Raw genomic sequence first — 54,548 nt, 5'->3', positions numbered from 1 at the left:
AAGAAACGCAACCGTGCTCACGCGGCGTAACGGCTACCACTTTTGCGTTTCCCCGCGAATCCCTTCGGAGCGGGCAGTCCCAGCCCTCAGCAGGACGGAGTCTGGAGCCTAGACTGGAAATATTCTTCTCTCCCCTACAGCCACATAAAAAAACAGAGGCAGACTGATTTTCTCAGTCTACCTCTGCCTCTTATTATTCAGATCGCTTAACGAATCGGGCAAGCTCCGCCTTCGCAAGATTCAGCGGTGGACAGGTCAGCCTCGCCGCCAGTTTCATACTGCTGCAAAATCGCAGGGTCAAACGGCTTCATGGACTGCTTCAATGCCTCGTACTGTTCTTTGGTGCACTCTTCATATGGAGCCAATTGGTAGTTTCCGCCATCCAATTGCAAGAAGGATACACCTACGAAATTATCCCAGTTATCGTAAACGATGTCTTCTACTTCTGCCCACTCTTCCTTGCGTACCGTAATCGTGTTCGAAGAGTTATGCTCCGTATATTCTTTCTGGAATCGGAAGTACGTATCGAATTGGCGCTTTGCACTTACTTCGTTCTTCGTTTCTTCTGCGCCTGAGGCTACAGGGAAATCGATTACGAGTGTACGTGCATTTGCCATGCGCTCTTCATACGTTTCGCCTGGTGTTCCTACCTCTGGGTTGACTGTCCATCCAAGATTTTGTACCGCTTTTGCCAATGGATCCTCAGCATTGATACGAATGCGGCGGATGTAGTACGGCGAATGGGACCAGTGCAGACCGCTGGAGACACCACCAGCTACTTGAGACAGCGTACCTTCCGGCTTCACGGTCGTTACCAAGAGTGGAGAGTTCACACGCAGCTCATACGCATAACGGTTCGCCTCGTCACGAGCAGCATCGCCCAGCTGGCGCAGCAGTTCAAGCTCTTGCTCTTCTGTATAGCCAAGGGATGCCAGCGCATCCTTCACACCAGTAAGGGAAGTTCCGAGCAAACGGTCACGCTGTTGAACGGTATCCCAATGCGGCAGCTCCAGCGTTACCAGCGTCATGCGCAGTCCAGCGCGAGCAGATTTACGTTGTGCTTCCAGCAAGCCATCGAGATCCAGATACTTGGAACCATCCCCGCGATCCTTCACGAATTCAACCAGATTGACTGTCGTCAGGTTGCAGACGCCATAAGAATCGAGCAGGATTTCTGCACAAGGGTTCAAGCCCTCTGCATTTGGACGACGACGGTTTGCTTCTTCCAGGTTGATGAAGCCTGGTTCGCCTTCTAATTGCATCAAGGTAAACACGAGGTTCAAGAATGGTTTGGTCGGTTGTTGGGTAAAAGCGATGGAATTGTTGGACATGCGGCGGTGATCCAGACCAACGCGTCCGTCCCCTACATTTTGGATGCTGTCAAACCATACAGGCTTGTGCTCTCCCAACAGCTCGCCTACACGACGGTGATGGTTCAGCTGATCCTCCGTCCAGAAGCCATTGATGCCGTATTTTGCAAGCATGCACTCGTAGTCATCGTGATCAAACAGGAAAATTTCCGCTGTACGGCGCACGCCACCTACTACGACGTTTGCTCCGATGAGGTTTCCAATGTCGAGGATATGTATCGGACGGATTTTACCGTATCCTTTTTCATCACTCTCGATTGGTGCCAAATGCTGGTCGATTTGGTTTTTCAACACTTTATCGATTCCTTCAAACATTTCACGAAGCGGCTCATGACCACTAGCCGTACCGCCAAAGCGCTTCAGTCGCTCGCCTTTCGGACGCACGCTGTTATAAGAGATTTTCACGGTGTGAATGTGTTCGTAAGTGGAATCTGTCAAAATTTGCAGGTAGAGACGGAGGGATTCTACCCAGCCTTCTTTACTGTCGCCCACATAAATTTTGGCAAAGCCGTTATCCAGTACATTCAGTTCAGAACGCTCCAGGCGTTGATGCTTTGGCAGCGGTCTGTATTCAGAAGAAAGCAGCGAAACATTCGTGCGAATCGGGCCGAGTCCAGCAGCCATTTCCTTCGTACATTTGAAGCCTACGCCAGTTCCTACCAAGAGAAGGTAGAACAAATCGCCCAAGTCATCCCAAGACCTGATGTTCAGGAAGGAGCAGTTGAAGTTCGCCAACGGATACAAATCCGCTACACCGTTGTCTGCTCCACCAACCCACAAGGTACGGCCAGACAAAAACTGGCGAAGGTTGAACATGTTGTCAAACAAGCCTTCTGCCTCTTTTTCCATTGCGCGGGAATCGGCGTTCATTCCGATTTTGTTCAAATGCTGATAAGCCAGCTTAATATTGTAATCCACCGAGCGGCGGCAAGTTTCTTTCCACGTTTCCCGTCTTCCTTTTTCCGGTACAAAGCGAGAATAAGTACGGTAGTAAACAAATTGTCCCAGAGGACTCATATGGTTCGGAAAATCAGGATATTGATCTAAGAATTCATCCCGCAAAAATTGAGTTCGGGATACGGTTTCGGTCGCCAGCATATCGTTCCTCCTTCAAATCTTTCCTCTCTAGTTTAACTATCTTTATCTGTAAAACTCAATAGTTTTACCTATATATTGTGCGAAATAATTTTCGACAATACTAGATGTTGTGTTCGCCCTAAAAAAACACTTGACACAAAATCCCGAACATTGGACGTACTAAAGGGCAGATCTATGTTCAGCCTTTTCCTGGCAGCGAGCGCTACAACATCCATTCTGGCATGATTTGGAAACCCCGAACGTATGGATTTCATTCGTTCTGACACAAAGCCACCGACCGATTTTAACAGATTCCCACTCGCTTTGCATCACCTAATAATCACCGGTATCTGGTAAAACTTATCAGATAGTTCGTCGGCTAATCCTTTTTACACCAAGTCAAAAAGGGTGACCCTTTAGTCACCCTTCAGAGGTACTCTCCATTAAAGATGAGTAGCTTTACCTACAGAATCCGGGTATGTCCTGAGTAAATATGCCCACGCTCGGAATCCACTGTAACGATTTGTCCGTCCTTCAATACATCCGTAGCAAATTGCACTCCTACGATGACTGGAATGCCGAGATTCAGGCCTACGATAGCTGCGTGAGAGGTAAGTCCACCCTCTTCGCAAATCACCGCTCCAGCCTTGCTAAACGCTTCGATCATATCGGAGTCTGTACCGATGGTTACCAGGATTGCTCCTTCTTCTACCTTTGCCAGTGCCTCTTCAGCTGATCTAGCAATCACTACCTTGTTTGTAACAACTTTGCGGCCGATACCCTGTCCTTTTGCTACCACATCGCCAATGACGTGGATTTTCATCAGGTTCGTTGTCCCAACTTCACGCACAGGCACGCCTGCTGTGATCACAACGAGATCGCCGTGACGAACGAAGCCTGCATCAAGCGCCTCTTGAACAGACATCTCCAGCATTTCATCGGTTGTATTCGCCATTTCGCCTTTCACTGGATACACGCCATTTACGAGTGCAAGACGGCGAATAATCGCTTCATGCGGCGTTACAGCCACGATTGGTGCTTTCGGACGGAACTTTGATACCATGCGAGCAGTGTGTCCGCTTTCGGTCGCTGTAATAATTGCTGCTGCGTCCAGATCCAATGCTGCGTTGGATACAGCTTGGCTGATCGCATCCGTAATCGTCACTTGTTTAAGCTGTGCTTGTGCATACAAGATTTCACGATAATTCAGCTCTTGCTCTGCACGTACAGCGATCCGCACCATGGTCTCGACAGACTCAACCGGATATTTACCAGCAGCCGTCTCTCCGGAGAGCATGATTGCGTCTGTCCCATCGAAAATGGCGTTCGCAACGTCACTTGCTTCCGCACGTGTTGGACGTGGGTTGCGCTGCATAGAATCAAGCATTTGTGTTGCCGTAATGACTGGCTTCGCGAGTTCGTTACATTTTTTGATCAGCTTCTTTTGAACAAGCGGTACTTCTTCTGCCGGAATCTCTACGCCCAAATCACCACGCGCAACCATGATTCCATCTGTTACTACCAGAATATCGTCTACGTTATCGACGCCTTCCTGGTTTTCAATTTTCGCGATAATATCGATACGCACGTTATGGCGCTCCAGAATTTGGCGAATCTCCAAGATATCCGATGCTTTTCGGACGAAGGAAGCCGCGATGAAATCGACTCCTTGTTCAATACCGAATTCGATATCCTGCGCATCCTTTTCTGTGATACCTGGCAAGTTGATTTTAACACCAGGAACATTAACGCCTTTTTTGCTCTTCAGTGTTCCACCGTTTTTGATCAAGCAGATGATTTCGGTGCCACGCACTTCTTGTACAGTCAACCCGATCAAGCCGTCGTCGATCAAGATCGTATCGTCGATTTTCACATCACGTGGCAATTCCGGATACGTAATGGAGACGCGCTCTGCGGTACCCGCTACTTCCTCCGTGGTGAGGATCAGCGTATTTCCTTCTACGAGCTCGACTGCATCTACTGCCAGCGTACCCGTGCGAATTTCAGGACCTTTTGTATCCAACAGGATTGCAACGGGTTTCCCGGTTTCTTTTGATGCCTGACGAATGTTTACGATTCGCGCCGCATGCTCCTCGTGGGAACCGTGCGAGAAATTCAAACGCGCTACGTTCATTCCTGCTTCAATTAGTTTCTTCAGCGTTTCAACCGATTCACTCGCTGGTCCGATGGTACATACAATTTTTGCTTTCCTTAACATAGGATGTAGGCCTCCTCGACACTCGTAAAAACTGTCAGTTTTATATAGATAGCGTGCGCGCCAATTGATAAATGGATAAATCCAATTGATGCTTTTTCGCCAATGCTTCCTGAAAATCAACATCAACGATCTGGTTGTTTTGAACCCCAACCATTCGGTCCTGCTTGCCTTCCAGCAACAAATCGACAGCTGCGGCACCCATTCGGCTCGCCAGCATTCGGTCCATCGCAGTAGGGGAACCACCACGTTGAATATGACCCAGTACCGTCACGCGAGTCTCCCAGCCTGTCTCTTTCGTGATCGCTTCGGCGTAAGAAGCGGCACTTCCTACCCCTTCCGCCACAATGATGATGGAATGCTTTTTACCACGGCGTTGTCCAGCATGCAAACGTTCAATAATGTCGTCCATATCCTGCGACGCTTCTGGGATCATAATGGACTCGGCACCAGCTGCAAGCCCTGCCCACAATGCCAGATCGCCAGCATCTCGCCCCATTACTTCAATAATGTACGTGCGTTCATGCGAGGTGGCCGTATCGCGGATTTTATCGATCGCTTCCACTACGGTATTCAATGCCGTATCGAACCCGATCGTGAAATCGGTGCATGGAATATCATTATCAATCGTCCCTGGTACGCCAATAGTCGGGAAACCTTTTTCGGTTAGCTTCTGTGCACCGCGAAACGATCCGTCTCCCCCAATGACAATCAGACCCTCAATTTCATGAGCACGTAATTGTTCCACCGCTCTTTGCTGTCCGGCTTCCGTCTTGAACGCCTCACTGCGAGCGGAGTAGAGAATGGTTCCTCCCCGTTGGATAATATCCCCAACAGAGCCTAGAGACATCTCCTTGATATCTCCCCTCATCAGCCCTTCGTATCCGTGGTAAACCCCAAACATTTGTACCTCGTGAAAATGAGCACGACGTACAGCCGCACGGACGGCGGCATTCATTCCAGGAGAATCTCCACCGCTAGTGAGAACTGCAAGTTTCCGCATGGAATCCACCTCTCCAATCGTATCGTCTTTAGCATGTCATTTAACGGAAACAGTATGTACCATACTTTGTATGAAACATGCTGTATCACTCAAATCCTCATATCTGTTATACACTCAAAAGATATGTGCCATACTTTTTGAAAGCTCTGATAACTCTTTCATTCGACTTCGATTGTAGCAGATTTTCCTCAGAGAAAAAAGAAAAAAACGCCCCCTGTTTCTTACAGGGAGGCGAATTGTCCGATCTGTTTAAACTTCTCGTAACGTTCCTGTATCAATTCATCTGGAGTTAAACGGCCCAGCTGTTCTAGTTGTTCCGCGATGACCGCCTTGACCATTCCTGCCTGCGCGATCAAATCACGATGGGCTCCTCCGAATGGTTCATCAATAATTCCGTCAATGACTCCTAATTCCAACAAATCAGGTGCCGTAATTTTCATCGTCTCCGCTGCACGCATACCCAAGCTGGAATCTCTCCAGAGAATCGCTGCTGCACTCTCTGGTGCAATCACGGAGTAATAGGAATTCTCCAACATATAGATGCGGTTACCTACGCTGATCGCCAAGGCTCCACCGCTTCCGCCTTCCCCGATGACGATACAAATAATTGGCACGCCAAATGTCGCCATTTCACGCAGATTGCGGGCAATCGCTTCGCTCTGACCGCGCTCTTCTGCCGCTTTTCCAGGATATGCCCCTGATGTATTAATAAAGCAGATGATCGGGCGACCGAATTTATCCGCTTGCTGCATAATGCGCAATGCCTTCCGGTAGCCTTCAGGATGAGCCATCCCGAAATTACGCTTGATGTTGTCTTTTGTGTCTTTCCCTTTTTGGTGACCGATGACTGTAACCGGACGTCCATCCAGCTTGGCAATTCCACCCACAATCGAATGGTCGTCTCCGAACAGACGGTCTCCATGAACCTCGATAAAATCAGTAAAAAGTAGTTGTATATAGTCCAAAGTCGTTGGCCGTTCCGGATGACGAGCCAGCTGTACGCGTTGCCATGGAGTCAAATTGCCGTAGATTTGCGCAGCAAGCTCTTTTGATTTTTGTTCGAGACGCTGTACTTCTTCGGAGAAGTCAATTCCCTTTTCTTCAGTAAAACGGCGCAATTCCTTAATCTTATCTTGTAATTCTACTAATGGCTTTTCAAAGGAGAGCTCGCCTGCCATGTTTCTACTCCTTCCCGAGACGTGTGCATCTCTACCAGTTTGGACAGCGTATTTCGCATGTCCTTACGGTGTACCACCATATCGAGCTGCCCGTTTTTTAACAAGAATTCCGCTGTTTGGAAGTCTTTTGGCAACTCCTGACGGATCGTTTGCTCAATGACTCGACGCCCAGCAAAACCGATCATAGCTCCTGGTTCTGCGATATTGTAATCTCCCAACGAAGAAAAGCTGGCTGATACCCCACCATATGTAGGATTCGTCATGACCGAGACAAACAGTAAGCGTTCGCGATCCAATCGAGACAACGCTGCGCTGGTTTTCGCCATTTGCATCAGGCTCAATACGCCCTCTTGCATGCGTGCTCCACCAGATGCACTGAACAGAATGAAAGGCAAACGCCGTTCGATCGCTTGCTCAATTGCACGCGTGATTTTTTCCCCGACGACCGAGCCCATGCTCGCCATACGGAAACGAGAATCCATGACCCCAATCACAATGCGGTTCCCACCTAGGAAACCTTCGCCTGTAATGATCGCCTCGTTCAAATTGGTGTTGGCCATATCTTGCTCCAGTTTTTCCAAATAACCAGGAAAACCGAGTGGATTGGCTGTTATCAAATTGGCATCAAATTCTTCTTTCAGAACCCCATCATCCAGAAGCGCTTGCAGGCGCTCAGGAGCGGACATGGAATAATGGAACTGGCAGCCTTTGCAGACGCGCAAGTTCTTCTCCAAATCCTTCGAGTAGTGAATCGTCCCACAATGTGGGCATTTATTCATCAATCCCTCAGGGACTTCCTTTTCTTTCGTACCCGCTTCCTTGCTAATGTCGGTGGAAGCAGGGACACGTGCTAGTGTCTCAGAAGGAACTGTAGCGAATTTGCGCTTTTTCCCAAAAAGATCTTTAAGCACAGGTAACCCACCTTTCTCTTCAGTGAAGGATCGTGCCGAGTACATCCCGGACTTCGTTTAGTTCGCTCTCAGGCACGAGAATCTCGTATTGCTTGGAGACCTTGCCTTCGCGAATTTTTACCAAAAATCCTTCATCTGTCAAACGTTGCTGTATCCGTTCTGCAATTCTAGCGCTAGGAGCGATGTAGATGACCGTCCACATGCTGGCTTCCTCCTCAATCGTCCAATACAGGTCTGCATCATCATATCACAGCGCCAGCGCCCCTCGCAAATTAGGGGAAAACTATAGCTTACTGTTCTCCAAATGCTTTTTCATTCTCTCTAATGCCACGTTTACATCGCCTTTGCGAATGGCTTCCATAATCTGTCGATGCTCTACGAGTGCTGCACTCGCTCTACCTTCGCGCGACAGTGATTCAATACGAATACTGTTGCTGTACTCAACCAAAGGCGTCCAGATGCGATGCAGAATCGAGTTGCGGCTGGAGCGACATATGACACGATGAAACTGATAGTCTTCCTCCGCAGGTACCTCGCCTCTTGCTACTCTTTCCTCTGCAATGGCCAGGATGCGTTCCATTTCATCAAAATGCTTGTCAGTCGCCCGTCTACAGGCTAGGCGGACAGCATCCAGCTCTAGCATTCGCCGCATTTCGATCAAGTCCTTCTTGGTTTTCGTATCCCGTAGGATAAAAAAGCCAAGAATATCGATCAGCCTATTGTGTCGGTAATGCTTGAGGAAGGTGCCTTCCCCGCGACGCGTCTCAATGAGTCCGAGCAGCTCCAGAGCCCGAAGAGCCTCGCGTACAGAGGAACGTCCCGCTCCCAGTTGCTCGGACAGCTCCCGCTCAGATGGCAGCTTGTCCCCGGGCCGCAAGTTTTGCTCCTGAATGATTTCATGAAGTTGCAGGAGAATTCCTTCGTAAACCTTTCGATCTTGGGAAGAGTCGAGCACGATTATCCTCCTTACTCGTACCTTCAACGAGGAGCACCCTCCACATTTGTAAAATACCTACGTTTTTTCGCGGAGGGTGTCATCGGTGCCTCGATAAAGAGTATTTTACGCTTCTTGGTAAGAGATAGCTGTCAATTTCATCGTTTTTTGTTTTACTTCTTCCGGATCAACTGTGATGCGAGCTACACCCGTTTCCATCGCTGCTTTTGCTACTGCCGCAGCTACGTTTGGCGCTACACGTGGATCGAATGCGGAAGGAATTACTTTATCCGCAGTAAGCTCTTCTGGCGTGATCAGGTCTGCGATTGCATATACAGCAGCCAGCTTCATTTCTTCGTTGATCTCCGTTGCACGTACATCCAGAGCGCCACGGAAGATTCCCGGGAATGCCAGTACGTTGTTTACTTGGTTCGGGAAGTCGGAACGGCCTGTACCGATTACTGCCGCACCTGCTTCTTTTGCCTCTTGCGGCATGATTTCTGGTACTGGGTTTGCCATAGCGAAAATGATTGGATCGCGGTTCATCGAACGAACCATGTCCTGTGTAACAGCACCAGCTACGGATACACCGACGAATACGTCAGCGCCCTTCATGGCATCAGCCAGGTCACCTTGCAGCATGCTGCGATTTGTAATTTTTGCCATTTGTTCCTTCACTGGGTTCATACCGAATGGACGGCCTTCGTACACGATCCCTTTTGTATCAACCATGATCACTTCTTTCACACCCATGGAAATCAAAAGTTTCATGATTGCGATACCAGCTGCACCTGCACCGTTCGCTACTACGCGGATATCTTCCAGCTTTTTGTCAACCACGCGCAGTGCATTGATCAGACCTGCAGCTGTAACGATCGCTGTACCGTGTTGGTCATCGTGGAAAATCGGGATGTTTGTTTCGCGCTTCAAACGCTCTTCGATTTCGAAGCATGCAGGAGCCGCGATATCTTCCAAGTTCACGCCACCAAAAGTAGGCTCGAGCAGTTTTACTGTCTCTACGATTTTATCTACATCTGTTGTATTCAAGCAGATCGGGAATGCATCTACGCCTGCGAAGGATTTAAACAAAACTGCTTTCCCTTCCATAACCGGCATTGCGGCTTCTGGTCCAATGTTTCCGAGACCCAGCACAGCAGTACCGTCGCTGACTACTGCAACCAGATTGCCTTTCATCGTGTAATCGTAAACTTTGGACTTGTCATCAAAGATATCTTTGCAAGGTTCAGCAACCCCTGGAGAATAGGCAAGACTCAGATCGTAAGCATTGCGAACGGGTACCTTGGTCACTGCCTCCAATTTTCCTTGATGTTTTCTGTGAAGCTCCAGTGCTTCTTCTCTCAGGTTGGACATGAGATCCCACTCCATTTCACGATAATAGTTTCTATGATGGCTTGTAGGCAGTAAAAATGCCTGGGTTATTCCAAGTGGTCTGACCACTCATTGAGTTATGCTCTCAATATAATAAAAATCTGTTCTCCTGTAAACCTGCCGAAAACGGCGAAAAAGGGAGGACATTCCTCATCCTCCCCAATTTATAGGCATTTCTTTCCGAATTACGCTGTCAGGCCCCACAATTTCTCGCGCTTGCTCCAAAAATGACTCATCTACGTCTACCCAATTTGCTTCTGGGAGGCGAATTGTCTGTCTTTTTCCTTCGTAGAAAAGGATAACGGGAATCGTTCCTTTTTTTTCGACAAACAAGCGTGAAAGTTTTTGCAGCGTCGAATCGTGCTCTTGCTCTGCCGATATTTTGACAAACAATACAGTCTCAGACTTCGGCTGCGGCAGCGTTTGTGCATCCCAGACACGGGAAGCCAAGAGCTTGACCATGTCTTCCTGGTGATCGACTCGGGCTTCTGCCACGATGATTTGTTCGCGCTCGAGCAATGGCGCATACTTCGCATACACCTGCGGGAAAACGACCAGCTCTACTGGTGCCGTTTTGTCCTCTAGCGTAATAAATGCCATCGGGTCCCCTTTTTTCGTTTGAATGCGTCTAGCTTCCGTTATCATTCCAAATACTTTTACCGTCTTGTCGCGCGGCACATCCCCCAACGAAGAGATCACTGTTACTTCTGGGCGACTTGCGACATGGGCAAACTGATCAAGTGGATGACCGGAGATGTATACCCCGATCAAATCCCGCTCCTCTTTTAATTGCTGCGTATGTGAGAGTGGCGGTACCTCGGGATATTCTGCTGGCTCCCGCAAAGGTGCCGCATCTTCTTCTCCCGCAAAAAGATTGAGCTGGTTGGCGTCACGCTCGATTCTCTTGCTGTTTGCCTTCCCTACCGCTTCATCCAGCAACAGCAAAAGCTGACTGCGATGTCCTGGCAACGAGTCCAGCGCGCCGCATAAAGTGAGCGACTCTACTACTCTGCGATTGACTAACCGTGCATCCACGCGCGCACAAAAATCGAAGACGTCACGATACGGTCTGCCTTTTCGCTCTTTCACGATCGATTCAATGGCACCGTAGCCGACGTTTTTCACTGCGGCCAAACCAAATCGAATCGCATCCTGCTCCACTGTAAAGTAGGCCAAGCTCTTATTCACGTCAGGTCCGAGTACGATAAGCTGCAGTCGCCGCGCTTCCTCCGTGTATTCGGCAATTCTCGTTTGGCTGCCAATGGACAAGGAGAGCAGCGCTGCCATGAACGCAAGCGGATAAGTTGCTTTCAAATAAGCCATCTGATAGGCGATGATTGCATAAGCAACCGAGTGGGCTTTGTTGAAGCCGTAATCGGCAAAGCGCACGATCAAATCGTAAACTTGATTGCCCAGCTCATCTCCGTACCCTTGCCGGACGCAACCAGCCACGAACTTCTCCCGCTGCTCCGCCAATAGCTCCCGTTTCTTTTTCCCGACCGCTCGGCGTAGAATATCTGCCTCCCCAAGACTGAAGCCTGCCAGTGTCGAGGAAATCTGCATGATTTGCTCCTGATAAATCATAAAGCCGTGTGTCTCCCGCAAAATCGGCTCGAGAACAGGATGAGCGTACTGTACTTTGCTAGTCCCGTGCTTGGCGGCGATATACTGCGGGATGATCTCCATCGGCCCCGGACGATACAATGCGAGAACCGCAATAATGTCATCAAGGCTGCTCGGCTTCAAATCTCGCAGCACATTGCGCATCCCAGAGGATTCCAGTTGAAAAATGCCGGTTGTCTCCCCACGGGAGAGCATACGAAACGTTTTCTCATCGTCTGTCGGCAGCTTATCCAGATCAAGCGATATTCCCTGCTCCTGCAAATGACGCAACGTCTCCTGAATGATTGTCAAATTGCGCAAGCCGAGGAAGTCCATCTTCAACAGACCGACTTCTTCGAGAATTTCCATCGGGTATTGAGTAAGCGCCAAGCCTTCATTACCCGTCTGTAATGGGACGTAATTCGTCAGCGGTTCACGCGAAATGACAACACCCGCCGCATGCGTAGAGGCGTGACGCGGCAAACCTTCTACACCCCTTGCCGTTTCGATCAGTTGCGCTGCCTGTTTGTTTTCCGCGCATAGCTTGCCGATATCCGGGTTGATCTGCATGGCTCGTTCAATCGTCATGCCTGGCGATTGCGGAATCATTTTGGCAACGCGATCTACGATGCCCAAAGACAAGCCTAGCGCCCGCCCAACATCACGCACTGCTGCACGAGCTGCCATCGTACCAAAGGTAATGATCTGGGCGACGCGATCATGACCGTACTTGCTCGCTACATAGTGAATGACTTCGTCACGGCGCTCTACGGAAAAATCGATATCAATATCGGGCATCGTCACCCGCTCCGGGTTGAGAAAGCGTTCAAAGAGCAACTGAAAGCGAAGGGGATCGACATTCGTGATTTTCAAAACGTACGCGACCAGACTACCTGCCGCAGAACCTCGTCCAGGTCCAGTTGGTATCCCGTTTTCGTGAGCGTACCGCATGAAATCCCAAACAATCAGGAAGTAATCGGTGAAGCCCGTCCCTGTAATGATCGCCAGCTCGTGATCCAGACGCGCTTGTGCCTCCGGCGTAATCTCACCGTATCGCTCCAGACAGCCCATTTCACACAGTTCACGCAAATACTGCGTCGAATCTTGTCCCTCTGCCAAGGGAAATTCCGGCAAAATATGCGCGCCAAAGGTAAGGTCTAGCTTGCACCTGTCTGCAACAGCTACCGTATTCGCTAACGCCTGTGGAGCAAAAGCAAAGAGCGCCGCCATTTCCTCAGCGCTTTTCAGATAGTACTGATCCGTCTCGTAACGAAAACGGTTTTCTTCGCCAATGGTCTTGCCTTCTTTGATCGCCAACAAGATATCATGCTGCTGGTGATCCTCTCTGTGGATGTAGTGAACGTTGTTGGTCGCAATCAGCGGAATCCCCGTCTCCTGGCTTAGTTTCACGAGACGAGTATTCAGCCTGCGCTCCACTTCCAATCCGTGATCAGCCAGTTCCAAATAAAAATGCTGATCACCAAACATTCGCTGATACCGAAGGGCTGCTTCTTTGGCAGTGTCCGCTTCTCCAGCCAGTAACAGCTTGGCTACTTCCCCTTGCTGACAGCCGCTCAGTGCAATGAGGCCGTCCGTATGCTTTGCCAACACCTCTTTGTTGAGACGCGGAAGGATATAGTTGCCATCTGTATTTGCGATTGTTGCCAACCTCAGGAGATTGCGGTAACCCGTTTCATTTTCAGCGAGAACGATCAGATGACTAGGCGGCGGTGCATTTCGCACGCGATCTTGAAGATTCCCATCTATTACGTATAATTCCATCCCGATAATCGGTCGGATGCCTGCCTCCAGACAAGCTTTATAAAACGGGATTGCCCCGTACAAATTGGCATGGTCTGTCATTGCCAGTGCATGCATGCCCAATTCGCTGGCTCGCTTCACTAGCGTATCGATACGTGCTGCTCCATCCAGCAGACTATACTCCGTATGAACATGCAAATGGACAAAGGAGGTCATGATATTACCCCTCTCACTTTTCACGATTGAAACTTTCTCCCTTACATTATACCGGAAGTATAACGTATACGGACGATAAGAACAAACGTTCCTGCCTATATTTGACCGTTATCCCCTGATTTTGGTAGGATGGGTAATACCAGAATGGCTAGAAAGGATGAATCCATCTATGTGGTCTGCCTTTTATATGACCGGTGTTCTCGCTTCCCTAGTTGCCAGTGTCTACTATAGTATCCATGCGCGCAGACGAGGCATCCATCCGCTTGAATCGCGTATGTTGCTGGGGAAAATGAATGTGTCATTGGGGATACTCGTCTCTTTGTTCGGTATCAATCAGTTTACTTTTGATTCTCTCGATACGCTCCGCATTGTCGTTGCGTTGATCATGCTGATTGTAGGGGTTATGAATTTATTTTTGGGAACTCGCAATTATTTCCGTTATCGTACGGCTTGGCAGGCAGAATTGAAAAAAGGGGTATAAAAAAAGGCATGGGAACAGCTTTACGTTCCGCATGCCTTTTTCATTTTTGGGAAAGGATGACTGGAAATACTTTTCCTCTATTCCCAGCTGTTTATCATACAAACTTGCTAGAGCTCTCGCTATAATGAATTTGTGTGACATTCTATTGCTTCGACAACCTGAGCGGCAGTGCCGAAGGTTGTCCTTTTTTCTGTTCAAGTCAGGAGGAAACAATTCCCATTATTGCAGGTCCTCAGCTTTTGCCCACATTTCCTCTGGGTTCAGCTCGTAGATCCCCTCTTCTCGATACATATAATGATTCATAATGAATTCCCGGCGAATCGTAGCGTAATCCTCATGGAACTGACGGATATACTCGTTGATCTCCGGTTCTTTGTACTTGCGCCCTTTTTCTAAACCGCGCACCATGTATTCAAAGACGATCAGCTTTTTCTTACGCTGGGACGGGATTTGTTTCAGCTTGCCATCTGGAGTAATGAAGCTGCGAATAACCTGCATTTTTTCAGCTGCCATCTGGTGCCTCCTCTGAACATGTAAGGTGTCTTCTGCAAATAACTCCTCTACTGACGTATCCTTTGCTTTTTCCATGACATTCACGATTGCCTGCGATTGTCGTTTTACATTTGCATCATGCAAATAGAAATAGATAGTGTTTTTATCACGACGCTCGTAAACGACACCTGCTTCTCGAAGCTTTGCCATATGGTGGGTGATGGTGGGAGGTGTCACGCCGAGCTTGCCTGCCAACGCCTGTCCATGCAGGGGGCCGTTTGCTAAAATCGCGAGAATGCGTACGCGCGTCGGGTCTCCGAGTGCTTTGTAAAAGGTGACGAGTTGGTCTAATTGCAAAATGGGGTGCTCCTTTCTTTGTTTATTCGTTTCAATTAGATGATGTTCTAATTAGATGATAAGTTGCATTGCTTTTCCTGTCAATTCTAGGGCGTTTAATATACCCTTAACCGTTGCTGTTGGTGGCAGCGGAAAAAGGAGAAAACGCTCGAGCTTCTTGGGCCCCCTGCATGGGGTCATTCCTGCACGTCTCCGTGGAAAAAGGGAAACCGCGTCCAAAGTAGTCCTCCCCAGGGAGCATGTTCAGAGGTGGACGCTTAAAGGCGTGTTTCCCTTTTTCCACTGCGCCTCGGCTGGTGTCCCAAAGAGCCTCGCTTATTTCTCCTTTTTCCTTGAATCGACTATTGTCTTTGTTGGAACTTGTACTGTTAGTGAATCAAGGAAGTTTTTAACTTCATGAATGAACTAAAAAGATGCTTTTTTACCAAAGCTGCGTAGAAGAAGCGTATTTCCAGTCCAAGCGCCTCTGGAGCCCATCTCAGCGTAGAAATGAATGGCGGGGAATTTCAGCTTCACCTATGGAATACTTCCTCGAAACCTCAACGTTTGAAGCGCTCCCGCCATTTATTCCGAAGCGGACAGTCTTCACCCCTTGCGGGGCGGAGGTCGAAGCGTAGACTGGAAATGCGCTTCTTCTCCCCACTACAGCCACTTTTCCAAACAAAAAAGAACAGTCATAAAGAGACTGTTCCTTTAACGCTCAATAATTTGCGCAGTAATCATGGCCTGCCCCACGAGCTGATCGCCGTGGAATACGGATACTTCGACTTTTCCGAAGCGGCGGCTGATGTCTAATAGGCGCGGCTTTACTTCGATATGGCTTTCCATCTGGACTGGCTTTAGGAAATAGACAGTGATATTTTCCGGTACCATGTCTCCTCGACGATGGTGGCGCAACAGGTTACAAGCAGCCTCGACCATGACCGTCGTCATGATTCCGCTGGCAATCGTACCGAGATGGTTGGTCATTTGTGGGCTCACATCACCCAGGTAGACCATCTCATCTGCCTGTCGCTCCTCACGGAAATGGGACATGATCAGATTCGGGAACGTCTCACTCATCTGTGGTTGCTTCGCTGTAAATTGCAGCGCTTTTAACACGTCGTTGCGGCTCAAGACCCCTACGAGCTTGCGATGATTGTCTACGACAGGCAATAGCTCGATTCCTTCCCACACCATGGTGTGCGCAGATGACGCTACGGATACCCGTGGCGAGGTCGTGATCGGGTTCTTCGTCATGACCTTGTCGATTATGGCCGTCTCCTCATGACCGATGATGTCTTTGGAAGTAACAATCCCGATCAGGCGCATCTGCTCGTCAACAACGGGGAATCTCGTGTCCTGATACAGCTCTGTATACTGGTGCCACTTGGCAACAGAATCGGATGTCAATAAGACAGGCGTTTCTGCAAGCGGCTTCAAAATATCCTCTACCATTACGATTTCTTTTTTGATCAGGCGATCGTAAATGGCTCGGTTAATCATCGAAGCAACCGTAAAGGAGTCATAGCTGGAGGAGATGATTGGCAGCGCTAAGCGGTCAGCAAGCTGCTTGATTTCCTCGCTTGTATCGAATCCTCCGGTAATTAATACAGCAGCCCCTTGCTGCAAAGCGATTTTATGTGCCTGATAGCGGTTACCGACAATCAAGAGACTCCCCGCATCGATATAACGCATCATGGCTTCGAGCTGCATGGCTCCTATTACAAATTTATTCAAGGTCTTGTGTAAGCCTTCACGCCCAGCCTGCACATGACCATCGACGATGTTCACAACCTCCGCAAAGGTCAAACGTTCAATATTTTCCTTCTGCTTCTTCTCGATTCTCACCGTACCGACACGCTCAATCGTGCTGACGTATCCTTGCGTTTCCGCTTCCTTGATCGCGCGGTATGCAGTCCCTTCACTCACATCCAGGTCTTTCGCGATCTGCCGCACGGAAATCTTCGAACCGATCGGAAGGCGATCAATATGTTGCAAGATTTGTTCATGCTTCGTTGCCATATTGCTATTCCCCCTTCCTTTTCTCCCACCCGTTCCATGTACGTGCGCTCCTTCGACCAATATACCCGAAGGCGGGGCAAAAAAAAAGGGTAGCTTTTCGAAAGCTACCGACCAGAAAGTATATCATTAAGGGGGTTTTCATCGTGCTTTTATCATACCCAAGGAATATTACAGGATTATTACAACACAGTTACAGTTTCTTTTCAGTTTTGTTTAACTAACCAAATTTGCCAATATACCTTGGACAAGCCCAATAATCCCGCCAAGAATAAATCCAAGCACGGTGATCATGCGGAATTCCTTGCCAGAGATTCCGACTACCATCTCTTCAATTCTTTCAATCGGGAAACCCTCTACTTGCCGGGTAACAATATCCCGGATGGTCAGGCGCGAAAATATTCTCTCTATATTTTGTTGCAGCGTGTCCACCATCCACTTGGCCAAACGGGGAACGAGTTCCGTTGTCACCGTCTCAGAAATAGGCGCCGTCAAACGAGACAGAGGCTCGTCCACGATACGCAGGCTTTGCTCCTCCAACTTGGCAAAAAGCTTTCGCGCCCAATCGTCCACTTGATCTCGCCCAATCCAGGCAACCACTTCGCCCACATTTTTGTCCAAGAGCTTGTCCGCTTCCTTATGCAAAAAGTAGTGCACGCGTTCCGAAAGCTCCCTGCTCTGCAAAAGCTCATCGAGATACGGGAGAATCTTGCTCAAAATCTTGTCATCCCCAAGAAACATCCCGACCAAGCCGCCAAACATGCCTCCGCCTCCGCCGAGCAATCCGCGAACCATGTTTTGCAAGGTTTGCTGACCTTCCGGGGAATGCAAATATTCACGGAAACGTTTTAAGAGCAGTTCGCTCACACTGCCAAGTGCAGCATCCAGACGCTCGCGTCCGTTGTCCGTAACCAACTCTCGCAGTTTTTTCTCTTCATATTGTGCTAGAACCTGTTCGACAAAGGTACCCCATTTCGCCTCGATAGGCGCGCGGACACCCTCACTCCACGTTCCATCTTCCTTAAATAACTGTGGCATCACTGTGAGCAATGCTTGACGTAGACTACGCTCATCTGTCATCCAATCGCGAGCGATGGTGTTCATCCATCCTGTCAGTGTACTCTCCAAACCACTCTGGTTCAGCGCACGCTTGACCCCCTCTGTCGTCAGCAAATGTTCTTCAACGAGTCTGCCCATTTGTATCGCAATATCGTCCCGTCTTCTTGGGATCAATCCCGGAGTAAAAGGCACTTTCCACCTGCCTATATACCACGGTTTTACTGGTTTAAACAGCATTCGGATGGCTAACTCATTCGTCACTCCACCGATGACAGAGCCTACTGCAATGTTCACTAATACTATCCAAGCGTTCATAAATCCTAACAACCTCTCTTCTCTACATGGCACCAAACGTTTTGGATGCTCATACCATAGACTAACTTTGCCTGATGGGAAGGGGATACTCATGTCCTACGTTCCAACAATCGTTGTCGAAAACGAGATAATATCGGAAGTAGACCTTTACCTGCCCCAGGCGCACTTGCGCAAATGGAATCTTTCAACACCGTCCACCATTACGGTCCAATTTGGGAACAAAACCGTTTCCGCACGCGTAGGCAGTTGGGAACGGGGAGGCAAAGCCTCGGGCAAAACCTTCATTCGACCCTCTTTAGCTCAATCACTCTATCTACCCAAAGGCGTTCCACTCTTAGTTCGTTATGATACGAATCAGAAAACAATCGTTTTCGGACCGTATGTAGGTGTTCTTGTTTCAAACTACAATGCAGCGTCCTCGCAAGGACCGTTTGGACACCTAAACAATTTCTTTCACGAGATGTCCGATATCACCCGTAAACGCGGAGGGATCCTTTGCGCATTTCGGCTTCAGGATGTCAACTGGGATGCAGGAACCGTGCGCGGCCTCGTTAGAAAAGGAGGCGTTTGGAGACAAACCTTACTTCCGCTTCCACAATGCATTTACAACCGACTCGTGTCCCGCCAACGCGAACGAAGTGAACAGATGGCCAATTGGGTTCAACGCTGCAAGGAAGCTTCCATTCCCTTTTTTAACGAGCGTTTTTTGAATAAGTGGCATGTTCACGCCGCTCTCGAGAATCAACCGACAGCCTCCGAGCATCTTCCCAGCATGGTTCGTTATTTGAATCAAGAAGACCTGCGACAAATGCTATCTACCTATCGCACGATTTATGCTAAACCAGCTAACGGCAGCATGGGGCGCGGGATCATTCGAGTTCGCAGTTCACCCGGAGGATACCAGCTCGCGTTCCCCGGAGGATTGCGCAAATCATTTGCTAGCATTCAGGGCTTACATCAGTATTTGCAAAAAAGGACAAAAGGCACATCCTATTTGCTGCAGCAAGGGTTACCGTTAATCGGCATCCAAGGACGACCGACAGACTTTCGTGTATTGGTACAAAAAGACCGAAAAGGCGAATGGTCCGTCACTTCCATGGTCGCTCGCCTGGGATTAAACAGCATTGTTTCCAATATATCCAGAGGTGGGCAAATGATGACTCCCCTTCAGGCGCTGCGAGTATGTGGACCACGGGCGAGCACGATACGACCATCCCCTCAAACGTTACACACAGTAGCACTTAAGCTCGCGATCCTTTTAGAAGAATCACTGCCTGGGCATTACGGAGAATTCGGAATTGATTTGGGAGTCGATGTCCATGGACGGGTGTGGCTATTGGAGGTCAACAGTAAGCCATCCAAGTCAGCCAAAACAGTTCCGTTGCCTGAGGGTGCCGAAGAGCTGCCTCGGCGCGCTCGCCCTTCTGTCGTTCGCATGCTGGATTATTCCGCCTTTCTAAGTGGTTTTCCCCGGACCATTCAACCACAAAAGCCCATAAAAAGAAAACCGAAGCGCAACAATAACAGGCGAAGGTGACCTATATGACAGCATCCGAGAGAAGTCTTGGCATCATGGCCCGGTGCCAAGGCTCCCACTTTGTAGACAAAGGGTACTATAAAAAGCTTACGCTCTATGGACGCAAGCACGGCATACGTGTCTTCGTTTTTTCACCACGTCAGGTTAACTTTTCCACCCGTATGGTAAAAGGCTTCGAATATCGCAATGGGTCCTGGCACGCGAAAGAATTCCCAATCCCAGCCTTTATCTATGATCGTTGCTTTGTGGGCCCATCTTATCGCCACTATAAACCATTTGTGGAAAAGTTGCAAAACGATCGCAACATTACGTTTTTGGGGCATGGTCTGTCTGGAAAATGGCAGGTGCACCAGATGCTCGCTAAGTCTCCTCTTCTCGCCCCGCTGCTACCACCTACTGAAATATTCTCATATCCTGTGCTTCAGGCAACCCTGGAAAAATACGGGGCAGCCATCATCAAACCAATGGCCGGAACTCACGGTATTGGCGTCGTGAGAATCAAAGAAGTACGCAGTGGCTATGAAGCTTCTGGACGAAACCGGGACAATCAACCTTTCACCAGGCGAATTCGTGACACTGCCGGATTAAAAAGTTTTGTGTCTGTCTTTACAGCCGGCCGCAAGTTCCTGGTACAGCCCTATTTGGAGTTGCATACCCCGGATGGTACCCCATTTGATGTCCGTGTTCTGGTTCAAAAAAACGGACTAGGTAAATGGGCGACAACTGGCAAAGCTGTGCGCCTGGGAGACAAACGCAGCATCACCTCCAATTTGCACGGAGGAGGGAAAGCAACACCTCTGGCCTCTTTCCTGCCCCTTCACTTCAAATCCGCAAAAGCGGCACGCATCGAGCAAACAATCAACCGAGTGGCGGAAGAACTTCCCCGTTTTTTGGAAGAGTCACACGGCAGACTCGTTGAGCTGGGAATCGATATTGGCATCGACACCGCAGGTAATGTTTGGATCATCGAGGTAAACAGCAGACCAGGGCGAACAGTTTTTCGAATGATTGACGACCCAACTGCACAACTACATTCGATTACTCAGCCTGTTCGCTACGCCCACTATCTCATGAAAGAGCGTGTAGGAGGTTAAAGCATGGAAACGTTCAGAATGCGGCTTCGCTTCCTTTCCAACCCCCGTATCAGTGGGATTATTCTGCCAGCTAGTCTCTTCCAAAAACTACAGCTACGGCAACGCCAGAAAATTAAAGTCTTGCTGGGTAAAAAGGAAGTAGTCGCAACTGTCTTACAAGACAAACGCTATCCGGATGCGAATGTCATAAAAGTGACGACGCTATTGCAATCAGAGCTGGGCATTCCTCACCCTGGCTTGATCCAGCTCAAACTAGAGGGTTCCGCGCTCCGGATCGGTCCTTCAATCGGGATCGTTACGACTGGCATCAGACGAGATCCCAAGCAGCCAATTGGCTCACGCACCTCGTTTTTTCAAAATTTGTTACAGGCACAAGAAGGGAAAGGCGTTTTCTACTATATATTTTCCCCAACCGATGTAGACTGGGAATCGAATACGGTCAAAGCGTGGTTTTTGCGCAGAAACAAATCAGGCAGCTACTTTTGGAAAAAGCATGTTACCGCCATGCCCGATGTCGTCTATGATCGTATTCCCTCTCGTTCAGCAGAAAAACATGAAGCCGTTCAGGAATTCAAGTATCGACTCGCCAGTTACCCCAATTTACCGATGTTCAATCAGGGCTTTTTCAACAAATGGGGCGTGCACCAACTGCTGTATCCGAATCCAGAAGTGAATGAGCATATCCCGGAGACTTATACCTCTCCTTCCCTTACAACGGTTCGAGACTTGCTGCGTAAATACCCTATCGTTTATTTGAAGCCCAAAAATGGAAGTCTCGGGTACGGCATTGTCAAAGTTGTTCGCCAGGCAGGCGGTGGCTTTACTGCCTCCTATCATACAGGCAGCGGCAATGTAAAAAAACAATTCTCCAAGCTGTCCAGCCTTTATCAGCATGTCTTCCGTAGTCGCCGCGTCAGTGCGTATCTGGCACAACAGGGCATTTCGCTCATGACATTCCATGGACGACCGTTTGATTTCCGTGTTCACTTGCATAAAAATCAACAAAACGAATGGGTCGTCTCCTGCACGGCAGCGAAGGTTGCTGGTTCCGGCAGCGTAACTACCCATGTACGCACAGGTGGAACTGTTATCCCTGGCGATGACCTGTTGCAGCACCTGTTTGGCAAACAAAAACCCCTCATGACTCAGCGCATTTCTGACGCGTCAATCCGACTCGCTACCGCAATTGAACTGGCAAAAGGGATTGATTTAGGAGAATTGGGGCTGGATATGGGAATTGATACACAAGGCCATGTCTGGATGTTCGAAGCGAATTCCAAGCCTGGCCGTTCTATATTCAAGCACGCCCGTCTCAAGCAGGCTGATCAGGAATCACGCAAGTTGCTCGTCGATTATAGCTGTTACTTGGCCAATTTCTAGTCGCACGCGATCTGTACCGTTTTTCAGGAAGGAGGAACACCATGCTTCAGCAGCGCTCCGGGTGGCTGACGATCCTCCCTAGCGGTAGATGGTTCGTACAGTTACCTCGGCTAGTCCTTAAACGCTCGCCAAAGCCACTGGTCGCCAGTCTCGGTCCCTTTTCTCATACGAAACGGATATACGCTGGTTTGCCCCGCGTGCAAGCAAGCCGTATTCGTACACGCATTAACTGGAAAATGGCGGACGACTCCCTGAAGCTTGGACCATTATTTGGCATATTGACCGTTGGTGAAGGGGCAACATTTTTAGGAAATCGCGAGAACTTCAAGGATATTTCTCAATCGGGAAAGCAATGGGGTGCACTCGTATATGTATTCACTCCACAAGGAATCAATTGGGAGAAGAAAAAAGTGCGCGGCTATTTGTACAACAATCGTCTAAACTCGTGGCAAGAGGTGATTCTGCCTTTCCCCCATGTGGTTTACAACCGAATTCCGACGAGAAAAGCAGAACGGCGTCCTGAAGTCCGAAGAACATTGAACCGCATCCATGAGATGCCAAATGTCACATTGTTTAATCGCAGCTTTTTTGACAAGCAACAGCTGTTTACGATGCTTGAGTCCCACCTGGAAGTGCAAGCTTTTCTACCGGAGACGAAACAGCTGGATACCTTGGCTCGCTTTCGAAGCTTTTGCACCGAACATCGCTTTGTCTACTTGAAACCCGTGCGCGGCAAAGCTGGTCAGGGAATCATGCGCATTGATTTCAAAAACGATAAGTGGTTCCTGCAACGGTTAAAGGAGCATAAGGCCATTACTCGCCGCTTTTCCAATTTGAATGACGTATGGAAGCATATTAGACTTCATGTCAAACAGCAGAAGTACATCATGCAGCAAGGCATCCGTCGTGCCCGCTACAACGGCAAACCTTTTGATGTGCGCGTCCTCGTACAAAAAGATGGTGAGGGTGAGTGGAGTGTAACCGGAGTTGGCATCAGAAGGTCTGGCTCGCAAAGCATCACTACACATGTGCCACGCGGCGGATCGATCCACTCGTTATCAACCGTTATGCAAGCCCTGTTTCATAATAATCACGAGCAAATGGAAAGACACATTCACGATACGGCGCTCGCCATCGCACGATCATTAAATGCAGAATGGACGGATTTGGCTGAGATGTCGATGGACCTTGGCTTGACAGAAGAAGGAAAGCTATGGCTCTTTGAAGCAAATGCAAAGCCGGAGAAATTCGATGAACCATCGATTCGACGATTGTCGTTAGCGAATTTGATCCACTACGCACAGCATGTCTCCCACTTGCAAAGCAAGCGAGGGAGTGCCGCAGGATAAGGGAGTCGAACAGCACTAGCTGATTCACAGACGACCTTGGTGCGATTTGCCCGTCAGGAAGGGGAACGGCGCGTCACCCAAGGACGACTGGCTGACGCGATTGACCCCCAGGCTGTTGGCTCATAATGGGTCAATCCTTCCTGGTTGTAGATAAACGCTACCGCAATAAGTGAATTGGCATGCTGGCTGCATGTGCGAGTAGCACTGAACAATGAGGCAAGTCTCACATTTTGATTTAAAGGAACATGCCGTCTAGACTCCGGCATGTTTTTTTCGTTTTAAATGCATGACCTGATCAACCTTGGAAAAAATACTCCATGGAGGTGGTCTTAACCATGACCTACACAAATAACAATATGATGCAATCCCAGCAACAACCGCAATTTTTTGGAGCAGTAGGCCCTGCAGGTTCGATGTTCCAACCAGGCTTCGCCGGAACAAACGTACAAGAAGTACAACATTGGAACCACGGCGGTCATGCCCAATCCATCGGAACTCCTTCATTGGGGATGTCCTCCGGTGGGGCACAAGCGATTTTCTCCCCAGGTTTTGCAAATACGAATGTCCAAGAAGTGAGACAACTAAATAACACTGGCTATCCACAACAACAACAGCAACAGCATTTCGGCTATGCTCAAAATCCAGCACTTCACTCGTTGCAAAACCAATCCACTGGCTATGCACAAGGCCAGCAAGCTGGCTACATACAAGCACAGCCTTCTTATCAGCAATCGGTTGGACAAGGCTCCATTTTCTCTCCAGGCTTTGCCGGCACGAATGTTCAAGAGGTTCAAGCCCGCAATCAAGTTGGCTATGGCGGCTACGGTGGACAAGCTGGCTATACGAATCAAGCAGCCTATCCGCCAGCGATGACTGGCAGTATTTTTTCGCCTGGCTTTGCCAATACCAATGTCCAGGAAGTTCGCCAGTTGAATAACACTGGCTATGGCATGTATGGGCAGCAAGGTCAGTTACAACAATCTCAGTTACAACAATCTCAGCTGCAACCACAGGCATATGCCAATCAGGGGTACAGCAATCAGGCTGGCGCAGGAGCACAAGCAATTTTCTCTCCTGGCTTTGCAGGCACGAATACGCAAGAGGTTCAACAATTGAACACCCCAGGCCAAATGGCTCCTCACACAGGCTCCATTTTCCCTGGCACATTCTAAACGAGAAAAGCGTGACCATCCATCGCGACGGTCACGCTTTTTATTATGGGAGACCGTTCAGCGATCTACCTTTTCCCAAATCGCCTGATACACGGCGTGCAAATCTTGCAAACTCTGTTCATCCACTGTAAAAATGATGCTGCCAAACACGTAGGCATCCTTCTGCACGCAGGACCATCCATCCCCGGTTGGTTGAAACTGCGCCTCCACACACGCCTCTGTCTGATCCAGCAGTTGCCGTACCGCTACATGCTTTTCCAACAATGGTCGATAGTTTTCCATCACTTGCGCAAGCCGTTCATCCTGACGCGCCAGCCGATACAGGGCAAGCTCAATCTGGAGCCAGCAGGTCACATAAAAATGGAACTCCAAAAATAACGTGTGTACAGCTGCACGGATTTTGTCATGGTCACCCGTTTCCAAGGCTGCACGTGCTTCCTGCTTTTTCTCCTGAATCAGATCAAAATGACTGACTGCTCCACGGTAAAACTTGCGCACCACGTTGTACAACATCTTCGGTGTACGCGGCGGAAGATTTCGATGTCGGTTTTGCACATCTCGCATGGCTTGTTCTCCTCTTTCCGACACTCGTTTTCTTCTATTGTACAACAATGATGGCAGCTTACTCTTTCCCGTTTTTCCAGTAGTCATAGGCATGAATAGCGAGCCCCCAATAAGAGGAGTATCGATCCAGCACTTTTGTCACCAGATCCAGCTGCCGGTCCATTTCGCCCATGCCTTCCTCGTGAAAGGTAATCCCGTTCCCTTCGTGACTCTCTTTCGTTTCCACGGCGACGACCAGCTTTTTCTGGAGGCTCTCTGCGTACTTCATCTGATTTTCAACCAAGCCAATGATGCCAGGAGCGCGATCGCGAAAGGCCATCAAGGTCGTATGATCAAGCTGTTTGATCATCCAATGCGAAAACGGCAATTCCGGCTGACCCGGAGTTGGTGTCTTGTCCAGCCATGCGGCGAGATCGACGCTTGCTTCCAAGGATGTTTCTTTCTTGGTCTCTTCGACAAATGCTTCGATGTTACCCATCCATTGGCGTAAAACTGCCTCTTTATCCTCGCGCCAGACAGGAAGGACATACGGCTCAATGTCTAAGTGAATGCCGTGAAACTGCTCTTCTGTCGAGACAGCCTCATTGTAGGCTTTCACCCAATTCACGAGCTTCATGATCTTGCTCCGACTTTCAGACAGAGCCCAAATCGGATGGCCCCCCATCGCATGAACCTCGATACCCGCTTCACGAGCCTCTTTCACGAAATCGCGATAATAAGAAATCGGCTGCTCCAAATCTAGACGCACATAGAGGAGATTCAACCCGTTTTGTTCTGCAAAGGAGAGAATTTCCTCCTTTTCCGTGTCAATCAATTCTGCACGCCATATGTAGGTGCCTTTGTAGCGTTGCTTCGTTGCCGGGGGCAATGGAGCCGCCTCCTTCCAGTAGCGATAATCGTGGATCGCGACACCAGAGAAGGACGGATGCTGTGCCAAAAGGGCAGGTAATTGCTCTAATTGCTGTTGCATGAGAGCCGGACCTTCCTCTGCAAAAGAAGCGTGGTCTTCATCAAGCAGCTTCATATTCACAGCAACCAAGACACGCTTCTCTAATTCATCCGCTTCTTTCATTTCCTGATCAATCAAATTCAGGATGCCGTTTTGACCTGACAGTGTGTCACGATACGCCATGATACATACCGTATCAAACTGACCTATCATCCATTTGGACAGAGACATGTCTTCTTGTCCCGGAACAGGAATATCGTCCAGCCAAAATGGAATGGCTGCACTGGAAACCAATTCCTCATCTTCTGACACCTCGGCTGTGAACGCCTGCACATTGGCTTGCCATTCCCGAATAATCCGCTTCTGATCGTTCTCCCAAAACGGCAGGAGATACGGCTCGATGTCTAGCTGAATCCCGCGAATTCGCTCATTCTTCTGGGCTTCACGGTTGTAGCTTTTTACCCAGTGGACGATATTCATCATCCGCTTTTCATTGCTTTTGAGTGCCCATGCGGGATGACCAGCAACCGCATGTACCTCGATTCCCATCTCTGTCGCTTCGCGGATAAAATCGCGGTAGTATTCATAGGGCTTGTTCATTTCGATTCGCAAGTAGACGAGATTAATATCGTTCCTTTTGCAGAAATCGAGAATCTCTTGTTTCTCTCTCCCGATCATTTCGGATTGCCAGATCCACGTTGCTTTACTCTTCTTCTCCGCGGGGGAAAAGCCGAACAGAAAGCCGACCGTCAGGCAGAGAACACTCAAATAGATGCGCGCAGCTTTCATTCGTCAAAGTTGCTCCTCTCGTTGACTTGCGTGCTTCCAGCTCTCGTAATCATGGATCGCACTTCCCGCAAACGCCGGATTGTTTGACAGCTCCTCCTGTAAAATGGCCAACTGGTTATTCATCTCTTTTGTGCCTTCTTCATAAAAGCTCACATGAGCGCCTTCCATCGTTTCCATGATGTTGACGCCAACAATGACCGACCCTTTTTTGCGTACATTGGCATCATCGACGATCTTTTCTACGATTTCGACGATCCCATTTTGCCCAAGGGCTTGATTGCGGTAGGCCATTAATGTAATACTGTCGAGTCGCTGCACCATCCAGTTGCTCACTTTTTCATCGCTGCCAGGAACGTTTACGGAGTCGATCCAAAAAGGCAAGTCGGCACCGACAGCAAGATCCGTATCCTTCTTCGTCTCCGCTGCCAAATAACTGACATTCTTCAGCCATTGCCGGACGATTTCTGCCTGGTCTTCCTTCCATGCAGGCAACAAATACGGCTCGATATCGACGTGAATCCCCGAGAATTGTTCATTTGGCTTGGCACTTCGATTGAACGCCTTCACCCAGGAGATGAGATCGTCGATACTCTGTCGATTCGCTGTTAACGCCCAATTTGGGTCACCGCCAAGCGCCTCTACCTTGATGCCTGCCTGGTTGGCTTTTTCAATGAAGGTACGATACGTCTCTGGCGCAACTGCTGCTGGTTCAACGTGAAGATAGATCAGGTTGATGTCATTTTTCTCGGCAAACTCGATCATTTCATCGGTTTGGGTCTTCATTTGCTTGGCATCCCATATCCAGGTTGCTTTTGTCAGGGCGGAGCGGGTGCTTGCCAACGACAGCATGATGATCGAAGTCACTGTCACAAGAAGCAATGCTATCCAAAGCCAGCTATATCGACGAAGTACCTGCATCAGCGCTGGTCGATACCGTACTGCTGTGTCGTCGCTCCCACTCCAGCAAAAGCCCGCTCACCAAACGTACTACCGTCAACCGCTGAAAACGGCGGAATTCTCGTGTAATCCTCGATGCTCTTGTTTTTGACCAACGCGTTCGGACCGATCTGGCAGCCTTCACCGATCTGTGTGTCGCCAAAAAGGCAGGTTCCCGGATAGAGCACTGTATCACGCCCGATCATTACGTCCGAATCGATGTACGTCGAGCTCGGGTCTATCATCGTCACTCCGTTTCGCATATGAAAATCGTTGATTCGCTTGCGCATCAGCTGTTCCAAATCTGCGAGCTGCACACGATCATTGACGCCATTGCCTTCTGCGGGATCATCCGTTGCAAACGCCGCTACCAAATGACCTTGCTCTTGCAATAGCCCCAGAACGTCCGGCAAGTAAAACTCCCCTTGCGCGTTTTCGTTTGAGACCATCGGCAGCATCGAAAACAGCTTTTGATTGTCAAAGCAAAAGATTCCGGTGCTGATCTCGTTCACCTTTTTTTGGCCCAAGGTCGCGTCTTTTTCCTCGATAATTTTCCGGACATCGCCGTTCTCGTCGCGAATGATCCTGCCATAGCCTGTAGGCTCGTCCACAATGGATGTCAAAACCGTGGCTGCTGCTTGTTTGAGCTGATGATACTCGAGCAAGCTTCGCAGCGTCTGTTCTTGTACGAGCGGTGTATCGCCATTCATGACAATCGTTATGCCATCCTGCGCCCCGAGAATTTCATGGCTCATCCAAACTGCATGAGCAGTTCCTAGCTGTTCCGGTTGATACGCATACTGAACACGGTTTTTCAGCTGTTCTTTGACCACTTCGGCTCCGTGACCGACAACGACGACCAAATGCCGAAGTGATAATGGTTCCAATGTTTCTACGACATGCTCAATCATCGGCTTCCCGCAGATTGGATGCATGACCTTGTAGAGCGAAGATTTCATTCTGGTTCCTTTTCCTGCTGCGAGTACTACTGCATGTATGTTCATCCTATCGCCTCCGTCTTGGTCAGCTCCCCTTTTGCAAGCTGACCTTGTTGGATTTGCTGATCGAAGTATGGTTTCAATTCATAGGTCAGTGTGTCAATCATCATGCTCAAATTAATGTCTTTCCTCTGCACGCCCAGCTGATAGGCCTGAAGCATAATCTCCAGTAATTTCTCCTGATTCAACGTCCGCTTCGAGGTGTTCATTCATCTTTCCCCCTTATTTGAATGTCTCTACCTTTCTTACGACAGACGTTTGTGTTTACTCAACTGTTACACTTTTGGCCAAATTTCGTGGACGATCTACGTCATTGCCGAGCGCAACAGAAGTGTAATAGGAAATGAGCTGGAGGGGGATCACACCTAACACCGGTGTAAACAAGGCATCTGTCTGCGGAATCAGGCATACATCATCAACCGAGCGATGCAGCTCTACATGTCCATCTAAGGTAATACCGAGAACCTTTGCTCCTCGGGCTTTTACTTCTGTAATATTACTGATCATTTTCTCATGCAGCTCATCCTGTGTAGCCAAGGCGATGACTCTCGTTCCCTCTTCGATCAGCGCCAGTGTGCCGTGCTTCAGCTCCCCTGCCGCATACGCCTCCGAGTGAATGTACGAGATTTCCTTCAGCTTGAGCGAGCCTTCCATCGATACGGCATGGTCGAGTCCTCGTCCAATGAAAAACAGATGCTGCTCGTCCTTGATCGATTCAGCGAAATGACGTATCTCATCCGCATGTTCGAGAATATGCTCGACTTGATCCGGGAGTGCGGTCAGTTGTTGAAGCAGTGAGGCACGGGTGTTAGCATCCAGTGTCCCCTTCGCTTGCGCCAAATAAATGCCAAGCAAGTAAAACGCAATCAGCTGCGACGTATATGCCTTCGTAGAAGCAACCGCGATCTCCGGACCTGCATTTGTCGTAATCACGTCATCGGCGTCACGGGCAATCGAGCTTCCGACTACATTGGTAATCGCGAGTACCGCTGAGCCATTTCGTTTGGCTTCACGCATGGCTGCCAATGTATCTGCTGTCTCCCCTGATTGACTGACGGCAATCGTGAGCGTATTGGGCTGAAAGAGTGGGCGACGGTAACGAAACTCCGACGCTACATCTACTTCTACCGGAATTTGTGCCAGTCGCTCGATCACATGCTTGCCTATCAAGCCTGCATGATAAGCGGTACCGCATGCGACAATGTAGATTTTCTCCACACGCTTGGCACTCTCTTCTGATAACTGAAGAGTAGGGAAAATAACCTTTTGCTCGGTAGTATCGATTCGGCCTGTCATTGTATTGCGCAGGGCACGCGGCTGCTCGTAAATTTCCTTTTGCATATAATGCGCAAAGCCGTCTTTTTCCGCTTGTTCCTTGTCCCACTCAATCCGCACCAGCTCTCGCTCGATTGGCTCCGTCGTATCCAGACGCATGACGTGAACGGAATCTTTGGTCAGAATCGCCAGGTCTCCGTCTTCCAAAACGTACACATCACGCGTATGCTCCAGGATCGCCGGGATATCAGAGCCAATGAAATTTTCATTCTCCCCTACCCCGATAATCAACGGGCTCGCCATACGAACCGCAATCAGCTTGTCAGGCTCATGCTCCGTCATCACACCGAGGGCAAAGGCTCCGCGAATTTTGCCAGCAACCTTCTGCACTGCCGCAACCAGGTTGTTATCGTATTCCTGCGCCAAAAGATGCACGATGACCTCCGTGTCCGTCTCCGAAGTAAACGTCACACCTTTTTCGATCAACTCCTGCTTGAGATCCAGATAGTTTTCGATAATGCCGTTATGCACGATCGAAAACTTGCCAGACTGATCAAAGTGAGGATGAGAGTTTTCGTCAGATGGTCGTCCGTGTGTCGCCCAGCGCGTATGACCAATACCGATAGAGCCCTGCAAGCCGGACTTTTGGGTTTGGCTCTCCAGTACGTCAATTCTGCCTTTTGCCTTGCGAATGCCGATCGTTGCTCCGTCACAAATCGCAATGCCAGCGGAATCGTAGCCCCTATATTCCAGCTTTCGCAGCCCATTGATAAGAATCGGCTGCGCTTCCCTGTTCCCGATATATCCCATAATTCCGCACATGTCTTTGGTTCCTCCCTTGTTGCGTATAATGTTGCGACTTTGTATTATGCGAGCAAGCTGACGACTTCCTTCTCCTGCTTGATAGCCACGGAGGTTCCGATGCGATACACATTCGGATTCGTGATGCCCTCAAACGCATTTCGTGTATCGATAATAGCCACTCCCAAATCCGCCAGCTCCTGATAGGCAAAGCATTGGTGATTCGTAATGAGCACCATGCAATCGTAAGTCTTGAACGCCTCGTAGTCATTGGCAATGGAATGGACGATCTCCCCTTTTTTATTCACAAAGCTCTGCGCATACGGGTCGTAATAGTCAACCGTCGCTCCGCTATTGGTGAATAGCTCGTAAATCTCCAGCCCAGGTGATTCCCGCAAGTCATCGACCTCCGGCTTGTAGGCCATGCCAAGAATCAAGATGCGCGAGCTGTTAATCGCTTTGGCGTAAATATTGAGTACCTGTGCTGTCTTGTTTCGCACATAGTCCGGCATGTTGTCGTTAATCGACTGGGCGATCTCAATAAATTGACTGTGAAAACGAAAGCCCTTGGCCTTCCACGACAAATACATCGGATCGAGCGGTATGCAATGCCCACCGATTCCGGGTCCCGGGTAAAATGGCATGAACCCGAAAGGCTTGGTCGATGCGGCCTTGATTACTTCCCAAACATTGATGCCCATTCTGTCGCACATCATCGCCATCTCATTCATGAAGGCAATATTGACGCTACGGAAGGTGTTTTCCAAAAGCTTGGACATCTCCGCCACCTTTGGCGAGGAGACTGGTACGACAGTTTTGACCAGACTGCCATACAAGAGTGTGCCTAACTCCATGCAACGTTCTGTCGTCCCGCCGATCACCTTTGGCGTATTGTACGTACTGTATTTGCGATTGCCCGGATCGACCCTCTCTGGCGAGTAGCAGAGGAAAAAATCGATGCCAGCCCGGTAGCCCAGCTTTTCAAATTCGCGCTGGATCAGCTCCTCCGTTGTTCCCGGATAGGTTGTGCTCTCCAGTGTAATGAGCATTCCTCTTTTCATGAATCGCTTGATTTGCTCGACAACGTTTATAATGTAAGAGGTGTCCGGGTCCTGATTGGGACTGAGCGGTGTCGGAACGCAAATGCTGATCGCATCCAGCTCTTCGATTACGCTATAATCAGTCGTCGGAAAAAAGCGGTTGGTCGCGAGGCATTCCTGCAAGGTTTCATTAGAAATATCCTGGACGTAAGACTCTCCTCTTTTCAGGCTCTCGATTTTTCCACCATGCAAATCGATTCCGATTACGGTATAACCGCTCTTGATCGTCTCTACGGCAAGCGGCAGCCCTACATACCCAAGCCCAATGACACCCACTCTCGCTGTCTTTCGTTGAATCTTCTGTTGCAGTTCCTCGTATCTCGCCATCCTCGTTTCTCTCCCTTTCTCTTTCTAGAATTATGAAATCAGCCTTTTCACCCTGGCTTCCAGCTCTACCGGGGAGAATGGCTTCGTAATGTAGTCAGATGCTCCCATCGCAAACGATTTTTGCACATCTTCTTCCAGACGTTTGTCTGTAAGCACCATAATCTTGCTCATGGAAGCGCTGATATGCTTGATTTTTTCCATGAGCTGGTATCCATTGAGGATAGGGAGATTCAGGTCGGTAATCACGAGATCAGGAGCGACCTCCTGATATTTTTCCATGCCATCCATTCCGTCATTGGCTACTGTAACGAGATACCCTTTGCGCTGAAAGTAGATGCTCAAAAACTCGTTGACAGTCTCATCATGGTTAACCAGCAAAATACTTGCCGGCTCTTCTCTTTGAGCGGGATTCTGCTCGTAAATCTTGATCTCCCCGTGAGCGCCTGGCTCTCTCATCTCTTGGATCATCCGCATCAGCATTTGACCGGACGAGCGGGAGCTTTCGGGAAAACTCGCAATCAACAGGCTGCCCGCAAGCAGTTTGTGCTCTTGCAAATAGTCTTTGACACGCAAAGCATAGAAATGAGTGTTCGAAAGCTTCTGTCCTTCAAGCAGGATTCCGAAGAGCTGCTTGTTTTTGTCATACGCGTAGTGCAAAGCAATATCGGATCCGTCTCCTGAACTGGTGCCCAGGTCTTGCTTGATCAGCTCCATTGACTCTTTTGTGAGGTTTTTGCAAGCCGCTAGAATAACCCCACACGCCAATTGTTTCTCTTCCATCTTGCTCAGATGCTCGTAAAAAACAGGTACGAGATTACTCATGATCTAGCCTCCAAACTTGAAATGTTTTCGCTGCCCTTCGTCTGCCAGCTCGTCCGCGTCATCGTTCCCCAGGAGTTGTTGTTGCGCAAGTATTCAATATGACCGAGGAATCTCCAGATGACCCCGATTTGCCGATAGCCGAAGAACATCAGAATCGTATAGAAAAGCATTTTGACGATGTCCTGAAAGCGTGGATACCGTCGAAACGCGATTTCCTCCAGCAATAAGGAGCCAATACCAAGCAGCATGCCATACAGCACATTGAGCAAGCCGTAGAGTAAGAGGACATAGCCGTTGGTCATATCCAGTAAGGTGTAACCGATGAGAGCCAGTAGACCCGTGATGCGGAAGTATGGATTCAAGGTTTCAAACAGGATATTGAACGGTAGCGTGAGCATCCCGAACAGCTTGTACTTGGGGCGGAACGCCATATGTCTGCCGTACTCAATCATGTTTTTCAGATTGCCGCGTCCCCATCTGCGCCGTTGACTGCCCAAAATTTTGAGTGTATCCGGCGCTTGCGTCCAGCAGACCGCATCGGGGCAGAATGCCACTCGGTACGGCAGCTTGTTTTCCAGCATGTACTTGTGCAGCTTGATGATGATGTTCATGTCTTCACCCGGATACCCTTCGCGATAGCCGCCTACCTTGATGATGTAATCCTTGCGAAAAACACCGAACGCACCTGAGACGATAATCAATCCGTTGATTGCACTCCAGCCGATCCGTCCCCCGAGAAACGCCTTGAGGTATTCGACAGATTGCATCATCGGCAAAAATTTGTCTGGCAGACGAATGTCTTTCACGACACCGTCTTCGATCTTGCAGCCGTTGGCAATGCGGATATCTCCGCCGATAGCCACTGTTTCATCCGGGTTTTCCATATACACCTTCGCAATGCGAATCAGCGCGTCTTTTTCCAGCAAGGAATCTGCATCAATGGATGCGATCAACGGATAGTGGGAGAGATTGATCCCCGCATTAAGCGAGTCAGCTTTTCCTCCGTTCTCTTTGTCGATCAAATACAGATTCGGAAAAGCCGGATTGTGGTAGATTCCCCTGATGTTCGACGTATGCAAAAGCGGCTGCACTGGCATGTGCTCGGAGTAAACCAGCGAAAACTCGTCAATCAGTACCTGCAAGGTAGCATCCTTCGATCCATCGTTGACCACGAGTACCTCGTAGCGCGGATAGTTCAAAGATAAGAGCGACCTCACATTTTCAATAATCGTCAGCTCCTCGTTGTACGCTGGCACGAGAATCGAAATCGGCGGAACGTGCTCAGAGCCTGAAAGTGTCTGGAATCTCGAATAGATGGAGCTTTTTAAAATTCCCATGATGCTCTTGAATGAGAACAGCATGATGATGAAGTACAAAGAGTTGATCGCGATGACGTAATAGACCGCAAACACCCCGTAGTAAAGTAGAAAATCTCTCATGGCAGCCTCCTTTCGCTCTATCTTTCCAGCGCCTGAACCGTGGAGATCGTTTTGCGATACGACTTGCGGTACAGATGCAGCTTTTCGTTGTATTGCAGGAGCTTCTCTGTCGCGGTTGCTGTTGCACCCTGTAGAACCAGCTTCTCTTTTTCCAGCTCCTCCTGGATCACTTGATGAGCCATCTCGCTCTTATGACCGTTTCTCTCTTCCTGCAAAATTTCACACAGGGCAGCAAAGCCTTCGACCTCCAGCTGCGCCAAACTGCGTGCACTGTGATGACGAACCCACCAGTTCGCATCGCCAACCGCCTTTTTTAGCGAGGGAATGTACGTATGCAATTTCAGTGAGCCGATTGCCTTCGCTGCCATTGCCCGAATTTCCCAATCCTTGTGATTCATAAAATCCGTGAGTGTCTGCTCATTCATATAGCGGATATCCCGACACATGAGCTTGACTGCCTTGATTCGGACTTCCTTGTCAGGCGATTGAATGAGCTGGTATAGCGCAGGCTCAATGCCAGGCTGGGCATGCACGGCGTAGCCAATCAGTCCGATTTTGACCAGTTCAGCATCGGAATCTTGTAAAAACTGTGCAAAAAGTGGTGCTGTATCCACCTGCGAATCACTGATGATGTCCACGATGAGCTGGTGGACATTGTTCTTCGCTCGGACAACGTGGGTCGCCATTTCCCGCAAATCTTCAGTATTGCGTGCACATTTGGCGACAGAGCGTGCAATGATAAAAACACTGGTGTCATTCGTGTTTTTTTGCAGGAGGGTCATGAGAGCAGGTACAGCGAGCTTGGAGCGCATGATCCCCAAATTGTAAGCGGCATCCACTCTCGTCCATTTCCACTTGCCATTTAGTCTTTGCATATCCAGCTCTACGAGTCCCATATCCTCGCAAAGCCAGATCAGCTTGTCCCGATGAATGCCTGTGAAGCACTCCATCAGCTCAAACAGCTTTTTCTGAATGATTTGCTTTTCTTTTTGCGTCACATCGCCATAAGGCACCTGCAAGCGCTCCTCTTCTTCCCCGTGTGCTTGCAGGTAAACGAAGTAATCGCGATATTTTTCCAGACAGCGCATGGTCTGTTTCTCCACCGAAATGTTGCGTAGCTTCAGTGCGAACAAGACAAGCAAGCCTAGTACTGTCAATCCACATAGCGCGTACAGAAAAACAATTGCCGTCGCCAATGGTGTTTGCACGTTTGCCACTCTCCTATCCAATCAAGGCTGAGTCCCGGTCTTCATCGGAGCCTCAATCTCGTGGAATGCTTTTTTTAGTATGGAATAGCTCTGTTTTTTGCGTTCGTGATAACCGACCTGCTCCCAGCCTTGCCATGTATACATCGGGAGCTTCGTCAGTGCATAAGCGTTTTGTCCGACGATTTGTTTCGTCGCTGTATCCACGAGGAACGGCAGGATACGTATGCCTTTCGTCGTCTTCGTCGTGAAGCTTTTGCCTTCATCCTCATAGCTCATGACGGACAAGGAGCTCGGGTCTGTAAATCCAAGCAGCATCCACGGCACTCTCAGCTCTACCACTTTTCCCTTCGCTTGCCACGAGGTTCGTGAGTCGTACTGCGGGTCTTGGGCATCTGTCGTTCCCCGGATCAGCTTGCCGACCTCGACTTCCTCCAACGGATAGTACTTCTTGCTGTCTGGCGGCTCCATCTCGAGGCTAACGGCCAGCTTCCACGGCTTGAATATCCCGGAATCGTCTTTTTTCTCCTCTTCCTTGACCGCAAGCATGCCGTAGCGTTTTCCGTATAAGCGTGCATGAAAGTCGTAATTGGCAGCGATTTGAATCTGGCTTTCGTCTGTTTTTCCCAACGCGATCAACATCTCTAGCCCCTCATCCAGTGTCAGGCCGGGAAGCTGCACAGCATGCTTGTTCCCGCCAGGAAGCGTATCAACACCTACATAGAGCTGTTGTTTAGCCGGGTCAAACTCTTCCTTCAACTGAGTAAGGAAATAAACGTACCCTTCATCGTGTGTCATCCAGATTTCGTCGACACCCGGAACTTGAACATCGAGGCGTTGCTTCTCTTCCGGCACGAGCTGATCCCAATCTGTGCGATTCCCATCGATGGTCAGCACGCCTTCTTTGTTCGGGTACATGCCGAGGACTCCAAACAGAGACTCATTGGTCAATACGTTGATCCACAGGGAGCGCCGATCTTCCGGCAACTCAAATCGCATGGTGTTCCATGTTTTTTTGAACCACTCGTCCTGCCAGACAAATACGATTGCTCCCGCATACCCTTCTTGATGGATTTCTTGCAAAAGCTCGGCATCAATCTCTCCCTGCTGCTTTTCTGAATGACCACCCTGATTGCGCCCCAAATTTCCCAGATGGGCGACTCCCACCGATGCCGGGACCCCGAATTCCGTCACCATGATCGGCATGTTTTTGTGATACTGCTTCAGTTGTCGCAAATACGCTTTGTACGTATCGATTTGCCCTGCATCGTTCTTCAACTGTTGCAGAGTAGTGTCGTAGCGGAAGAAATCCGGATAATACGGGTACACGTGATAGGAAGCGAAGTAGCCTGCCTCCCACTGTGTTGGCTCTATATGGGTAGAATCGACACTGACCAAATCTTCATGATGGATCGGCTCTCCCGGATGCGATAAGGGGTCTGTTGTCACCCAATTGGTGAAAGTCATCGGATGCTGCCAACCGTATTTGCTCTCCTCCGTTGCGACGGTATCCACCATTTCAGCAATCCATGTCTCAAAAGCGGTTGCATTCGGTGTCGCGTGGAAGTACTTCCCTTGATAGGGTGCCACTTTTTGATGCAGGCGGTTGGTGTTTTTCACCATCACGGGGTCCCACTCGGTCCCTGTGTGCCAGCCGATCAAGTATTTGCCCGCATTGGCACGGTATGTACCACTTGCCTTTCCCGGTTTTTCCGGCAGGGTGATGTCTCCGTAGACAGCGCCGACTGCATCCTTGATTTCCTGCCGAAACTCCTCGCGAATCTCTGGCAAATAGGCGTCTTTCTTTTCAATCAACAGCTCTTCTGGACTCCAAATGCCCTGCATCAAATAGAGAGGATCCCCTTCTTTTCGCCGATTGTAATCGACCAGTGCTTCATAAAAGACAGGAGAATGGATCGTATACACACGAATGACGTTCGCTCCCATCTCGTCGATCATCGCGAACCAGCGCATGTAATCCTCTCTCGTTATGGGAAGCTCCCCCGGATAATGACCCGGTAGCGATGCCCCCAGATTGACACCTTTCGCAAAAAAGGGCTGCCACTTCTGATTCTGATAGACTTCGAACAGCTCACCATTCGTACGAAATTTTAATTGAGCACCTGTAGTCGTCTCCATGCTTTCGACACGATCTGCTGCCCAAAACCACCAGAAAGCACTTGCCCCCACCACGATCAGCATGGTCAAGCTCATCCAGCGCCATCTTTTCTTTTTTGTTGGCTCCATTTCTCGTCAACCTCCGATATGTTGCCACGTCACAGTCATTGTAAACATAGGGAGCAAATCGTTCCCATAGACAAAATTCACTATTGTGTCTTTTTCAGATTTGTCATGAAAATGTAATATTGGGAGGGATTCGCCTCCATTGTCCTACGTTTTTTGGAGGGAAGTCCTGCAACCGGGACGGTCTTCTGACCCACATTTTTTGCCAACTAGGTACAATTGCTCCTTCCTTTTTTTTCCTTTTTGCTCGTAAAAATGGTAGGTTGCTACTATTTGAACGGCGTTAGATTTTTTCGATATAAGGGATTATTTACAAAAAGAATACAAAGTGTTTCGAAGCTTGATTATGAGGAGGGTTTGTTTATAATAGACATAAAAGATCTATAAAGGTGGTAATCGAACATGAATCAACTTATCGATGTAGGGATTATTGGTGGAGGACCAGCAGGTATGAGTGCCGCTCTCGCACTTGGCAGAGCAAGAAAAAGAGTCGTCGTTATCGATGAAGGCCGTCCGCGCAATCGTGTTACACGTGAGTCGCATGGCTTTCTTACGAGAGACGGCATCACTCCGAGCGAGTTTCGTCGCATTGCAAGAGAGCAAATAAGCGCCTACCCTTCCGTTCACTTTGTGGAGGACACAGCGGCAACGATCACGGGGCACGATGGAAATTTTCTCATAACGACTGCACAGGGAACGACTTATCAAAGCAAAAAGCTACTGTTCGCAGTGGGAATGAAGGATCTTCCTTTACCTGTTAACGGATTAGCAGAAGTGTATGGAAAAAGTGCTTTTGTCTGCCCTTATTGCGATGGATGGGAATTACGCGACCAACCACTTGTCTTGATAGCAAGCGGAGAGAAAGCATTGCACTTGGCAAAAGTCCTATCTGGTTGGACTAATCATTACACCCTCTGCACCAATGGACCAGATGAATTCACGGAAGAACAAAGGTTGGAGCTGTTGCAGCATCGCGTTCCTGTCTTTGACTCCCCGATCGAGCGGATTGTATCTGTCGATGGGAAGGTGCAACGTGTTGAGCTTACAGATGGCAATAGCATCTCGTGCACAGGGATCTTTTTTGCTCCCAAGCTCGTGGCCGGATCTGACTTGCCACAAGCATTAGGCTGCCAGGTAACGGAAGCCGGAACGGTTATCGTCGACACCTTTGGGAAAACGAGCGTACCGGGTGTCTACAGTGCAGGCGATGCAGCAACTACCCAATACCAAGTGATAACTGCTGCTGCTCTAGGCTCTGCGGCTGGAATGAGCATCAACAACGAACTGCTTGTAGAGGCATGGAATCGTCAAAGCTAGCTCTATCCCTCCGCGTTCTTTCTATTAAAAAAGGAAGGACAATCCCTCCGACTGTAATAGACGGGTGGGATTGTCCCTCTTCTTTCTATATAGAAGCAATGCTCTTTCTTTAATTACAGCGTCTTCTGTCCTGGCTTCCAATTCGCCGGGCACAGACCGCCAGCTTGCAGGGCTTGCAAAATACGAGTTGTCTCTGTCACGCTGCGGCCCACGTTCATGTCCGTTACCACTTGGTAGCGCAGAATGCCGTCTGGATCGATGATGAACAAGCCACGATGAGCTGCACCAGTCTCTTCATCAAGAACGCCATAAGCTTGTGCCGTCTCTTTTTTAAAGTCGCTCGCGAGCGGGAAGTTTACTTCACCAATGCCGTTTTCATCGCGCGGTGTTTTGATCCATGCCCGGTGCGTATGTACACTATCCGTGGATACACCCAATACTTCGCAATCCAAATCTTCGAACTCTTCCATGTTGTCACTAAACGAAGTTACCTCTGTCGGGCAAACGAACGTGAAGTCGAACGGCCAGAAGAACAAAATCAGCCATTTTCCTTTGTAATCAGCCAGCGACACACGTTCTTCCAGTGTCTCGAGGTTTTTGGTCGTGAGCATATGAAAGTCAGGTGCCGGTTTTCCTACTTGAAGTTGTACAGTTTGCTGTGTTGTCATTGTTGTCATGATACATCTCTCCTTTTATATGGTAACTGATGAAATTTACTTCGCAGCCTCTTCCAATACTGCCAGTGCTTTTTTGATACGCGTCGGGTTGAAGCCCAAAACTTGCTTCTCACCAATGACTGTCAAAGGAACAGACATCACGCCTAAACGGCTCAGCTCCTGGAAGTACTCTTCTTTTTCATCGATGTTTCGCTCTTCGAAAGAAATGTTTTGTTCTGTCAAATACGATTTTAATTGCTGGCAGAAATTGCAATGTGTGCTGGAGTATACGATTGCTTGAGCCATGTTTGTTTCTCTCCTTTTTCTTCTATTTGTACTGTGGAACAACTTTGGAGCGCTTGTTGATGTATTTGTCTACAGCCATAGCCGCAATGGCACCGTCTGCCGCAGCGACAACCGCTTGCTTCACAGGTGTTTTGCGTACCTCACCCGCTCCAAATACGCCTGGAACAGAAGACTGCATGAACTCATCTAAAATCATAAATCCTTCCTCATCGAGGGGAACTTGCCCATCCAAGAAATCGGTACCCGGCTTGCTGCCTGACAGGAAGACGAAAACCCCGTCTACGGACAGCATTTCTTCCGTTCCTTCTGCTGTGCGAATGCGCAACCCTTCGACTGACTTCTCTCCCACAATTTCTAATGGGCGGGTACGAAAATGTATTTCCGTGTTCGGCAGCCGAGGTGGTTCATCTACCCCTTGAAGATCAGCGCGCGGCACCAAGAAAGTGATTTTGTCCGTAAATTTGGTCAGCGCATGCGCTTCTTCCAATGCTTCCTCCGTATCACCGATGACCGCAACATGCTTGCCTTCATAAAAAGCTCCATCGCATGTCGCGCAAGTGCTCACGCCTCGTCCGAGCAATTGCTCTTCTCCTGGAAGCATACGGTTACGTCCTTTGGAACCAGTCGCGACGATCACGGCCTTCGCTTGGAAAGTACCATGAGCCGTGAAGATGCTTTTTTCCTCATCCTCTACATCTACCGCAGAAATCGTAGTCTGAATGAATTCTGCACCGAAGCCCTCCGCTTGTCTGCGCATTTTATCCAATAGTTCTTTCCCTGTCATCTCGCCTTCTACCCCTGGGTAGTTGGCGATTTTATGTGTCAGGGCAAGCGCACCAGTTCCGGGTGCCTTATCAATGACGAGCGTCTTTAGATTTCCACGAGCTGTATATATGGCAGCAGAAGCACCAGCTGGTCCTCCGCCGATGATGATGACATCATACATGAACGGCCCCCCCTTTTCTTATTATCAAATTATAATTATTATCAACTAGGAACAATTATCATTGTACTTGATATAATTTTAAAGTCAATATCTTTTTATAATAATTTTAAATAAGAGTGATAAGACTCGTCACACTCAGCCCCCGCATCTTGTCTGTATTATTTTACGATTCCGAATTCAACCCATTTCGTTGACGAAACAAGTAATTCAGGATAAAGTACCACTAACACTTGAACGCACAAAAGCAAAGAAGCAAGAAAGCACAAAAGTGCGAAAGCGAAATATACTTTCTCACTGCTTTAGGCTGATTTAACAAGGAGTTGCCATTATGAACAAGCCATTATCTTTTTCGCAAAGTATTTGGGTGCTTGTCACCGTATTCGGAATCTTGTTTCCTGCCCTTTTTTGGGGCAAAGTTGAGCCGCATATGCCGCTCTTCCTCGCAACCATAGGAGCGGCCACTCTTCTCTTCCTGTTCGGCGTTCCGTGGAAGCAAATGGAGGAGGGCTTGATCAAAGGCATTCAAACCGCGATCGCCCCCATGCTGATTCTTTCCTTAATTGGAATTTTGATCGGGGTATGGATGATGAGTGGAACCGTTCCGATGATCCTTCACCTCGGCATTTCGCTGATCTCACCGGAGTACTTCACACTCTCCGCCCTGTTTCTGACGGTGATCGTCTCCACTGTTACAGGGAGCTCTTTTACCACGATTAGTACGGTAGGGGTCGCTATGATGGGGGTCTCGACAGCACTCGGACTTGATCCGTTAATTACAGCTGGGGCCATTATTTGTGGAGCTTGCTTTGGGGATAAAATGTCGCCGCTCTCCGACACGACCAACTTTGCAGCAGCCATTGCAGGCGTTTCCTTGTCGGAGCACGTCAAGTTCATGTCACGTACTGCTGTTCCAGCCCTTGTCATTACCGCGATTTTCTTCGGAATTCAAGGACAAAGCGCCAATGTGAATCTGGACGCCATTCAAGAAATCCAGCATGCTTTGGAACAAAACTTCTCGCTTAGCCTCTTATCGCTGCTGCCAGCATTCGTCGTCCTGTTATGCTCAGCGCTGCGAAAACCGATTTTGCCTACATTGGTATTCGGGATTTTGAGCGGGATTGTCACAGCTGCTCTTTCCGAAGGAGTCACCTCTCCGGTCCAATGGATGACTGTCATGCAAAACGGCTTCATCAGCAATATCGCCAATGAAGCCGTTGCATCGATTGTGGACCGTGGTGGACTGTTGTCGATGACCTGGTCCCTCGCCTTGATTTTGATTGCCTTGTCTTTAGGCGGCATCCTGCAATACAGCGGTGTGTTTCATGCACTCTTTTCCGGTTTCATCAATCGAATCAAACGAGACGCTGAGATGGTTGGACTTGCCGGATCTTCTTCTATTCTCGTGAATCTGCTGACAGGAGAACAATATTTGTCTATCCTGCTCCCTGGGCAGATGTTTCGTGAAGCATTCACAGCTCGCGGAATGGCGGGCAGACGACTGTCTCGTACTCTCGAAGACTGCGGGACACTCGTCAACCCACTCATTCCATGGGGGGTAAGTGGTGCATTCTTTACCGCTACCTTGCACGTATCTACAGTGGAATACTTGCCTTATGTCATCTACCTGTGGATCTCGCCAGTTTTGACGTTTCTATTCGCCATGCGTCAGCAAAAAGCTTAGCCGGCTGCATACACGGTCGTACAGTTTTTCCCTTTGCGCTTGGAGCGGTACAGTGCCTCATCTGCTGCCCGCTTCAAGCCATCTGCCGTGTTTGCGTCTTGAGGGTAGCGTGCAATGCCAACACTGACCGCAATCAAGATGCAGCAATCGTCCTGTGTTAAGGGGCGCAAGCGCAAATATTCCCGAATGGCACTCGCTTTTTCCTCCGCCATCTCCATCGACGCCCCCGGACAGAGCAGCATGAATTCATCTCCCGCATAACGATACGCCGTATCCTCTGGTCCTGCTACTTCTTTCATCGCTTCGGCAATTTGCTTAATCAATGCGTCCCCTGCATGATGACCATAATGGTCGTTCACCGCTTTTAAGCTGTCTGAATCCAACATGATCAAAGAGACAGACGCATCCTCTTCACTCAGCAGCTTTTCCAAATCACGATGGAAAGCACGATAATTCGCAATCCCTGTCAGCTCATCCTGAAACGACATCTGGTACATTCGCTCATACAAGCGCGCCGTTTCAATAGCACTTGCTACCTGAAAACCAATGATTTTCAGTAGTTCCTCGTGCTCTTTTTTATAGGCGAATTCCCGATAAGACTGGGCAGAAACAACGCCTTTGATCTGATTCCCCAGCATGAGTGGTACGAAAATGCATGTATTCGTATCCATTTCCGGGCTTCCCCAGCGGAACATTTCTGGCTCGCTTGGCTCATTCTTCATCGTCTTGATATGAATGGTTTCCCGTGTATCAATCACTTTGGACACCATCGCTTGTCCATAGGGAATCGTGAGCGGACCATAATTGACCCCATTATCGATGCTGATCGGAATTTTGATCTCACTGTCGCCCTCATCATAAAAGGCAATAAAGAAAGCATCTGCACGCATCACGCGCGAGACCAGCTCAAATGCTTTCCACAAAATTTCACTTTCCTCAAACGTTTTCGCAAAAATGTGGCTGAGGTCATGTAAAATCTTCATGTGCTCGGAGATCCACATCATTTCGGTTACCTTATTTCGCAGCTCCACAATCTGCTTCAGCAGTTCTGCATGCAAGACACTGTCCTGTTCCGACAGCATACTATCTACCTCACGAGATAACGCTTCAACCTCGCCAAGCTCGACTGCTTCTATGTTGCCGAGCCATTGGCTATAACGCTCCAACAACTGTCTTGCATACGCTTCTCTAACGTCGTGCTTCTCATGCATATTCAACCCTCCGGCTATTGGGTAGCTTTACGCTTTTTTTTCATGATATCGCTCAATAGCTGCACGGATGGCTTGCAAGACAGCTCCCTGACCAGGTGCTAAAAAACGTTCTTGGATCGCCTTCGTGATCTCCTGCATGCCATCTGCAACTGTCTTGCCTACAAGCAAGCTAACCAAAAACTCACTCGTCTTGTCCATGACAAAGGTAAAGCTGGCGTCGCAAATCACTTCGGCGTCTACATCAATGATGAGTACACAGCCTACCATGGTTGAAACCTCGTACAAGGTAGTTCCCTTGGGGATTTGGGCGAAGCCTGCTGTCAGTACCGTATTTTTGTTCATCCAGTCGTCCTCCTAGCTGCTGATCGGCAAGCATACCTCGACTGCCGTTCCGTTACCTGGGGTGCTTATTAACCGCAGCGTCCCCCGATGGTTCTCGATGATTTTGCGGCTCACCATCAATCCCAGGCCCGTCCCCGTTTCCTTCGTCGTGAAAAAAGCCTCTCCCAATCTCGCCATCTGATGGGCCGGGATCCCCACTCCGTTGTCTTCAAACCGAATGACGACTCGATCATCTTCACACCGCAGTCGAATCACAATTTCTCCATTCCCTGCGGTCGCTTCGATCCCATTTTTCAAAAAGTTAATGAAAGCTTGCTTCAACTGATTCTCATCGCAATGGATCAAAGGGACTTCCGATTCGAAAACGACCTGAATCATGACCTTTTTCAAAATCGCCTCCGTCTCCAAGAGCGTAACCACATGCGTGATCAGGTTGGACAGATCGCGGGCTTCAAACACAGCCGTATGCGGCTTCGCCAAGACCAACAGCTCTGAGACAATCATCTCAATTCGCGCCAATTCCGAGCTCATGATCGAAAAATACTCCGGCTTTCTCATGCCATCCTTTTGCATTAATTGCACGAAGCCTTTTAACGAGGTAAGCGGATTGCGTATCTCATGCGCGATCCCTGCCGCCAATTGCCCGACCAGCGCGAGTTTTTCCGAGTTTTGCAAAAATTCTTGCGCCCGTTTGCGTTCCGTAATATCCCGGATCAGAATGTACATGGAGAGCTTGTCCAACATCGTCATGGATGTTCCACACACTTCTACCTCCGTCCGACTGCCATCCAAACGGATTAGCTCGACCTCAATTGGCGAGGCTGTTTCCCCTTCTTCCAAAGTGCGGATGAGACCCTTGATCTTTGGTACATCACGGGGATGGAAAAACGACTGAAATGGATACCATAACAGCTCGTCCAAACCGGAAGCTCCAACCAGTTGCATCCCTGCATGGTTGACGTATTGAAGCTCCCCAGCACGGAAAATGAACGCACCTTCACCGGAAATATCCAATACTCTGCACTGTTTGGAACCATAGCTGTCACCAAACGGGGCCGGGAGCCTCTGCACCATCGCATAATACCCAATTGATGTGCCTTCCTCCCCAAAAGCTCCATATGTAATATGCACGGGGATACTTGTGCCATCCTTATGACGAAAAGCGGTGAAAAAAGGTCTCGGATCACCATTCATCGCAAATTGTGTTTGAAGGCGTACCATCTCCTGTTCTTCCGAAATAGCCAGCTTCCAAAAGGAGGCTCCTTCCCATTCTTCTACGGAGTAGCCAGTCAACACTTGGCAGGCAGGATTGCCTTTAAAAACTCTTCCAAATTGATCGAGCAGAAAAGTGGCCTGAATCATTTGATCAAAGAAGGAACGATAGAGATGACCACTTCTCCATCCACTGTCCAATAAATTTTTCATCGTGCCCCTCCCTCCTGGGACGAGAAAACGGCTACTCCAAATTTCGGAAATAGCCTACAACGTTCTCAAATCCTATTCTCACCCAATTTTACCCTATTCGTTCTGTTGTTTCCATCCCTCGGAAAATTTAATTGTGTGATTTCTTTTCCAGTACCTCTGCACTGACTCGTAGTTGCTCTGCCATTTTTTCGTCAACAACGAAGCCCAGCTTTGTGAAAGCCGCAACCAGCGCTCCGACGACAGGTGGTACCGTGGGAATGATTGTTTGAAACGAAGCTCTCCCAATCAGTTGTTCGCGAAGGAGCGTGCTGGACGTTAACAATCCTCCCGCTAAAACGACTGGTACAGGCTCCTGAACTTTTTTTAAGCAAGCATCGGCCAATTCTAGCAAATCCTCCACTGCTTGCATGATCAATGTATTCGCCACCGGATCGCCTAGTGTTGCGGCTTGTTCTACGAGCTGACTCGTTTTTGCCAGCTCCATTCGCGGATTGCTTCCCCCGTAGATCAGGCTGATCAGTTCATCAGGACGCTCAACGCCATAGTGGTCCATAAACAGTTGTGTCAGAACTGTCGATTCACCGCGCCCATCGTATTCGCGCAATACGGCGCTAGCCGCTTTTTTGCCCAAATCAAACCCGCTGCCCTCATCTCCTACCAGATACCCCCATCCGCCTACACGGTGCCGCACCCCCTCTTTTGAAAAGGCACAGGCAATCGAGCCTGTACCAGCAAGAAGTACGACGCCTTGCTGCCCCCACGTCCCCGCGTAAAGGGCTGCGATGACATCGTTATCAATCAATAGCCGTTCTCCCCACTCATCGACAAAGGCATGCTGAATTCTTTCCTTGATCTGCGGACGATCTGCACCGCCAAGCCCAATAAACAGACCGGCTACTTCCTCTTCCTTGGCACCTGCCTTTATTCTCACAGCATCCATGAGTTGGCGTAGTGTAGCTTCCACATCCCCCCAGCTTCTGGAGAGCGGGTTTGATGATTCCCCCACCACGATTGCCCCCACCTGTCCTGCCTCATTGCAGATGGCTGCTCTGGTTTTGCTTCCGCCCCCATCGATCCCGATAAACCACTTTTCCCCATTACTTGACTGCACCTGCCGTCAACCCCTCCATAAACTGCCTCGATGCCAGCAAAAACACGATGATCATCGGTAAAGCAGACAATGTGAGCCCTGCAAACAACAGGCTCCAATCCGTTTCATATTCTCCAAACAGCACCATCATGCCTAGCGGGATCGTCTTGAGCGCTTCCTCCTGAATGAAAATCAACGGGAAGAAAAAGTCGTTCCACGCATGAATGAAATTAATAATGACCACCGTAGCCAAGGCAGGACGAATCAGCGGCAAGAGTATGCGCCAAAACACCTGAAAATGGCTGCATCCGTCGATCCGCGCCGCTTCCTCCAGCTCAATCGGCAACGTCCGAAAGAAGCCCGTCAAAATAAAAACAGAGATCGGAATCCCACTCGCCGTATAAATCAGAATCAGCGACCACAGTGAATTCAAGAGGCCGAGATTCTTCATGAGCAAAAACAAGGGAACGATCCCCAGCTTGATCGGAATCATCAGGCCAATAATGAAAAAGAAGTAGAGCCCCGCTGTCCATGTAAAAGAAAAGCGCGACAAGTAAAAGGCCGCCATCGCTGAAAAAACCGTAATGAGCAAGACAGACAGAGCACTGACGAATACACTGTTCCATAAAAAGTCGGCAAACGGCACGGTTTCCCACAGCTTTTTGTACGTATCCAGACTAAACGTCTTCGGAAGGGAGAGCGGACTCGCAAATATCTCCCTATTCGTTTTCAAGGAAGAAGAAATCATCAGTACAATCGGATATAGCGCGAGTAACGCAAATAAATACGCCAGCACATAAGATATAGCTCTCCCACCCACAGTCATCTTCACATCGCATCCTCCTTTCCACTCAGGAACACGCAATTAGTGTTGGACCTCTCGTTTCCTCATCAAATAGAGCGACAACGCCGACACAGATCCGACGATGAAAAACAACACGACAGCCAATGCCGAACCGAGTCCAAGTGTGACATCCCCAGCTCCGCTGCTAAACGCCATGCGATAAAAGTAAACAGCTAGCGTATCCGTCGAATAAAACGGCTCACCCATCGAGCCTTGCATAGCGTAAACGAGCTCAAACGCTTCAAACGCCTGAATGAACGTAAATATCGTCATAATCGTAATCGCTGGCATGCATAGCGGCAAAATCACTTTCCACAGCATCCGCAAGCCTGTTGCCCCATCCAATCTCGCCGCCTCGATCAAATCCTCCGGGATCGACTGAAGTCCCGCCAAAAAGATTAGCATGGCAAAGCCTATGCCAAACCAAGAGTTAATCAAAATAATCGCGAGTAGCGCCGTATCCGGGTCCCCCAGCCATGGTCTGGCCCATTCTTCTAGACCGATTTTTGCCAAAATGCTATTGAGTGCACCGTAATTCGGGTTTAAAATCAACTTCCATAAAAACCCAATTACAATAACAGACAACAGCCTTGGCATGAAATAAGCAATCTTGAGAAAGCCGGATCCTCGTATTTTGCGATAGATGAGAAAAGCCAGACCAAAGGCAATCCCATTTTGCACAATCATTTCGACCACAAAGTAGAAGACGTTATGCCGAAAAGCATTCCAGAACATTTCGTTGAAAGGCTCTACCGTAAACAGCGTAATGAAATTTTGCAGTCCGACAAAAACCCCGCGCTTGATGCCATTCCAGTCGTACAGGCTGTATAAGAATGCCGAGAAGATCGGGTACACGACAAACAACGTATAAATAACAAGCGCGGGCAGCGGAAACAAGTGAATCAGCCAGCGCACTTGCCCCTTTGTTCGAATGCTTTTTCGGTTTACCCTCTCGATGATGGCCCACCCCTTTTTACGAAAATCATCGCGGCCTGTTCAGAAGCCGGGAGTGAACCCAACTCAGGTCCACTCCCCCCTTTCCGTCTGCTATTTTCTACTTTTTAAAGGGAGGGAACCAGGTAGCCGCCGACTTTTGAACTTCTTCTACGACCTGCTCAGGGGTGAGCTTGCCTAAATACATGCCTTGGAGAGCGTTTTCCAATGTTTGCTTCGTGGTCGGTTTTCCTTCCGGGAAGCTGACGACCATCAAATAGGGTGTGGCGCTTGATTGGGACAGCTCTGCCATCTTGTTTACCAACGGATCGTCAGTCGATACCCCTGGCACCGCGCTGATTCGTTTGAACTGATTGGCGAATAGCTCCCCAAACTTTTTCGTCGCCATGAATTCCATGAACTTCAATGCCTCTGCTTTGTGTTTGGACTTAGCGCTTACGGCATAGGAGCCATCGACCCAAGTTGTCAGGACTTGTTTTCCGTCATCGGTTGGCATCGGGAAGAAATCAAGCGGCAAATCAGGGTTCAGCTTTTTGATGCCTTCCAGTTCAAAGCTGCCATTGATGAACATTGCTGCTTTTTCCGTGGCGAACAACGTCCGCATATCATTCAATTCGAGACCCACATAATTTTCCGGGAAATAAGGGATAAGTTCTTGCATACGCTGCACGGATTGGAGGAACTCAGCGCTTTTTAAGTCACTTTCTCCTTTTAGCAGCTTGTCGAGATAGTCCGTACCGCTATAGCTAGCTGGAGCAATCACACCATGACTAAGAGAGAGGAGCCAGCCTTCCTTTGCTCCGAAAGAGATCGGGACGATTCCTTTCTCTTTCAATGTTTTGGCTGTCGCAATCAGCTCATCCCAGCTTTTCGGTGCCTGGAGGCCATTTTGCTCGAAGATTTTCTTGTTGTAGTAAAATTGCGTGGAGTTCAGGGATAGTGGGACACCGTAGACTTTACCGTCTTTACCTGTGGCGGCTGCGAGGACGTCTTTTGGTATGGTAGATATGCCTGGCACATTGTCGAGAGGCTCCAGATGTCCAGCTTCAGCCAAGGCAATCCCCGGAGCGTAGGGACGCAGCTGCAAAATATCTGGGCCACTGTCGCTTTGGAGCGCCGTGTTGAGGATGGTATTGTACTCCGTTGCTTTGAATGGTTTGAAGTCGATCTTGATATTCGGATGGTCTGCCTCAAAAGCTTTGATGATGGCTTTGTAGCCCTCCGTGTCTTCTACTCGCCAACTGTGCATGGAGAGTGTTACCTGCTGTCCTCCACCTTGTCCGCCGACTGACTCTGTTTCGGTTCCTCCACTGCTACATCCTGTCACCACCATAACCGCAGTCAACACGAGAGAAGCTACATAGCGAAAACGAAATTGCTTCATGCGAAACCCTCCCCTTTTTCTTCCCTTAGGTCTGCAAAAGCTGGGCCGTAACAGCATCGTGCAAAATCGGTCGTAATTGCCGAAGCTGATGATTGCGGCCTAGATGAACGGCGTTAGTGAGAAAAATGACAGCAAACTGTTGCTCTGGGTCAATCCACATACTGGTTCCAGTAAAGCCCGTATGCCCAAAACTCCTACGATGAAAGCCGCTTCCACAGCTCAAGGTGGTGGATGCTTGATTGATCTCCCAGCCATACCCTCTACTCCCCCCTGCTTGCTCTGTATGATTGCGAATCGCCAGTTCGTACCATTCGCTAGCAAGTATTCGAGGCTCTTGGTACAACCAGCTCATCGCATATCGGCACAGATCGTCAGCTGTTGAGAAAAGTCCAGCATGTCCTGCAACCCCTTCCATCGCAAATGCTTTCTCATCATGAACCTCTCCTGTGATGTAGGCGTTGGTGAGGCTACAATATTCAGTAGACGCAATATTCCGATAAATCTGTTCGTTCGGACAGAAAACAGTATGTGTCATGCCCAATGGGGTGAAGATGCGCCGGGTAACAAACTGGTCTAAACGCTCTCCTGTTATTTGCTCGATAACGAGGCCCAACCAGATCATGCCCAAATCACTGTAAACGACCTGGGCCCCAGGCTCGTGAATCAATTCTTGCGCATACAACAGCTCTGGCAAATGGATCTCGCTATCGCGCCTTCTCTCTGCCAAATCTGCCGGCATTCCTGAGGTATGCACAAGCAGCTGTTCGAGTGTGATCCGCTTTTTGTCAACGGGACAATCGGGAAAAAATTGACCAATCTGATCATCCAGCGCTACCACTCCCTCCTGCACGAGCAAGAGGATAGCAGGTAGCGTCGCCGTCACTTTGGTGAGCGACGCCAGGTCAAACATGGTATTCGGCGTCACCGGCTTGTCTTTGGCAATACTCGTCGTTCCGACATCACACGCATACCAGATACGACGATCACGCACGATTCGCAAGGCAGCTCCCGGTAGCAAACCGCTGTCCACCCATCCTTGCAAAAGCAGCTCCAGGTCGTCCATGTCTTCCCTCCCTTCTCCTACGTCGAGGAGCGTTTCGTTCGACTAACAGCAAGCCTTGATTTTTCCAACAGGGGAATGACTCGCTCTTGCATCCTGCTGATCATGGTAATAAACAAAATATCGATGACGTTCAATTGAGCAATGCGCGAAGCCATGGCTCCGCTACGAATGCTTTTTTCTACCGAGCTGGTGAATAAACGAATGTTGGCTAGTTCGGCTACAGGCGAGGGACCGAATTTGGTCAGGGTAATAATGGTCGCTCCCTGCTGCTTGGCCTCCGTCAACGATTGAATAATGTCTTCGGTCTGTCCTGAATAAGATATGCCGATGACCACGTCTTTTTCCGTTAAAGTGACTGCCGACGTCAATTGTGCGTGAAAATCCGAATAAGCCTCACACCACAAGTTAATCCGCGAAAATTTTTGCCGGATATCGTCAGCAATGACCGCCGATGCACCGACACCGTAAACATCGATCTTCCTGGCTACCGCCAGCACGTCGACTGCTTTCTTTACTTCTTCGTTGGACAAGACTGAGAGCGTATCCTGAATGGATTGAATATTGTTCCAGCTAACCGCTTGCATAATCGATTCAACTGAACCCTCCATCATGATCTCCTGATAGCTGCCCATCGCCGTCTGTTTCGTCAAATCTCCTGCGACGCGCAGCTTTAGCTCCTGATACCCCTTCATATTAAGAGAACGAGCCAAACGGATGATCGTCGCCTCGGATACCCCACTATATTCCGCCAATTTTTGGACAGAGAGCTTCACAACATCTTCCGGGTGAGCCAGGATATAATCGGCGACTTTTCGCTCCGAAGGCTTTAATTGATCCAAGATTGCTTGCAGGCCGACAAGCCCTCCATTTAACATATGTGACATCACTTTCTTCCCCCAAATCTTATCTACATTTTATGTAGCATTATTTCTCTCGTCAATTGTTATCTAATAAACAATATTTCAAAATCACGAAGCTCAGCATAACGCTTCTGAATTTGTTCTCTCTTTTTCATAAATTCCCTCCTTGACTTTCTCGCGGCGTTAAGCTTTACGCTTGCATCGCTACCAGAAAGAAAAAGGAGGATTTTCCTATGAAAACGTTACTGATTAAAGACTGCATGATATTGACGATGGTTGAGGGAGAGAAGCCATTTCTCGGGGATATTTGGATCGTGGATGGTCGAATCGCCAAAATTGGACCATCCCTTGAAGAGGAGGCAGACCGTGTCATACTGGCTAAAAATAGGGTTGCGATGCCCGGTCTCATCAACGCTCACAACCATGCCAGTATGTCCTTGCTGCGTGCTTTTTCCGATGACCTCAAGCTGATGGATTGGTTGGACAAAAAGATGCTCCCGGCTGAAGCCCGAATGACAAGAGAAGATGTCTACTGGGGAACGACACTCGGGATTGCAGAAATGATCGCTTCTGGCACGACCGCTTTTGCCGATATGTATGTGCATATGGATGCAGTTGCCCAAGCCGTACTTGATTCCGGGATACGCGCTTCTTTAACACGCGGAATGGTCTTTCTTGAGGATGACGGGGGTCGACGAATGGCCGAAGCCTTAAACCTCATCGACAACTGGACGGGGGCTGGCGATGGCAGAATCACGACGATGCTCGGTCCGCACGCTCCTTATACGTGTCCACCGGAGCCTTTGCAAGGAGTCATCGAGCTTGCCCGCAAGCGCCACATCCCTCTCCACATCCATCTGGCTGAAACGATTGAGGAAGGAGAGAAAATCCGGGCCAAGTACGATCAAACACCCACGGAGTATTTGCATGAACTGGGCATGTTTCACGATACACACGTCTTGCTCGCGCATGCTGTTCATCTGAATGAATCCGATGTCGCGCTTCTTCACGGGATGAGAGGCGGTGTCGCACATAATCCTGTCAGCAATTTGAAGCTCGGCTGCGGCATCGCCCCTGTCAGAGAGCTGATCGAGGCCGGGGTAACTGTCGGGATGGGAACAGACGGTGCCGGCAGTGCTACGACCCTCGATATGTTTGCTGAGATCAAAGCCGCGACTTGGATGCAAAAGCTCAAGCACAGCGATCCGACGGTACTGCCTGCCGAAGCGGCCTTGCGCATGGCTACTATCGACAGTGCGAAGCTGCTTGCGATCGATCACGAGGTCGGAACCCTGGAAGCCGGGAAGCGAGCTGATCTCATCCTGATCGATCTGGATAAACCGCACCTGTTGCCTGTCCATGACATCCATGCCCTGCTTGCATACAGCGCGACGGGAGCCGATGTGGATACAACCATTGTGAACGGAGAAATTTTGATGCATCAGCGCCAATTCCAAACCCTCCATTGGGAGGAAATAAAGCGAGAAGCGACAGCGCGAGCCAGCCGACTCGTCGAGGGCCTGTAATTACTTTTGTACTCACAGGTTGAGTAGGCAGAAGCCAATTGCGAGACACATAAAAAACACGCTCCACATGAAATAGGGAATGAGTAGCGAGGATGCGATTTTGTGGTGGGGACGAATGGCGCGAATGAGTACCCATGTGGAATACATCACTAGAATGGTATCCAGCGCAGCCAACACGAGCAAATGATAGCCGATAAACAACACGAAAAACAGTTGATGAAAAAACCAATTAATCCCATAGAGGAGCAAAAGCTCGCGGTTTATCTGTTTTGTTCGAATCAAAATCACGAACGACCATGCTATGAGTGCGTATAATATGAGCCAGATGATGCGAAACAAGTAGATTGGCGGTGTTCCATCGGGCTTGGCAAGGGAATCATACCAGGCTCCACCGTCTGGAAAAGCGATACCACCTAGTGAATAGAGGACCACTCCCGCAAGAAATAGAAGACTATTGTGCACCAATCTCATCCAGGTAGTCACCCTTTCTTCTTCTTTCTCTTCTATATCTATGAGTGGTCCTGCTCTTTTCATGCTAGTTTCAGAGATTTATAAAAAACTTTTTGGTACGTTGTGGTAGTGGTGGGGAGGAAACAGGAGA

Annotated in this window: 45 protein-coding genes; 9 read left to right on the top strand and 36 right to left on the bottom strand. The window is 49.1% G+C overall.

Going from position 1 to position 54,548, the window contains the following annotated elements; translation table 11 throughout:
• Positions 1-206: 206 nt before the first annotated feature.
• The 9 genes from nrdJ to HP401_RS33785 all read right to left on the bottom strand — a co-directional run bounded on the left by nrdJ (position 207) and on the right by HP401_RS33785 (position 13,656).
• On the bottom strand, positions 207-2,468 hold the full coding sequence (gene nrdJ, locus HP401_RS33825) for a ribonucleoside-triphosphate reductase, adenosylcobalamin-dependent (RefSeq protein ID WP_172140980.1): 2,262 nt from the start codon (positions 2,466-2,468) through the stop codon (positions 207-209).
• Positions 2,469-2,910: 442 nt separating this feature from the next.
• Positions 2,911-4,665 carry a pyruvate kinase gene (gene pyk / locus HP401_RS33820; RefSeq protein WP_173606854.1) on the bottom strand — a complete coding sequence of 585 codons (1,755 nt, stop codon included), beginning with the start codon at positions 4,663-4,665 and terminating at the stop codon, positions 2,911-2,913.
• Positions 4,666-4,705: 40 nt separating this feature from the next.
• Positions 4,706-5,665: a 6-phosphofructokinase gene (pfkA, locus tag HP401_RS33815; RefSeq protein ID WP_012685109.1), complete on the bottom strand. Its 960-nt coding sequence runs from the start codon at positions 5,663-5,665 to the stop codon at positions 4,706-4,708.
• Positions 5,666-5,886: 221 nt separating this feature from the next.
• Complete coding sequence (gene accA, locus HP401_RS33810) at positions 5,887-6,843, bottom strand: acetyl-CoA carboxylase carboxyl transferase subunit alpha (protein WP_012685108.1); 957 nt, start codon at positions 6,841-6,843, stop codon at positions 5,887-5,889.
• Complete coding sequence (gene accD / locus HP401_RS33805) at positions 6,810-7,754, bottom strand: acetyl-CoA carboxylase, carboxyltransferase subunit beta (protein ID WP_173606853.1); 945 nt, start codon at positions 7,752-7,754, stop codon at positions 6,810-6,812. The genes accA and accD overlap by 34 nt, the downstream gene beginning before the upstream one ends.
• A 19-nt stretch (positions 7,755-7,773) precedes the next feature.
• Positions 7,774-7,956 (bottom strand): hypothetical protein, encoded by a 183-nt coding sequence (locus HP401_RS33800; protein ID WP_012685106.1) that lies wholly within the window; start codon positions 7,954-7,956, stop codon positions 7,774-7,776.
• An 81-nt stretch (positions 7,957-8,037) separates the two neighbouring features.
• Positions 8,038-8,709, bottom strand: coding sequence for a FadR/GntR family transcriptional regulator (locus tag HP401_RS33795; protein WP_173606852.1), 672 nt, complete (start codon positions 8,707-8,709; stop codon positions 8,038-8,040).
• 105 nt (positions 8,710-8,814) lie between these two features.
• Positions 8,815-10,059, bottom strand: coding sequence for an NADP-dependent malic enzyme (gene ystJ, locus HP401_RS33790; RefSeq protein ID WP_012685104.1), 1,245 nt, complete (start codon positions 10,057-10,059; stop codon positions 8,815-8,817).
• A 168-nt stretch (positions 10,060-10,227) separates the two neighbouring features.
• Complete coding sequence (locus HP401_RS33785) at positions 10,228-13,656, bottom strand: DNA polymerase III subunit alpha (RefSeq protein ID WP_173606851.1); 3,429 nt, start codon at positions 13,654-13,656, stop codon at positions 10,228-10,230.
• Between the two features lie 169 nt (positions 13,657-13,825).
• On the opposite strand from HP401_RS33785, the gene HP401_RS33780 reads away from it, so the two are divergent.
• Positions 13,826-14,137: a YtpI family protein gene (locus HP401_RS33780; protein ID WP_012685102.1), complete on the top strand. Its 312-nt coding sequence runs from the start codon at positions 13,826-13,828 to the stop codon at positions 14,135-14,137.
• A gap of 219 nt (positions 14,138-14,356) precedes the next feature.
• Here HP401_RS33780 and HP401_RS33775 read toward each other — a convergent pair whose 3' ends face one another.
• The 3 genes from HP401_RS33775 to HP401_RS33765 all read right to left on the bottom strand — a co-directional run bounded on the left by HP401_RS33775 (position 14,357) and on the right by HP401_RS33765 (position 18,361).
• Positions 14,357-14,986 carry a DUF2087 domain-containing protein gene (locus HP401_RS33775; RefSeq protein WP_172140983.1) on the bottom strand — a complete coding sequence of 210 codons (630 nt, stop codon included), beginning with the start codon at positions 14,984-14,986 and terminating at the stop codon, positions 14,357-14,359.
• 693 nt (positions 14,987-15,679) lie between these two features.
• Positions 15,680-16,990, bottom strand: a complete 1,311-nt coding sequence (locus HP401_RS33770; RefSeq protein WP_012685098.1) for a DRTGG domain-containing protein — start codon at positions 16,988-16,990, stop codon at positions 15,680-15,682.
• A gap of 213 nt (positions 16,991-17,203) precedes the next feature.
• On the bottom strand, positions 17,204-18,361 hold the full coding sequence (locus tag HP401_RS33765; protein ID WP_173606850.1) for a DUF445 domain-containing protein: 1,158 nt from the start codon (positions 18,359-18,361) through the stop codon (positions 17,204-17,206).
• A 91-nt stretch (positions 18,362-18,452) separates the two neighbouring features.
• Between HP401_RS33765 and HP401_RS33760 the strand changes: the two genes are divergently transcribed.
• The 5 genes from HP401_RS33760 to HP401_RS33740 all read left to right on the top strand — a co-directional run bounded on the left by HP401_RS33760 (position 18,453) and on the right by HP401_RS33740 (position 24,893).
• Positions 18,453-19,898 carry a YheC/YheD family endospore coat-associated protein gene (locus tag HP401_RS33760; protein WP_173606849.1) on the top strand — a complete coding sequence of 482 codons (1,446 nt, stop codon included), beginning with the start codon at positions 18,453-18,455 and terminating at the stop codon, positions 19,896-19,898.
• 5 nt (positions 19,899-19,903) lie between these two features.
• Complete coding sequence (locus tag HP401_RS33755) at positions 19,904-20,992, top strand: YheC/YheD family endospore coat-associated protein (protein ID WP_173606848.1); 1,089 nt, start codon at positions 19,904-19,906, stop codon at positions 20,990-20,992.
• 3 nt (positions 20,993-20,995) lie between these two features.
• Positions 20,996-22,372 (top strand): YheC/YheD family endospore coat-associated protein, encoded by a 1,377-nt coding sequence (locus HP401_RS33750; RefSeq protein WP_064202475.1) that lies wholly within the window; start codon positions 20,996-20,998, stop codon positions 22,370-22,372.
• Between the two features lie 41 nt (positions 22,373-22,413).
• Positions 22,414-23,721, top strand: a complete 1,308-nt coding sequence (locus tag HP401_RS33745) for a YheC/YheD family endospore coat-associated protein (RefSeq protein WP_173606847.1) — start codon at positions 22,414-22,416, stop codon at positions 23,719-23,721.
• Between the two features lie 335 nt (positions 23,722-24,056).
• Complete coding sequence (locus tag HP401_RS33740; protein WP_173606846.1) at positions 24,057-24,893, top strand: hypothetical protein; 837 nt, start codon at positions 24,057-24,059, stop codon at positions 24,891-24,893.
• A 57-nt stretch (positions 24,894-24,950) separates the two neighbouring features.
• On the opposite strand, the gene HP401_RS33735 is transcribed toward HP401_RS33740, so the two are convergent.
• Genes HP401_RS33735 through HP401_RS33685 form a run of 11 tightly spaced genes read right to left on the bottom strand, consistent with a single transcriptional unit; the run spans position 24,951 to position 38,345 of the window.
• A complete protein-coding gene (locus tag HP401_RS33735) occupies positions 24,951-25,457 on the bottom strand; it encodes a hypothetical protein (protein ID WP_173606845.1) in 507 nt (168 codons plus the stop codon).
• Between the two features lie 58 nt (positions 25,458-25,515).
• On the bottom strand, positions 25,516-27,195 hold the full coding sequence (locus HP401_RS33730; RefSeq protein WP_173606844.1) for a hypothetical protein: 1,680 nt from the start codon (positions 27,193-27,195) through the stop codon (positions 25,516-25,518).
• Between the two features lie 3 nt (positions 27,196-27,198).
• Positions 27,199-28,065, bottom strand: a complete 867-nt coding sequence (locus HP401_RS33725; RefSeq protein WP_309145158.1) for a hypothetical protein — start codon at positions 28,063-28,065, stop codon at positions 27,199-27,201.
• Positions 28,066-28,112: 47 nt separating this feature from the next.
• Positions 28,113-29,135, bottom strand: a complete 1,023-nt coding sequence (locus tag HP401_RS33720; RefSeq protein ID WP_087344669.1) for a sugar phosphate nucleotidyltransferase — start codon at positions 29,133-29,135, stop codon at positions 28,113-28,115.
• On the bottom strand, positions 29,132-29,338 hold the full coding sequence (locus HP401_RS33715; protein ID WP_012685087.1) for a hypothetical protein: 207 nt from the start codon (positions 29,336-29,338) through the stop codon (positions 29,132-29,134). Before HP401_RS33715 ends, HP401_RS33720 begins: the two co-directional genes overlap by 4 nt.
• 55 nt (positions 29,339-29,393) lie before the next feature.
• Entirely contained in the window at positions 29,394-31,226 is a 1,833-nt protein-coding gene (gene glmS, locus HP401_RS33710; RefSeq protein ID WP_173606842.1) for a glutamine--fructose-6-phosphate transaminase (isomerizing), read from the bottom strand.
• Positions 31,227-31,270: 44 nt separating this feature from the next.
• Positions 31,271-32,632 (bottom strand): nucleotide sugar dehydrogenase, encoded by a 1,362-nt coding sequence (locus tag HP401_RS33705; RefSeq protein WP_012685085.1) that lies wholly within the window; start codon positions 32,630-32,632, stop codon positions 31,271-31,273.
• Between the two features lie 30 nt (positions 32,633-32,662).
• Entirely contained in the window at positions 32,663-33,454 is a 792-nt protein-coding gene (locus HP401_RS33700) for a response regulator transcription factor (RefSeq protein WP_142495343.1), read from the bottom strand.
• A complete protein-coding gene (locus tag HP401_RS33695) occupies positions 33,451-34,893 on the bottom strand; it encodes a glycosyltransferase family 2 protein (protein ID WP_142495342.1) in 1,443 nt (480 codons plus the stop codon). The genes HP401_RS33700 and HP401_RS33695 overlap by 4 nt, the downstream gene beginning before the upstream one ends.
• Positions 34,894-34,910: 17 nt before the next feature.
• On the bottom strand, positions 34,911-36,101 hold the full coding sequence (locus HP401_RS33690) for a HEAT repeat domain-containing protein (RefSeq protein ID WP_173606841.1): 1,191 nt from the start codon (positions 36,099-36,101) through the stop codon (positions 34,911-34,913).
• A gap of 21 nt (positions 36,102-36,122) precedes the next feature.
• Positions 36,123-38,345: a hypothetical protein gene (locus HP401_RS33685; protein ID WP_173606840.1), complete on the bottom strand. Its 2,223-nt coding sequence runs from the start codon at positions 38,343-38,345 to the stop codon at positions 36,123-36,125.
• 399 nt (positions 38,346-38,744) lie between these two features.
• On the opposite strand from HP401_RS33685, the gene HP401_RS33680 reads away from it, so the two are divergent.
• Entirely contained in the window at positions 38,745-39,659 is a 915-nt protein-coding gene (locus HP401_RS33680; protein ID WP_173606839.1) for an NAD(P)/FAD-dependent oxidoreductase, read from the top strand.
• 113 nt (positions 39,660-39,772) lie between these two features.
• Here HP401_RS33680 and HP401_RS33675 read toward each other — a convergent pair whose 3' ends face one another.
• Genes HP401_RS33675 through HP401_RS33665 form a run of 3 tightly spaced genes read right to left on the bottom strand, consistent with a single transcriptional unit; the run spans position 39,773 to position 41,567 of the window.
• Entirely contained in the window at positions 39,773-40,327 is a 555-nt protein-coding gene (locus HP401_RS33675; protein WP_173606856.1) for a peroxiredoxin, read from the bottom strand.
• Between the two features lie 45 nt (positions 40,328-40,372).
• The gene (locus HP401_RS33670; protein ID WP_173606838.1) at positions 40,373-40,621 is read right to left on the bottom strand and encodes a glutaredoxin family protein; all 249 of its coding nucleotides are present in this window, start codon (positions 40,619-40,621) and stop codon (positions 40,373-40,375) included.
• 22 nt (positions 40,622-40,643) lie between these two features.
• Positions 40,644-41,567 carry an NAD(P)/FAD-dependent oxidoreductase gene (locus HP401_RS33665; RefSeq protein ID WP_173606837.1) on the bottom strand — a complete coding sequence of 308 codons (924 nt, stop codon included), beginning with the start codon at positions 41,565-41,567 and terminating at the stop codon, positions 40,644-40,646.
• 328 nt (positions 41,568-41,895) lie between these two features.
• Between HP401_RS33665 and nhaC the strand changes: the two genes are divergently transcribed.
• On the top strand, positions 41,896-43,248 hold the full coding sequence (gene nhaC, locus HP401_RS33660) for a Na+/H+ antiporter NhaC (RefSeq protein ID WP_173606836.1): 1,353 nt from the start codon (positions 41,896-41,898) through the stop codon (positions 43,246-43,248).
• Here the strand turns inward: nhaC and HP401_RS33655 are convergent.
• From HP401_RS33655 to HP401_RS33615, 9 genes are all read right to left on the bottom strand, one after another.
• Positions 43,245-44,459: a sensor domain-containing diguanylate cyclase gene (locus HP401_RS33655; protein WP_173606835.1), complete on the bottom strand. Its 1,215-nt coding sequence runs from the start codon at positions 44,457-44,459 to the stop codon at positions 43,245-43,247. The two genes, nhaC and HP401_RS33655, sit on opposite strands and share 4 nt — an antisense overlap.
• 27 nt (positions 44,460-44,486) lie before the next feature.
• Entirely contained in the window at positions 44,487-44,801 is a 315-nt protein-coding gene (locus HP401_RS33650) for a DUF3870 domain-containing protein (RefSeq protein WP_007725309.1), read from the bottom strand.
• Between the two features lie 12 nt (positions 44,802-44,813).
• Complete coding sequence (locus HP401_RS33645) at positions 44,814-46,226, bottom strand: ATP-binding protein (protein ID WP_173606834.1); 1,413 nt, start codon at positions 46,224-46,226, stop codon at positions 44,814-44,816.
• Between the two features lie 127 nt (positions 46,227-46,353).
• Positions 46,354-47,337: an N-acetylglucosamine kinase gene (locus tag HP401_RS33640; RefSeq protein ID WP_173606833.1), complete on the bottom strand. Its 984-nt coding sequence runs from the start codon at positions 47,335-47,337 to the stop codon at positions 46,354-46,356.
• Positions 47,324-48,148, bottom strand: a complete 825-nt coding sequence (locus tag HP401_RS33635) for a carbohydrate ABC transporter permease (protein ID WP_173606832.1) — start codon at positions 48,146-48,148, stop codon at positions 47,324-47,326. Before HP401_RS33635 ends, HP401_RS33640 begins: the two co-directional genes overlap by 14 nt.
• Positions 48,149-48,181: 33 nt before the next feature.
• Entirely contained in the window at positions 48,182-49,075 is an 894-nt protein-coding gene (locus tag HP401_RS33630; RefSeq protein ID WP_309145157.1) for a carbohydrate ABC transporter permease, read from the bottom strand.
• 139 nt (positions 49,076-49,214) lie between these two features.
• Complete coding sequence (locus tag HP401_RS33625; RefSeq protein WP_173606831.1) at positions 49,215-50,498, bottom strand: ABC transporter substrate-binding protein; 1,284 nt, start codon at positions 50,496-50,498, stop codon at positions 49,215-49,217.
• 25 nt (positions 50,499-50,523) lie between these two features.
• The gene (locus HP401_RS33620; RefSeq protein WP_173606830.1) at positions 50,524-51,561 is read right to left on the bottom strand and encodes a serine hydrolase domain-containing protein; all 1,038 of its coding nucleotides are present in this window, start codon (positions 51,559-51,561) and stop codon (positions 50,524-50,526) included.
• Positions 51,562-51,578: 17 nt separating this feature from the next.
• On the bottom strand, positions 51,579-52,436 hold the full coding sequence (locus tag HP401_RS33615; RefSeq protein WP_483862073.1) for a MurR/RpiR family transcriptional regulator: 858 nt from the start codon (positions 52,434-52,436) through the stop codon (positions 51,579-51,581).
• A 218-nt stretch (positions 52,437-52,654) separates the two neighbouring features.
• Between HP401_RS33615 and HP401_RS33610 the strand changes: the two genes are divergently transcribed.
• Positions 52,655-53,947, top strand: a complete 1,293-nt coding sequence (locus HP401_RS33610; protein ID WP_173606829.1) for an amidohydrolase — start codon at positions 52,655-52,657, stop codon at positions 53,945-53,947.
• Positions 53,948-53,959: 12 nt separating this feature from the next.
• Here HP401_RS33610 and HP401_RS33605 read toward each other — a convergent pair whose 3' ends face one another.
• On the bottom strand, positions 53,960-54,418 hold the full coding sequence (locus HP401_RS33605; RefSeq protein WP_173606828.1) for a TspO/MBR family protein: 459 nt from the start codon (positions 54,416-54,418) through the stop codon (positions 53,960-53,962).
• Positions 54,419-54,548: the final 130 nt, after the last annotated feature.

It is taken from the genome of Brevibacillus sp. HB2.2 (genome assembly GCF_013284275.1).
GTDB lineage: Bacteria > Bacillota > Bacilli > Brevibacillales > Brevibacillaceae > Brevibacillus > Brevibacillus brevis_D.
The sequence above is the reverse complement of the archived record's forward strand: the minus strand, read 5'-3'. Positions and strand labels throughout refer to the sequence as shown.

What these genes read in the sequence shown, in the direction of transcription:
- nrdJ (WP_172140980.1), bottom strand. Translation starts at nt 2,468, where the DNA reads ATGCTGGCGACCGAAACCGTATCCCGAACTCAATTTTTGCGGGATGAA.
- HP401_RS33730 (WP_173606844.1), bottom strand. Translation starts at nt 27,195, where the DNA reads ATGAAAGCTGCGCGCATCTATTTGAGTGTTCTCTGCCTGACGGTCGGC.
- HP401_RS33650 (WP_007725309.1), bottom strand. Translation starts at nt 44,801, where the DNA reads ATGAACAAAAATACGGTACTGACAGCAGGCTTCGCCCAAATCCCCAAG.
- HP401_RS33760 (WP_173606849.1), top strand. Translation starts at nt 18,453, where the DNA reads ATGTCCTACGTTCCAACAATCGTTGTCGAAAACGAGATAATATCGGAA.
- ystJ (WP_012685104.1), bottom strand. Translation starts at nt 10,059, where the DNA reads ATGTCCAACCTGAGAGAAGAAGCACTGGAGCTTCACAGAAAACATCAA.
- HP401_RS33740 (WP_173606846.1), top strand. Translation starts at nt 24,057, where the DNA reads ATGACCTACACAAATAACAATATGATGCAATCCCAGCAACAACCGCAA.
- HP401_RS33675 (WP_173606856.1), bottom strand. Translation starts at nt 40,327, where the DNA reads ATGACAACACAGCAAACTGTACAACTTCAAGTAGGAAAACCGGCACCT.
- HP401_RS33770 (WP_012685098.1), bottom strand. Translation starts at nt 16,990, where the DNA reads ATGGCAACGAAGCATGAACAAATCTTGCAACATATTGATCGCCTTCCG.
- HP401_RS33720 (WP_087344669.1), bottom strand. Translation starts at nt 29,135, where the DNA reads ATGAACATACATGCAGTAGTACTCGCAGCAGGAAAAGGAACCAGAATG.
- HP401_RS33700 (WP_142495343.1), bottom strand. Translation starts at nt 33,454, where the DNA reads ATGAGTAATCTCGTACCTGTTTTTTACGAGCATCTGAGCAAGATGGAA.
- HP401_RS33620 (WP_173606830.1), bottom strand. Translation starts at nt 51,561, where the DNA reads ATGGACGACCTGGAGCTGCTTTTGCAAGGATGGGTGGACAGCGGTTTG.
- HP401_RS33615 (WP_483862073.1), bottom strand. Translation starts at nt 52,436, where the DNA reads ATGTTAAATGGAGGGCTTGTCGGCCTGCAAGCAATCTTGGATCAATTA.
- accA (WP_012685108.1), bottom strand. Translation starts at nt 6,843, where the DNA reads ATGGCAGGCGAGCTCTCCTTTGAAAAGCCATTAGTAGAATTACAAGAT.
- HP401_RS33665 (WP_173606837.1), bottom strand. Translation starts at nt 41,567, where the DNA reads ATGTATGATGTCATCATCATCGGCGGAGGACCAGCTGGTGCTTCTGCT.
- HP401_RS33670 (WP_173606838.1), bottom strand. Translation starts at nt 40,621, where the DNA reads ATGGCTCAAGCAATCGTATACTCCAGCACACATTGCAATTTCTGCCAG.
- HP401_RS33610 (WP_173606829.1), top strand. Translation starts at nt 52,655, where the DNA reads ATGAAAACGTTACTGATTAAAGACTGCATGATATTGACGATGGTTGAG.
- pfkA (WP_012685109.1), bottom strand. Translation starts at nt 5,665, where the DNA reads ATGCGGAAACTTGCAGTTCTCACTAGCGGTGGAGATTCTCCTGGAATG.
- HP401_RS33655 (WP_173606835.1), bottom strand. Translation starts at nt 44,459, where the DNA reads ATGCATGAGAAGCACGACGTTAGAGAAGCGTATGCAAGACAGTTGTTG.
- HP401_RS33750 (WP_064202475.1), top strand. Translation starts at nt 20,996, where the DNA reads ATGGAAACGTTCAGAATGCGGCTTCGCTTCCTTTCCAACCCCCGTATC.
- HP401_RS33780 (WP_012685102.1), top strand. Translation starts at nt 13,826, where the DNA reads ATGTGGTCTGCCTTTTATATGACCGGTGTTCTCGCTTCCCTAGTTGCC.
- HP401_RS33695 (WP_142495342.1), bottom strand. Translation starts at nt 34,893, where the DNA reads ATGAGAGATTTTCTACTTTACTACGGGGTGTTTGCGGTCTATTACGTC.
- HP401_RS33745 (WP_173606847.1), top strand. Translation starts at nt 22,414, where the DNA reads ATGCTTCAGCAGCGCTCCGGGTGGCTGACGATCCTCCCTAGCGGTAGA.
- pyk (WP_173606854.1), bottom strand. Translation starts at nt 4,665, where the DNA reads ATGTTAAGGAAAGCAAAAATTGTATGTACCATCGGACCAGCGAGTGAA.
- HP401_RS33605 (WP_173606828.1), bottom strand. Translation starts at nt 54,418, where the DNA reads ATGAGATTGGTGCACAATAGTCTTCTATTTCTTGCGGGAGTGGTCCTC.
- HP401_RS33625 (WP_173606831.1), bottom strand. Translation starts at nt 50,498, where the DNA reads ATGAAGCAATTTCGTTTTCGCTATGTAGCTTCTCTCGTGTTGACTGCG.
- HP401_RS33755 (WP_173606848.1), top strand. Translation starts at nt 19,904, where the DNA reads ATGACAGCATCCGAGAGAAGTCTTGGCATCATGGCCCGGTGCCAAGGC.
- HP401_RS33645 (WP_173606834.1), bottom strand. Translation starts at nt 46,226, where the DNA reads ATGAAAAATTTATTGGACAGTGGATGGAGAAGTGGTCATCTCTATCGT.
- glmS (WP_173606842.1), bottom strand. Translation starts at nt 31,226, where the DNA reads ATGTGCGGAATTATGGGATATATCGGGAACAGGGAAGCGCAGCCGATT.
- HP401_RS33715 (WP_012685087.1), bottom strand. Translation starts at nt 29,338, where the DNA reads ATGAACACCTCGAAGCGGACGTTGAATCAGGAGAAATTACTGGAGATT.
- HP401_RS33785 (WP_173606851.1), bottom strand. Translation starts at nt 13,656, where the DNA reads ATGACCTCCTTTGTCCATTTGCATGTTCATACGGAGTATAGTCTGCTG.
- HP401_RS33765 (WP_173606850.1), bottom strand. Translation starts at nt 18,361, where the DNA reads ATGAACGCTTGGATAGTATTAGTGAACATTGCAGTAGGCTCTGTCATC.
- HP401_RS33705 (WP_012685085.1), bottom strand. Translation starts at nt 32,632, where the DNA reads ATGGCGAGATACGAGGAACTGCAACAGAAGATTCAACGAAAGACAGCG.
- nhaC (WP_173606836.1), top strand. Translation starts at nt 41,896, where the DNA reads ATGAACAAGCCATTATCTTTTTCGCAAAGTATTTGGGTGCTTGTCACC.
- HP401_RS33735 (WP_173606845.1), bottom strand. Translation starts at nt 25,457, where the DNA reads ATGCGAGATGTGCAAAACCGACATCGAAATCTTCCGCCGCGTACACCG.
- HP401_RS33680 (WP_173606839.1), top strand. Translation starts at nt 38,745, where the DNA reads ATGAATCAACTTATCGATGTAGGGATTATTGGTGGAGGACCAGCAGGT.
- HP401_RS33685 (WP_173606840.1), bottom strand. Translation starts at nt 38,345, where the DNA reads ATGGAGCCAACAAAAAAGAAAAGATGGCGCTGGATGAGCTTGACCATG.
- HP401_RS33800 (WP_012685106.1), bottom strand. Translation starts at nt 7,956, where the DNA reads ATGTGGACGGTCATCTACATCGCTCCTAGCGCTAGAATTGCAGAACGG.